The 57671-nt window shown below is 44.6% G+C and carries 48 protein-coding genes, 1 tRNA gene, 1 pseudogene and 1 riboswitch (2 of these 51 running past the window's edge); of the genes and pseudogenes, 10 read left to right on the plus strand and 40 right to left on the minus strand.

From position 1 onward, the window contains the following. The 13 genes from G636_RS0102215 to G636_RS0102275 all read right to left on the minus strand — a co-directional run. Positions 1–26 carry the 5' portion of an FtsK/SpoIIIE domain-containing protein gene (locus G636_RS0102215; protein ID WP_196803012.1) on the minus strand. It extends 4252 nt beyond the left edge of the window, so the window shows 26 of its 4278 coding nt (coding positions 1–26); it begins with the start codon at positions 24–26; its stop codon lies off the left edge, out of view. Between the two features lie 9 nt (positions 27–35). After that, a complete protein-coding gene (locus G636_RS0102220) occupies positions 36–1679 on the minus strand; it encodes a putative manganese-dependent inorganic diphosphatase (RefSeq protein WP_026506691.1) in 1644 nt (547 codons plus the stop codon). 30 nt (positions 1680–1709) lie between these two features. Continuing rightward, positions 1710–3701 carry a PAS domain-containing hybrid sensor histidine kinase/response regulator gene (locus tag G636_RS19260; protein ID WP_051226405.1) on the minus strand — a complete coding sequence of 664 codons (1992 nt, stop codon included), beginning with the start codon at positions 3699–3701 and terminating at the stop codon, positions 1710–1712. Between the two features lie 60 nt (positions 3702–3761). Then, a complete protein-coding gene (locus G636_RS0102230) occupies positions 3762–5483 on the minus strand; it encodes an RsiV family protein (RefSeq protein ID WP_026506692.1) in 1722 nt (573 codons plus the stop codon). Positions 5484–5544: 61 nt separating this feature from the next. Beyond that, entirely contained in the window at positions 5545–7155 is a 1611-nt protein-coding gene (locus G636_RS0102235; RefSeq protein WP_026506693.1) for an RsmB/NOP family class I SAM-dependent RNA methyltransferase, read from the minus strand. 387 nt (positions 7156–7542) lie between these two features. Next, a complete protein-coding gene (gene rny / locus G636_RS0102240; protein ID WP_026506694.1) occupies positions 7543–9114 on the minus strand; it encodes a ribonuclease Y in 1572 nt (523 codons plus the stop codon). Between the two features lie 102 nt (positions 9115–9216). Continuing rightward, complete coding sequence (locus G636_RS0102245) at positions 9217–9858, minus strand: regulatory protein RecX (protein WP_026506695.1); 642 nt, start codon at positions 9856–9858, stop codon at positions 9217–9219. Between the two features lie 138 nt (positions 9859–9996). Continuing rightward, a complete protein-coding gene (gene recA, locus G636_RS16975; RefSeq protein ID WP_035778516.1) occupies positions 9997–11082 on the minus strand; it encodes a recombinase RecA in 1086 nt (361 codons plus the stop codon). Positions 11083–11386: 304 nt separating this feature from the next. Continuing rightward, positions 11387–12883: an NlpC/P60 family protein gene (locus G636_RS0102255; protein WP_196803013.1), complete on the minus strand. Its 1497-nt coding sequence runs from the start codon at positions 12881–12883 to the stop codon at positions 11387–11389. A 19-nt stretch (positions 12884–12902) separates the two neighbouring features. Further along, positions 12903–14270 carry an O-antigen ligase family protein gene (locus G636_RS0102260; protein WP_026506697.1) on the minus strand — a complete coding sequence of 456 codons (1368 nt, stop codon included), beginning with the start codon at positions 14268–14270 and terminating at the stop codon, positions 12903–12905. A 23-nt stretch (positions 14271–14293) separates the two neighbouring features. Next, positions 14294–15490, minus strand: a complete 1197-nt coding sequence (gene coaBC / locus G636_RS0102265) for a bifunctional phosphopantothenoylcysteine decarboxylase/phosphopantothenate--cysteine ligase CoaBC (RefSeq protein WP_026506698.1) — start codon at positions 15488–15490, stop codon at positions 14294–14296. A gap of 1 nt (position 15491) precedes the next feature. Then, positions 15492–16283: a type III pantothenate kinase gene (locus G636_RS0102270; RefSeq protein WP_026506699.1), complete on the minus strand. Its 792-nt coding sequence runs from the start codon at positions 16281–16283 to the stop codon at positions 15492–15494. Further along, positions 16284–16934, minus strand: a complete 651-nt coding sequence (locus G636_RS0102275; RefSeq protein WP_051226406.1) for an ECF transporter S component — start codon at positions 16932–16934, stop codon at positions 16284–16286. It lies immediately after the preceding gene. A 652-nt stretch (positions 16935–17586) separates the two neighbouring features. Between G636_RS0102275 and G636_RS0102280 the strand changes: the two genes are divergently transcribed. Then, a complete protein-coding gene (locus G636_RS0102280) occupies positions 17587–18498 on the plus strand; it encodes a YitT family protein (protein ID WP_242826899.1) in 912 nt (303 codons plus the stop codon). 149 nt (positions 18499–18647) lie between these two features. Here the strand turns inward: G636_RS0102280 and G636_RS0102285 are convergent, their stop codons facing one another. From G636_RS0102285 to argH, 7 genes are all read right to left on the minus strand, one after another. After that, complete coding sequence (locus tag G636_RS0102285) at positions 18648–19667, minus strand: GGGtGRT protein (protein ID WP_026506702.1); 1020 nt, start codon at positions 19665–19667, stop codon at positions 18648–18650. A gap of 21 nt (positions 19668–19688) precedes the next feature. After that, entirely contained in the window at positions 19689–20381 is a 693-nt protein-coding gene (locus tag G636_RS0102290; protein WP_026506703.1) for an iron-sulfur cluster assembly scaffold protein, read from the minus strand. Between the two features lie 206 nt (positions 20382–20587). Beyond that, entirely contained in the window at positions 20588–21262 is a 675-nt protein-coding gene (locus G636_RS0102295; protein WP_026506704.1) for a UDP-N-acetylglucosamine pyrophosphorylase, read from the minus strand. A gap of 67 nt (positions 21263–21329) precedes the next feature. Next, positions 21330–23471 (minus strand): DNA topoisomerase, encoded by a 2142-nt coding sequence (locus tag G636_RS0102300; protein WP_035778518.1) that lies wholly within the window; start codon positions 23469–23471, stop codon positions 21330–21332. Positions 23472–23671: 200 nt separating this feature from the next. Then, positions 23672–24850: a hypothetical protein gene (locus G636_RS0102305; protein WP_026506706.1), complete on the minus strand. Its 1179-nt coding sequence runs from the start codon at positions 24848–24850 to the stop codon at positions 23672–23674. A gap of 123 nt (positions 24851–24973) precedes the next feature. Next, positions 24974–26059, minus strand: coding sequence for an aspartate-semialdehyde dehydrogenase (asd, locus tag G636_RS0102310; protein WP_026506707.1), 1086 nt, complete (start codon positions 26057–26059; stop codon positions 24974–24976). 360 nt (positions 26060–26419) lie between these two features. Then, the gene (gene argH, locus G636_RS0102315) at positions 26420–27802 is read right to left on the minus strand and encodes an argininosuccinate lyase (RefSeq protein WP_026506708.1); all 1383 of its coding nucleotides are present in this window, start codon (positions 27800–27802) and stop codon (positions 26420–26422) included. A 257-nt stretch (positions 27803–28059) separates the two neighbouring features. On the opposite strand from argH, the gene G636_RS20785 reads away from it, so the two are divergent. Further along, positions 28060–29487: a WecB/TagA/CpsF family glycosyltransferase gene (locus G636_RS20785; protein ID WP_242826900.1), complete on the plus strand. Its 1428-nt coding sequence runs from the start codon at positions 28060–28062 to the stop codon at positions 29485–29487. A gap of 97 nt (positions 29488–29584) precedes the next feature. Here the strand turns inward: G636_RS20785 and G636_RS0102325 are convergent. From G636_RS0102325 to G636_RS0102345, 5 genes are all read right to left on the minus strand, one after another. Next, positions 29585–29657 (minus strand) — tRNA-Thr (locus G636_RS0102325). Positions 29658–29775: 118 nt separating this feature from the next. Continuing rightward, on the minus strand, positions 29776–30240 hold the full coding sequence (locus G636_RS0102330; protein ID WP_026506710.1) for a hypothetical protein: 465 nt from the start codon (positions 30238–30240) through the stop codon (positions 29776–29778). Between the two features lie 105 nt (positions 30241–30345). Next, positions 30346–31338, minus strand: a complete 993-nt coding sequence (locus G636_RS0102335) for a mechanosensitive ion channel family protein (RefSeq protein ID WP_051226407.1) — start codon at positions 31336–31338, stop codon at positions 30346–30348. Positions 31339–31358: 20 nt separating this feature from the next. After that, entirely contained in the window at positions 31359–33965 is a 2607-nt protein-coding gene (glgB, locus tag G636_RS16980) for a 1,4-alpha-glucan branching enzyme (protein ID WP_051226408.1), read from the minus strand. Positions 33966–34318: 353 nt separating this feature from the next. Then, a complete protein-coding gene (locus tag G636_RS0102345; RefSeq protein WP_026506712.1) occupies positions 34319–34642 on the minus strand; it encodes a hypothetical protein in 324 nt (107 codons plus the stop codon). A gap of 311 nt (positions 34643–34953) precedes the next feature. Between G636_RS0102345 and G636_RS16985 the strand changes: the two genes are divergently transcribed. Then, positions 34954–35769 carry a helix-turn-helix domain-containing protein gene (locus G636_RS16985; protein ID WP_035778520.1) on the plus strand — a complete coding sequence of 272 codons (816 nt, stop codon included), beginning with the start codon at positions 34954–34956 and terminating at the stop codon, positions 35767–35769. Positions 35770–35780: 11 nt separating this feature from the next. On the opposite strand, the gene G636_RS0102355 is transcribed toward G636_RS16985, so the two are convergent. The 3 genes from G636_RS0102355 to G636_RS19265 all read right to left on the minus strand — a co-directional run bounded on the left by G636_RS0102355 (position 35781) and on the right by G636_RS19265 (position 38052). Further along, positions 35781–36260: a hypothetical protein gene (locus G636_RS0102355; RefSeq protein ID WP_026506713.1), complete on the minus strand. Its 480-nt coding sequence runs from the start codon at positions 36258–36260 to the stop codon at positions 35781–35783. 15 nt (positions 36261–36275) lie between these two features. After that, positions 36276–37022, minus strand: coding sequence for an N-formylglutamate amidohydrolase (locus tag G636_RS16990; protein WP_051226409.1), 747 nt, complete (start codon positions 37020–37022; stop codon positions 36276–36278). Between the two features lie 71 nt (positions 37023–37093). Continuing rightward, a riboswitch (SAM riboswitch) is annotated at positions 37094–37214 on the minus strand. 181 nt (positions 37215–37395) lie between these two features. After that, positions 37396–38052 (minus strand): class I SAM-dependent methyltransferase, encoded by a 657-nt coding sequence (locus G636_RS19265; protein ID WP_026506714.1) that lies wholly within the window; start codon positions 38050–38052, stop codon positions 37396–37398. A gap of 323 nt (positions 38053–38375) precedes the next feature. On the opposite strand from G636_RS19265, the gene G636_RS0102370 reads away from it, so the two are divergent. Together G636_RS0102370 and G636_RS0102375 are read left to right on the plus strand one after the other, a co-directional pair. Beyond that, positions 38376–39689: a glutamine synthetase family protein gene (locus G636_RS0102370; RefSeq protein WP_026506715.1), complete on the plus strand. Its 1314-nt coding sequence runs from the start codon at positions 38376–38378 to the stop codon at positions 39687–39689. Continuing rightward, the gene (locus G636_RS0102375; protein WP_026506716.1) at positions 39676–40245 is read left to right on the plus strand and encodes an ANTAR domain-containing response regulator; all 570 of its coding nucleotides are present in this window, start codon (positions 39676–39678) and stop codon (positions 40243–40245) included. The genes G636_RS0102370 and G636_RS0102375 overlap by 14 nt, the downstream gene beginning before the upstream one ends. 220 nt (positions 40246–40465) lie before the next feature. Here G636_RS0102375 and G636_RS17000 read toward each other — a convergent pair whose 3' ends face one another. From G636_RS17000 to G636_RS20795, 8 genes and pseudogenes are all read right to left on the minus strand, one after another. Further along, a complete protein-coding gene (locus G636_RS17000) occupies positions 40466–41770 on the minus strand; it encodes a carbohydrate-binding domain-containing protein (RefSeq protein WP_051226410.1) in 1305 nt (434 codons plus the stop codon). Between the two features lie 12 nt (positions 41771–41782). Continuing rightward, on the minus strand, positions 41783–42463 hold the full coding sequence (locus tag G636_RS0102385; protein WP_026506717.1) for a DUF4956 domain-containing protein: 681 nt from the start codon (positions 42461–42463) through the stop codon (positions 41783–41785). Then, entirely contained in the window at positions 42456–43241 is a 786-nt protein-coding gene (locus G636_RS0102390) for a polyphosphate polymerase domain-containing protein (protein ID WP_026506718.1), read from the minus strand. Before G636_RS0102390 ends, G636_RS0102385 begins: the two co-directional genes overlap by 8 nt. A 190-nt stretch (positions 43242–43431) precedes the next feature. Then, the gene (locus G636_RS0102395) at positions 43432–44691 is read right to left on the minus strand and encodes an LL-diaminopimelate aminotransferase (protein ID WP_035778522.1); all 1260 of its coding nucleotides are present in this window, start codon (positions 44689–44691) and stop codon (positions 43432–43434) included. A gap of 109 nt (positions 44692–44800) precedes the next feature. Next, the gene (locus G636_RS0102400; protein WP_026506720.1) at positions 44801–46405 is read right to left on the minus strand and encodes a CTP synthase; all 1605 of its coding nucleotides are present in this window, start codon (positions 46403–46405) and stop codon (positions 44801–44803) included. 297 nt (positions 46406–46702) lie between these two features. Beyond that, complete coding sequence (locus tag G636_RS0102410; protein WP_035778524.1) at positions 46703–47614, minus strand: 4Fe-4S binding protein; 912 nt, start codon at positions 47612–47614, stop codon at positions 46703–46705. Positions 47615–47668: 54 nt separating this feature from the next. Further along, positions 47669–47917, minus strand: a complete 249-nt coding sequence (locus G636_RS20790; protein WP_330363880.1) for an ABC transporter permease subunit — start codon at positions 47915–47917, stop codon at positions 47669–47671. Positions 47918–47972: 55 nt separating this feature from the next. Then, a pseudogene (locus G636_RS20795) lies at positions 47973–48311 on the minus strand (glycine betaine ABC transporter substrate-binding protein); the annotation flags it as partial. 332 nt (positions 48312–48643) lie between these two features. Here G636_RS20795 and G636_RS0102425 point away from each other — a divergent pair. From G636_RS0102425 to G636_RS17015, 5 genes are all read left to right on the plus strand, one after another. After that, on the plus strand, positions 48644–49330 hold the full coding sequence (locus G636_RS0102425) for a response regulator transcription factor (RefSeq protein ID WP_026506723.1): 687 nt from the start codon (positions 48644–48646) through the stop codon (positions 49328–49330). After that, the gene (locus G636_RS0102430) at positions 49323–50648 is read left to right on the plus strand and encodes a sensor histidine kinase (RefSeq protein WP_196803014.1); all 1326 of its coding nucleotides are present in this window, start codon (positions 49323–49325) and stop codon (positions 50646–50648) included. The genes G636_RS0102425 and G636_RS0102430 overlap by 8 nt, the downstream gene beginning before the upstream one ends. Before the next feature lie 68 nt (positions 50649–50716). Next, a complete protein-coding gene (locus tag G636_RS17010; protein WP_330363881.1) occupies positions 50717–51427 on the plus strand; it encodes a polyphosphate polymerase domain-containing protein in 711 nt (236 codons plus the stop codon). Between the two features lie 52 nt (positions 51428–51479). Beyond that, the gene (locus tag G636_RS0102440; protein ID WP_026506725.1) at positions 51480–52151 is read left to right on the plus strand and encodes a DUF4956 domain-containing protein; all 672 of its coding nucleotides are present in this window, start codon (positions 51480–51482) and stop codon (positions 52149–52151) included. A gap of 10 nt (positions 52152–52161) precedes the next feature. After that, positions 52162–54075 (plus strand): CotH kinase family protein, encoded by a 1914-nt coding sequence (locus G636_RS17015; protein WP_051226412.1) that lies wholly within the window; start codon positions 52162–52164, stop codon positions 54073–54075. 129 nt (positions 54076–54204) lie between these two features. Here the strand turns inward: G636_RS17015 and G636_RS19275 are convergent, their stop codons facing one another. The 4 genes from G636_RS19275 to G636_RS0102470 form a co-directional block, all read right to left on the minus strand. Further along, a complete protein-coding gene (locus G636_RS19275) occupies positions 54205–54723 on the minus strand; it encodes a GNAT family N-acetyltransferase (protein WP_026506726.1) in 519 nt (172 codons plus the stop codon). Positions 54724–54750: 27 nt separating this feature from the next. Further along, complete coding sequence (locus tag G636_RS0102455) at positions 54751–55500, minus strand: nucleoside phosphorylase (protein WP_026506727.1); 750 nt, start codon at positions 55498–55500, stop codon at positions 54751–54753. 13 nt (positions 55501–55513) lie between these two features. Further along, positions 55514–56065, minus strand: a complete 552-nt coding sequence (locus G636_RS0102460) for a GNAT family N-acetyltransferase (RefSeq protein WP_026506728.1) — start codon at positions 56063–56065, stop codon at positions 55514–55516. 623 nt (positions 56066–56688) lie between these two features. Continuing rightward, on the minus strand, positions 56689–57671 hold the 3' end of the coding sequence (locus tag G636_RS0102470; RefSeq protein WP_026506729.1) for a hypothetical protein. 2191 nt of this gene lie beyond the right edge of the window; 983 of the gene's 3174 nt are visible here — the last part of the coding sequence; its start codon lies off the right edge, out of view; the stop codon is at positions 56689–56691.

Below are 57671 nucleotides of genomic sequence, written 5' to 3' on the forward strand. Positions count from 1 at the left end.
ATGCTCATGCTGATAGCTTTCCTCACTAAAAGGCATCAGGATTCCATATTGTCCACAATGGTCGGCAGGAGCTGTTTCTTTCTGGATACCACGCCCTTAAGGATGACAGAACTGTCTCTTGCTGTCACATTAAAACCGTTCTCCAGAAGCGCTGCAGCCCTATTGCCGCAGCATACTACTTCCGAGCTCTCTCCTATGATATTGGTCAGCATGAAGAACACCATATCCAGGCCATCTCTCTTAAGAGTAGCAGCCAGTTCAGGCATGATCTTCTCCTTGATCTCCGAGAGCTCTTCGCTGCTCATGGAATTGATCTGACCTATACCTATTGTCTTGCTGTCAACAGTAAACTTCTTAAAATCCTGATGAATGATCTCATCGGGCTTCTTGCTGCTGAGATTACTTCCTGCATGGAACATCTCTCTTGCAAGGCTTTCCGGATCTACGCCCGATATTGAAGCCAGGTCCTCACCTGCTTTTCTGTCTGTTTCTGTGCAGGTAGGACTTCTATACATTAGTGTATCGGACAAAATCGCCGCAAGAAGAAGACCTGCGATTTTCTTTGTGATACGTACCTTTTTCTCATGATACATCTGATAGATGATGGTAGAAGTCGAGCCCAGGGGCTGATTTCTGAAGAAAACAGGCGTGGATGTGGATATGGTGCCCAGCCTGTGGTGATCTATGATCTCAAGGAGCTCTGCAGAGTCCACACCATTAACAGCCTGGCTACCTTCGTTGTGATCGACCAGTATCAGCTGCTTTCTGGCTGCTCCCAGGAAGTTACGACGTGAGATCATACCCACATATCTGTCATTCTCATCAAGGACAGGGAAATATCTGTGCCTTACCTTGGCCATGACATCCTGGATATCCTCAATATAATCATCCAGATGGAAGCTGATCAGCTTGTCCGCATTCATGAAATGTCCTATGGGCATACTGGTATTGACAAGTCTTGACGCTGTAAATGTATCATGAGGAGTAGTGATGATCCTGCAGCCATGGACTCCCGCCTGGGTACGGATAGTCCTTGCTACTTCAGAGCCGTCGCAGACTATGATGCAGGCTGCCTTCATCTCAATGGCACAAAGCTGGGTCTCATATCTGTTACCCAGTATTACCACATCACCGGGTCCTATGATATTCTCCATGACTTCAGGACTGGCTGCAGCCACTACAACCTTGCCAGCTTCAACGCAGCCCTTGTCATCTCCCACTATGATCTCGCCGTCCAGAGTCTTGACTATGTTCTTATAAGGAGTCCTGGCATCAGCCAGAAGATCGGAATCATATACATCCAAAAGGGATGTAACAATGTCATTGGTAGTGATCAGGCCTTCCAAACGGCCATGATCTGTGATACATACTGTTACTACTCCTGCTGAGCGCATCTTGTCCCAGGCTTCCTTAAGGGATGCATCCCTTCCGCATCCGTCCAGTTCTCTGATCTCCAGATCTCTGACCTGAGTACGCACATCAGTGAGCATAGGCGGAGATGCCACCTTGAATTTGTCCAGGATATACTTGGTCTCTTCATTGAGATGACCGGCTCTTCTGGCTTCATACTTTCTGTCTGAAGTCTTATTAAGGAGCTCAGCATATGCGATCGCAGCGCATATACTGTCAGTATCGGGATTTTTGTGTCCTACTACATAAATGGGTCTGTTGTTTTTCATGTCAACCTTTCATATTTGCATTTATATCTTTTATAGTAATCTTTCTAATATCTGAAACAGCTGCCTGGAATTGATGGGCTTACTGATATAAGAATCCATGCCCATATTAATGGCCTTTCTCATACTCTCCTCAAACACATCTGCAGACATGGCTATGATAGGTATATCCTGTGCATCCTTCCTATCCATCTGTCTGATAGTGCGGGTTGCTTCATAACCGTCGCATCCCGGCATCTGCAGATCCATAAGTATACCGTCATAATAGCCTTCCTCTACCCGGGCAAATTTATCGCAGCCCTCAAAGCCATCAGAAGCACTATCCACTATGATACCGGCTTCGCCAAGAATACCGGCTGCCACCTCCACATTGAGGCTGTTATCTTCAAAGAGGAGTATCCTCTTGCCGCAGAGCTTGCTCCTTACGCCTTCCTTACTCTGACTGGCAGCTGCAGTATCCTCTTCATCCTGTTTACAGTGCCCCACTCTGACTACTACTGTAAATACAGAGCCAACACCCTCAGTACTCTCCACACTTATATCACCGTGCATGAGATTAGCAAAACGCCTGGATATTGCAAGCCCAAGGCCGCTTCCTTCACCAAAGCGCTTCTTGTCCCTGTTCTCCTGAGTAAAGGGTCTGAACAACTTCTGCATAAAGGAGGGGCTGATACCGCATCCTGTATCTCTGACGGTAAAGGTCATGACCAGATCCTTGCCCCTTGAAGCCTGTGATATACCAAGACTCACACTTCCATTAGCATCAGTAAATTTAACTGCATTGCCCAAAAGATTGACCAGTATCTGACTGATCCTCTTTCTGTCAGCAATAAACTGCCTCTCTTCAATATCTGCTTCCTCAATGCTGACTGATACGCCCTTTTTCTCAGCAACAGGAAGTATTATATTCCTGACATCATCCAGTATATCATCAATCCCTGTCTTCTCTACTATGAGCGTGAGATTGCCATCCTCTATCCTTCTGATATCCAGGACATCATTGACTATGCCCAGAAGATATTCGCAGGATGAAGCTATCTTATGCAGGGAATCAAGCATCTCAGGGTCCCTGGTCTTGTGCGAAGCCAGCTCTGCGATTCCCATGATAGCATTCATAGGAGTGCGGATCTCATGGCTCATTCGCGACAGGAAGTCGTTGATATATTGATTGCTCCTGCGCTCGGCTTCCAGCGCCTTGTTAAGCTTTTCATTAAGAGCTGTGATCAGCCTCTCCTGGCGGTAGGTCTCTGTAACATCCATAAAGCTGCCTACCAAGCCTACAATCTTACCATTCTCATATACAGGATTCTTGGTAGCCATTATATCTCTCAGCTCCGTCCCCTGCATACATTTACCGCGGACCATGTATGTACTGGCCCCCTTTAGGACCTCCTCTTCATCATTTTTAAAAAGAGCAGGTTCAGGATGCCAATTCATCTCTTCATCATTCTTGCCTATGAAGTCGCTATCCTTGGTAAAACCATAATATTTCCTGAAAGCCTCATTGGCTCCCAAGAATTTCCTATTGGAATCCTTCCAGAATATGGGTACCTGGGTGGTATTGAGTATGGTATTTAAGAGAACCTCATTCTTGTCATTGCTTGCCTTGACCTTGTCATTGTTATAATGCAGGTCATTGACATTACTGAGATTAACATAGATCAGGGAAGCATTATCACTGGCAGCTACAGAGTTGATAGTCACTCTGTACCACTGATATCTGTGACCACCAACTGCCTTGAGCCTGGCGTCCATACAGATATCCTCTCCGGGAGCCATATTGGCAGTCAGCAGCATATTCCTGAGACTGGTCACATCATTGGGATGTACGATCCTCTTGTAGATCTCTGAATCATCATCCTTATTGTCCGAGGATGCACAGCCAAACTTCTCATATACTCTGTCTGAAGCAAGCTCCAGACGAAATATATTGCCGTCATAACTAAAAACAACAAGTAGTGCAGGAAGCTTTGACATAGCCTTTCTGTAATCGCCGGAAATGAAGTGACGCTGCCCTTTTGACATAACCCCTCCAGATTATTTAGGATAATGCGACCGATATTTTCTACTCATTTAAGTATAACTTTAACCAAAGCTAATTTCAAACTCATATTCACTATTATAGGTGCCTACGCTCATTATGCCGTTTTCATAATAAAAGACTTCGGGAGCGGAACGAACTGGAATTGTCTGCACCTTACTGCCATCTCCCAGATCAAGGACATAGATATAATCTGGCTCAGCAGTAAAGCCGTAGCCGCATATGATAGCATCGCCTATCACCAGGAAATTCCTGGCATTGGATACCAGAGGCTCTGATTTCCATAAGAGTTCGCCGGTCTCCAGACTTATGGCAGCTATATAGTTGGACCTGGGCTCAACCGATGCATATCCATTATGACCAAAGCTCACATATAGAACGCTCTCATATATCTTGGCACATCTTATGAACTGTACATCAGCTGAAGCGGTACCTGTTATGGCATCCGCACTGTTCATCAGCGAGTTCAGATCAAAGGAATAAAGCGGCCTCCCCGTCACTGCATCTGAGATATTAAGAGTCTGGAACATGTAATCATACGAGAGGGATTCATCATAGCTATATCTGTAGATACCATCACTATAGCCGTTAAATACATCCTCTACACCCAGCCTCTCTATATATTCGTCTGTATCCAGATAGTCTATGTCCTTTTGGCTCTTCTTATCTACATTGATGAGAGTCCCTGTTGGCGATGCCGCATCTGATACATAATACTCCCAGCTGGGATTGTTATAGGACAGATGATCTGCTTCCTCGTAATAGTCATCCCCCTCGTAGCCCTCGCCTTCATAGTCTTCAAACTTCCTGGGCTCCACATTTATGATGTTCTTATCTTCTCTGCGTTCTATCTTATCTGTAATGGAAGTCTCTCCTTCCAGAAAACGTTCCTTGATAAGGCCGGGATAGTCATCTGCTGAAATAGTCACATCAAAGTCTCCGGCAGCATAGGAAGCCAGCGCATAGGTATTGAAATGGATCTTTATATCCCTTCCGGATATATAGTAATGGATATTGTCATATTCGTTGTAGCACTGACTTATAGCCTCTTTGGTAGCTTCTTCCCCGTCAAAGAAATACTCCGCATATTCATCTATAAGCTCATCATATACGATATTTACAAAATCCCTGTCGTCATCCAATACGCTTTTGACAGAGATGACATTGCCGCTAACAGGATCCAGATTGATCATGCTGATATAAGAATAGGGATGGGCTCCGCCTGCATATGAGTACGCACTAAGCTTAATAGTAAAAAATGTATCATCAGCCCTTAGTATGTCAGCGAGCATCTCATCTTCGCCCTTCATACCCTCGCCTATTTCCATAACATCAGAAGCAAAGATGCCGGTAGAATATTCCACATCTCCCTTCCAGCTGTCATTGTAATCTGCCACCACCTTAGAGAGTTTCTCGTGATCCGAGGCATAGTCCTTCGCAAGGTCTATCCTGGAATACTTGCCACTTGCATATTCCTTATCATCTATACTGCAGCTCACATTATAATCAGTGATATCAGCTATCTTAGAATATTCAGAACCGCCATTCTCTTCTTTGGCAGTGTTATCATTATCAGCTCCTGTCTCATCACCACTGTTTTCATTCTTTTCACCCGCAGAGCTGTCATTTAGCTTTTCATCCTGTCCGTCTCCGGCTTCGACTCCCGCTTCTTCCTTAACAGTCTGTCCATCTTTTGAAATAGCTGACTGACTGCTGCAGGCTGATAAAAGTGCCAATGATATTACTATACTGACAAAACTTTTCATTTTAGTCCTCCCATAATTCAGTATAATTATTATTGAGCTGCTAATAAGTGATCATTAGCCCTTATCCTCCATAATGGATACGAAGGCCCTTGGGATAATGATTCTTGATCCTTTTACCGTCAGACTTGCCCCAGCCTATACTGCAGGATGAAGCCAGCATAAGGGTCCATCCACTCTCCCCATGCTCATCTACTGTCATGCCCTCTGTATAAGCTCTGATCTCCGGAGAGTCCACAGAGTGATCACTTGTCCTTAATACGTCCTCACCTGTGAGATACAGGGCAAGTGAATGGGAAGGTTCAAACCTGCCCTTTATCATAGTCCCTAGATGTAGACCGGGCCGTTTTACTCTTAGCATATCTGTCGAAGGCATGATATCAGGAGCAAGAAACAGTCTGTCTCCAAAGAGAAAGATTTTTCCCTTTAATCTGCCAATCCCGTGCTCAGAAAGATTTTCAGCAGCAAATCCGTAAAAAGCATCTATAGCCTGGGTCAAGGAACTGCTATTGCCGCCTTTTTTGCCTTTCTTATCTACGCCTTTGCCGCCCTGCTTCCTTCCACTATTATATTCCTCATAATAGTAAGCTGAGTCTGACCCTCTATCTTCTCCGCGGCTTTTTTTATTAGTCTTTGACTGCTTTGAAGACTTTCCTTCCTGCATTTTCTTTTTGACTTCATCAGGATCATAGCTGATACCGCTTTGGAAGCCTCCGGGGCAAAAGGAATGATCCAAAGAAGCACTCATCTCTTCATCCCGTCTCCTAAAGGCAGCTACGAAATGCCCTTCACCCTTAATATGATGAGGCCAGAGCCTGATACAGCGGCGTATATTATCCTCTAGTTCCTCCTTCTTCATAACACTCTGATTCATTATCTCAGGGTCTATATCCATACCGGTCCTTAGGCCGGCCCAGGCAGGTACAGCCCTGTCCATACCGGGGTAGCTCTTTAGCTCTATGGTCTCAAACTCTGGATGCCTGATCAGGAATCTGGCCACTTCGCCCTCGTCCTCATCAGGAGCAAAGGTACAGGTAGAATATACGATCATTCCGCCGGGAGACAGCATCCGGGAAGCCATATCCATGATCATATCCTGCCTGTCAGCGCACAGATGCACATTATCAGGACTCCACATGTTGGCAGCTTCTTCGTTTTTGCGAAACATCCCTTCACCTGAACAGGGAGCATCTACCAATATCTTGTCAAACCAGCCTTCAAATCTCTCGGCCAGTTTGTCAGGCTCCATACTCACCACCATGGCATTGGCCACAGCCATTCTCTCAATATTCTCAGACAGGATATCAGCCCTTTGATCTACTATCTCATTGGTGACCAGTATACCTTCACCCTTCATCCTGCCTGCAATCTGTGTAGATTTACCTCCGGGAGCTGCGCATAGATCCAGTACCTTCTCACCTGGCCTGGGATCCAGATATGATACAGGTGCCATTGCGGACGGCTCCTGTATATAATATGCTCCTGCCATATGATAGGGTGATTTTCCCGGCTCATCTGCCTCTTCATAGATAAAGCCCTGTTCCTCCCAGGGAATAGGACTAAGAGCTATAGAGGGCCTGACCTCCTTAAGAGGATTGAGACGAAGTGCCCTTACCCTTTTCTCATCAAGAGAAGCCATAAATGCTTCATAGTCTTCTCCAAGCATCTTTTTCATTCTATCAATATATATTTCCCAATCTGACATATCTCTACCTTATTTTTATTCTTCTATACACTTGCCCTTTTATCATATCATAGATTTATATACTCACGAAACACGCAGTATATGCGTGTTTCTGGTTAAACTCGCAAACGCTTCGCTTTTTGCTCGTTATAAAATCACTGCTGACGCAGTTCTACGGGTACGGGGCTTATAACCCCGCACCCGTAATCAAGATATTCCCACCACCTAAAGGTGGTGGGTTATCTTGATTATTTTATATATCATCCGGGAATTCATAGTTAATCTCAGCACATGAAAAAGGACCCCGCACTAAAGATATTTAGCACGAAGTCCTTCATAAGAATCGTAATCATCTTATGCAGCAGACCTATATGCAAATTATTTCGCAAAGTCTGTTGCTCTGCTCTCTCTGATGACATTGACCTTGATCTGTCCGGGATATTCCATCTCTTCTTCGATCTTGCGTGAAATATCATGAGCCAGGATGACCATATCTGAATCAGAAACCTGATCCGGAACAACCATAACACGTACTTCACGACCGGCCTGGATAGCATATGAGTGATCAACACCCTTAAAGCTTCCGGTAATGTCTTCAAGCTGCTTCAACCTGGTGGTATATGTTTCCAAAGTCTCTCTTCTCGCACCCGGTCTTGCAGCAGAAATGGTATCTGCAGCCTGAACCAGCACAGCGATCAGTGACTGAGGCTCTACATCTCCATGATGAGCTTCAACAGCATTGATGATGAGGCCCGACTCCTTATACTTTCGACAGATATCAGCACCCAGCTGAACATGTGAACCTTCCATTTCATGATCGACAGCCTTGCCTATGTCATGAAGCAGACCCGCCCTCTTGGCAACTCTGGTATCAAGACCCAGCTCGGAAGCCATCAGTCCACACAGCTGTGATACTTCTATAGAATGCTTAAGTACATTCTGGCCATAACTGGTACGGAATTTAAGTCGACCCAGGAGCTTGATGATCTCAGGATGAAGACCGTGAACACCTGCATCCATAGCAGCGGATTCACCTTCCTCTTTGATCTCGGCAGCCACTTCTTTCTTGGCTTTCTCGACCATCTCTTCAATCCTGGCGGGATGGATACGACCATCCACGATCAGCTTCTCAAGGGCTACTCTTGCAACTTCACGACGGATAGGATCAAATCCTGAGATAACTACGGCTTCCGGTGTATCATCAATGATCAGATCCACACCTGTCATAGTCTCCAGCGTACGTATATTACGTCCTTCACGGCCGATGATACGTCCCTTCATCTCGTCGCTGGGCAGCTGAACAACAGAAATGGTAGTCTCGGATACATGATCAGCAGCACATCTCTGGATGGCACCGATAACGATCTCCTTGGCTCTCTTGTCAGCTTCTTCCTTGGCCTCTGCTTCCACATTCTTGATCATTACAGCCGATTCATGTCTTACATCATCTTCCACTATCTTCAGCAGATATTCCTTCGCCTGCTCTACAGTCAGACCGGATATCTTCTCCAGCTCAGCCAGACGCTGCTCATTGAGCTTGTCTATCTCAGCTGCTTTCTTATCCAGATCCTGTACCTTTCTGCTCAGATTCTCTTCTCTGGCACTCAGGCTCTGCTCGCGCCTCTCAATAGTTTCAGATCTCTTCTCGACATTCTCCTCTTTCTGCTGAACTCGACGTTCTGAGCGCTGTACTTCTGCTCTTCTCTCTCGAACTTCTTTTTCAAGTTCGTTCTTGGTCTTCAGGGATTCTTCCTTAGCTTCCAGGAGCTTCTCTCTTTTCGTCTCTTCTGCAGATTTGAGGGCATCGTCAATGATCTTTCTTGCTCTCTCGTTGGCATCTCCGATCTTCTGTGAATCCTTAGTCATCTGACTGACTCTGTTCCAAAGGATAAGACATACAACGAGGAGGGCAACTGCTACTATTATCACAACAATAGTAATAGCATCCATTACAGGAGCACCTCCTTATTCAGTTTTCATTGTACAATATTTTGTATATCATGCCCCTAAAGGGCAACTGTTTATACAATTTTACAACAATTCAAGTTTACGCTAATTAGCCCGCTCTGTCAAGGAAGCATCATTTAGAAATTCAGTGATCCCGCGATTGATAAGGTCAGTAGCATAGCCCTTTCTAAAGAGGAAAGCCATGATCTTCTGCCTTTCTTTGTAGTCCATAGAGGGATCAAAGTGCTTTTTCTTTAATATTTTGGCAATTTGCTGAATCTGAGGGTCATTTTCGCCTGATTCATATAACTCATCCATAAGTTCCTTGATCAGTTCTCTGTCTATTCCCTTGCTGACCAGATCCATATATACCCTGGCTGAAGACCTGCTCTCTTTATAACAATTGATATAATCTGTAGCATATCTTCTGTCATCCAGATAGTTATAGGATCGTACATATTCTATGGCTGAATCTATGCAAAGCTCAGGATATCCGCCGCTTACCAGCTTCTCTCTAAGCTTATATTCGCTGTAATCCTTCTTTTGAAGAAGGTTCATAGCACGAAGGGTGGCCCTCTTGGTCAGTACCACTCCGACTATCTCATCATATACTTCAGGAGATATATCCTCCTCTTCTGCCAGCTTGTATTTCCTAACCTCTGTATTGTAGAGGCAAAAAGCATATTCACCATCTATGTATATATCCTGCCTTCTCTTATCATGTTCTGCGATCCTGCTGATTGTCATAATCCCCCCCAATCCATGCAAAGCCCGAGCAACAGGATGATTCCCTGCTGTTCGGGCTAAAATTACAGATATAATCCTCTTGAAATAATATAATGAGTCAAAAGCTTCTTTGGAAATCCCAAAGAACAGGATATCACATCAATCTTCTGCGTCAGCAGCTTTCTTCCTGCCTGCCTTCTTGGGAGCTTCGTCAGCAGCTCCTTCAACTGCAGCTGCCATGGTGCTGTCTACAGGCATATCGAAATGAGCACGAACCTTGGCTTCTACATCCGCCATCACTTCAGGATGCTCTTCAAGGTAAAGCTTGGCATTCTCACGGCCCTGGCCGATCTTGTCGCCTTCATACTGATACCATGCACCGGACTTGCCAATCACGTCTATGCTGGCAGCCAGATCCAGGATATCTCCGGAACGGGATATTCCCTTACCAAACATTATATCAAACTCAGCTACCTTAAAGGGAGGTGCGATCTTATTCTTCACAACCTTGACCTTGGTATGGTTACCCACTACATCTCCGCCTACCTTGATAGAATCGGTACGACGTACATCAAGTCTCACTGATGAATAGAACTTAAGAGCTCTACCACCTGTAGTAGTCTCGGGATTGCCAAACATGATACCAACCTTCTCACGGAGCTGGTTGATGAATATTACTGTACAATTGGACTTGCTGATGACTGCAGTCAGCTTACGCAGAGCCTGAGACATGAGTCTGGCCTGAAGGCCCACATGTGAATCTCCCATCTCACCGTCAATCTCGGCCTTGGGTACAAGTGCAGCAACAGAGTCTACTACTACTATATCGATAGCTCCGGATCTCACCATGGTCTCTGTGATCTCAAGAGCCTGCTCGCCGGAATCAGGCTGGGAAATATAGAGGTTATCAATATCTACACCGATATTCTTGGCATATACGGGATCCAGGGCATGCTCAGCATCGATGAAACCAGCGATACCGCCTCTCTTCTGAACTTCAGCTATCATATGGAGTGTAACGGTTGTCTTACCTGAAGACTCAGGTCCGTAGATCTCTATGATCCTCCCCTTGGGAATACCGCCCTGTCCAAGAGCAATATCCAGACTAAGTGAACCTGTAGGGATGGTCTCTACCTTCATCTGACTGGCAGGATCCCCCAGTTTCATGACTGCTCCCTTACCAAACTGCTTCTCAATCTGGCCCAGAGCGGCCTCAAGTGCTTTCTGCTTGTCTTCTCTTTCCATACTATCCTTTCTGCGCCGCGTGGCGCAATGACCCATCAAAGCTCCCGGGTCATCTCCTCTCCCGCAGTTGATCCATATTGTTAATATAGTTTAATTTCAAACTGTAACCATTAACAATTTTAGGATATGAACTGCCGCTTGTCAATTATTTTTAGCACATTTCATGCTAAAAATAATTGCAAATAATTTGTTAACAGTTTCTCTAATACACAATAACTCACAGGGAATAAGGGCTACGTAGCCAAAGATTACCCGTCATCAGCCCGGGTACGTATGATAATTTAGCATAGCATGTTATCTAATGTCAATACTCCCTGCACATGATATACGAAAGGTCCTCAAGCCAGCTCTTGCCGTTTTTGCGCAAAAGGTCAAGGCCTGATACAAAGACGCAGTAGGCATCCTCTACGCTGCCATCCTGAGAGGAAGGCGCTATATATGTAGCGCAGGAGCTTATGACATAGGGCCTGCCCTCTTCCATACCAAGATAGATCATAAGGTGACCATCCATATACAGAGGGAGTCCCGGCTTTGTCTGAGACAGGAGTCTGAGCTTAGCCTTTGTGGTCATCATGGATGTATTTATGCTGCCAAGATCCGCCATCTCAGCTATAGCCTTGGCATTACGGGGAAGCTTAAGTCCAAAGCATGCATAAACCTGCCTTGCAAAGCCGGAGCAGTCGTTGCTGGAGAGCTCACCTCCATAACCGTACACTCTTCCCAGAAACTTAAATGCCTGCCCGATCACATTAGCAGATGTCATAGGCAGATATCCTATGCTGACATCTTTGGATACCGGGATAAGAACCCTGATGGACTCAAGCCTCCCTTCTTCATCTCTAACAGGAAGCTCAGCTGTATAGCAGCCATATGTGCTCCTGCCGCCCACAGGGCTATCATGATCATCCGATAAAGGAACTCTGCAGCCCATAGGCAGTATCATGCCTGAATAGGGACTATCAAGCGCCGTCTCATCCAGCACTATTTCGCTTCCTGTCACCACAACAAAGCGCTCAGGATCGCTATAGCGCTTCCACTCATCATAGCCTGAGCAAAGTGCCAGATTATCAGTCTTCACCCAGCCAAGATATGTTCCGTTTAGTATATAAGAGTAGGATCCGTCCCTGCTCTCATGCAGTATCACTACTCCGCTAAAGGGCATGACTTCAGCGGATACAAAGCTGTCAAACCATATATCATCTGCACTGTCAAAAGCCTTATCCCCCGTGGGAAAAATCTTTGCTGTAGTCCTGTTAAGATTAATAGCATAGCGCGGGATAACAGTAGCCGGTATCATATCAAGAGCCATATCTTCATACAAGCCTTCAAGATAGGCATCACTTACAGGCTCACCATCCTGATACAGATCAGGGTATTCCTGCTGGGGATCATCTGCGCTCTCACCGGCTATAAGCGCTCTTACAATATCTCCATCCATGCTCTCCCTCAGGTCATCCATATAGAGCTTGCGCCTTGAGCCCTGATCAGGCAGCTGATAATACACAAATGCAGGATTATTTTTGTTAAAATCCTCTATTTCTTCTTGGTTAAATAGGACTTCATTCTCCGCAGCAGATGTCCAATGATCAGCACTGAGCATATCAGGAGTGGTACCTTCTACGCAGCTGACAAGATCATAAACAGGATCGCCGGACTCATTTTCGTCTATACTATCTTCAGAAACCGAGCTTGCCCTGGTCATATTTATGGACCGGCTGCTCCCTTCTATTATGAGTCCCGCCCCCAATATAGTCATTAGCACAAGCATCAGATACAACAGCACTATTGTCTTCTTTTTCATATCCCCTACGCTCCCCATCTTATGATCTTCCTGCCTTGATGCAATATCCGCTGGCCAGGAAAAAGGGTACAGTGATCAAAGTTTCTGATGTATTAGCAAAAGGCATGGGCTCGCAAATACCCATGATCAAAACTGTGATCATGCTACCAGCCAGAAACTTGTCACCATGATCTGCAGCTTTATTAAAGATTTGCCTCAGCCCATTTATGATCCAGGCAAAGATAAGCGACATCATTGTAATAAATCCAACTATACCATGCTTTCTGAGGATCTCTATATAAGCATTATGCGCATGACTGATAATGACCTCATGATGACCCGCATATACTCCGCTGATTCCCTCTTTGCCAAGAGGAGATATACCCCAGATAAAGCGTCTCATATTCTTAAAGCATGCCTTCAGCCCTGCAGCCCATATCAGCGTCCTGTCTGTCAAAGTACCATCATCTTCTGATATCCTGTGAGCTGATATGCTCATGATCTTGTCACTGCCGCTGCCATCTATCATTTCTCCCAGTACAAATACCAGTCCTTTACAGATCGATATAGGCAGTTCAAAGGACTCCAGTAGCAAGAGGAATATCACTGTAGCAGCAATAAGAGATACAGGCAGTGAAATGTTGGCATTATGCAGCTTATCCTTTATATAAATGCAGGACCAAAGCCCCAGTGCAAAAGATACTCCCACCATAGCTGTCCTGCATCCGCTAAGCCCAAGGCAAAACCAGCCTATGATCATAGTAACAATATAGTATATTTTTAGGGCTCTTGACTTATGGTAATCCGTCAAGAGCCCAAAGGCAGACATGAGCATCAGGGCAGCACAGGAAAAGCCAAGATAATTAGCATTTCCAATAGCACACATTCGCCCATTCAAAAAGCAGCCTTTGATAAAATCCTGTCCAAATCCGGGAAATAAAAGAGAAATGACAGCATGGGCAGTCACACAGATCAATAATAGTCCAAGTATCAGAGAAGCAAAGAAATAAAAGATCGAGATATATCTCTTACTGTCAGAAAAAGTCTGTATCACAAAATAAAGCGCAAGTATGGTGATCCAGATAGACATATATTGTGAAAAGAGAAAAGATGATAATGATATACCATTTGTCACCGCCGACAGACAGGATAAAGATGTGAAAAGACACAAAAGAAAGCTGTCATAATAAAGCCAGAGCCTGCTCCTCATTATGCTGGAAGATATGAGGAGCACAGCAAGGACTCCATCAATAGCAAAAACAAGCCCCTTAAAGCGCTTGTATACTTCAACCGCCCCCATGCTCATAATGATCCCCGCCATGGCAGCAACTACCATCAGGATCAGAATATGTCTTGCACGGCTAAAATCTTCCCCAGAGTGCCCCCTAACAAGCTGCAGTATTTTCATGTCTCATCCCCCATAGACATTGATCATCTCATTTTCACAAGCTCGTCCAGGATGCAGTTAGCGGCATCGTATTTGGACATCAGCTCCAGTTCCCTTTCCTTATCCCCGGTGATCAAAGTGATCACATTTGTATCCACGCCAAAGCCGGCTCCGGACACCTTAAGATTATTAGCACAGATCATATCTAGATTCTTGTTTTTAAGCTTCTTTCTGGAATTCTCCAGCATATTCTCGGTTTCCATGGAGAAACCGCACAGAAGCTGACCTTCCCTCTTAGACTCTCCCAGGCTCTTTAGTATATCCCTTGTCCTCTTAAGAGTCACTGACAGATCACTGTCATCATTAGTCTTCTTGATCTTATGATCTGAAAACAAGGCAGGAGTATAATCAGCTACAGCAGCAGCCTTGATGATGATATCCATATCAGCTGCCCTATTCATTACAGCTTCGTACATATCTGCAGCGGATTCTATCCTGACTGTATCTATATAAGATGGCACCTCCTGGTCCGAAGGTCCCAGTACCAAAGTCACATCTGCGCCTCTGTCAGCAGCAGCTCTTGCTATGGCGATTCCCATCTTGCCTGTGGAATGATTGCTGATATATCTCACAGGATCCATCGCTTCTCTTGTAGGACCGGCCGTCACCAGAAGCCTTATCCCTGTCATATCCTTATCATGAGCAAGCTCATGTATCATAGCATCCAGGATCTTTTTAGGCTCTTCCATCCTGCCCTTGCCCACTGTTCCGCAGGCAAGATAGCCTTCATCCGGCTCCACAATGATATATCCCAGTTCCTTAAGAGTCTGAAGATTCCTCTGAGTAACAGGATTCTCATACATCTTGGTATTCATGGCAGGAGCCAGGATCCTGGGACAGGTACAGGCAAGAGCTGTTGTGGTGAGCATATCATCTGCTATACCACAAGCAAGCTTAGCAATACAATTAGCTGTAGCAGGCGCTATCACCAGTATATCAGCCTTGTCCGCAAGCGCAATATGTTCCACCTCCCAGGGATGATTCCTGTCAAAGGTATCTGTCACGCACCTGTTATGAGTCAGAGCTTCAAAGGTAAGCGGTGTAATAAACTCTGTAGCATTTGCAGTCATTATCACATCTACGTTTGCATGCTGCTTGATCAGCTTGGAAGACAGATCGGCGGCCTTGTAAGCTGCTATACCGCCTGTTACTCCCAGTAATATATTCTTTCCTTTTAGCATATTATGCTCCTAAATATGAGACCATATCAGTCTTCATCTCGTAGATAGCCCTAAGCCCCTCCATAAGGAGCCCGGGTCTGTATACACATTCTCTCTCGATCCAAGGCAGGATAAGTTCTCCATGCCCTCCTGTTATCACAAGAGCAGCATTGTCAAGGTCATATTCTCTTTCTATCCTGTCTGCTGCGGCAGATATCATAAGGCCTGCGCCAGCAACAGCTCCGCTCATCATATTGGACTGAGTATCCCTTCCAAGGAGCTCTGTAACTGAGCCTGCCAGAAGGTCCGGAAGCTGGGATGTATGCTGAGCCTCTGCATTAAGAGACATCTGTATGCCCGGGGAGATCATTCCTCCAAGGAGCACTCCATTATCATCACATACGGTTATGGTGGTGCAGCTTCCAAGATCACATACTATGACAGGTCTGTTAGTGTATATTGACCTGGCTGCTGTCATATCCACTAACCTGTCTGTACCTATGCTGCCTCCTGCATATGCAGAGACATCTATCCCAAAGTCCATATCACGATCCACGAGAACGGGCCTTTTCCCTGTGATAGCTTCCATCGCAGCAAGGACAGCATCATTGATCTCCGGAACTACTGATGACAAAATAGAGCCCTTGGGGCAGCCTCCATCCTGCAGAGATATCCTGCACAGGAATGCCCTGAGCTCTTCTTTTGGGTAATTTCTTCTGGTGGCGATACGGTCCTTATTAATAACTGTATCCCCATCAAAAACACAGGCAGCTATACTTGTATTACCTATATCAACTGTTAGTATCCTGCTCATTTATGCTCTGTGAAGTACCTTAGCCAGTACCATTGCAACTGTTCCACCAAGGATACAGCCGATAATCGCTTCAACTGTTGCTTGGAAGCCGACCATTGCTATCACAAAACTAAATGCATTGCCTGCATTGTAAGTCTGCACAAGGCCCTGAACATAGTCTGTATTGTAAAAGAAAAGGCAAAGGGATGTCATAAAGAATACTGTATTGAAGAGAGGCATAAGTGCACCTGTGATATAGTATGATGCAGTCTTAAGCCTGCCCCTGTGAATAAGTCTATATATAACACTTACCAGAGCAGCATCCAGAAATCTTGCTACTACTGCAGTTACAAATACTCCAACAGGACTGATGGTGAAAAGTGTGGAAAGCATTCCGCTGGCACCTGTAAGCGCACCTGAAAAGCTGTTAAGGCCAAAGACAATTCCACAAATGATACCTGCAGCAGGTCCTATAAGCATAGAAGCCAGTGCAACGGGTACAGTGACGATAGAAACCTTGAGAAAGGGGGTAGGAATAGTACCCAGGATTGTGTTACCCATAATAAGAGTAACTGCGATCATAAGGGCAGTCTCTACCATGTAACGGTTCTTGCTGCTAAGTCCGACCGACTCCTCGTTAGTCTTGCGGCCAAGCATTGATGTGTTTTCCATATTTAATTCTCCTTTGTTATATAAGCTACCGTTTCGGGATATCCCAAATACAGTGCATCATAAATATATCAAGACATTGCAACTACTGCAACAAGCGACTTCACCAAAAAAGTCATTGTTTATCTGCTATAAGCTCGTAAACATTAACAGAAAAAATACTATTTTTATATTCTTTTTACTAACATACTACCAGTACTTTTCTTTACTTATCCTTTTAATGATATATATGTTATTATTTATATGATATGACGTAAGTGATAAATGCCAATATGATCCAGAGATCATGTATTATTAGAAGAACCTTCAGAAACACGCATTTACTGCGTGTTTCGTGAGAACATGAATCTGGCAAATAGGTCCAGCGGCCCTAGCCGCTCTCAAATGGCCTATTTGCATACATTCTTGGATATTTTATTCAAGAATGTATGTATTATTAGATGACCATTCAGAAACACGCATTTACTGCGTGTTTCGTGAGAACATGAATCTGGCAAATAGGCCCAGTAGCTTTAGCTGCTTATAAATGGCCTATTTGCATACATTCTTGGATGTTTTATCCAAGAATGTATAAATATATAAATGCTTTTCTGATGATCACAAAGACATAAAAGTTGCTATATCCAGTAAACAATAGCAGAAAAGGACGCCAATTATGTCAACAGCAGATCAAAGTCCAAGAAAATCTATTTTTTCAGAAACAATGCCTTTTGAATACCGCAGCAGCGATATACCAAGGATACTACTTTGTATAGCATCAGGCATACTGATCTCTATCAATCTAAGGACCTTTGTCTATGCCGGAGACCTGATGCCGGGCGGTTTTGCAGGTCTCACACTCCTTATCCAGCAGATCGCATCATCCTTCTTTGGAATCATCATCCCCTACAGCGTTCTCTATATAGGCTTTAATGCGATCCCTGTAGTCATCTCTTTTCTAAAGATAGGCAAAAAATATACTATTTATTCATGCATCACCATTATACTGATCTCTTTTCTCACAGATGTTATCCCTGAGCATCCTATCACCTACGATATACTCCTTATCAGCATATTCGGTGGTCTGGTCAATGGCTTTGCAGTAGCCCTTAGCCTCCGCGCAGATGCCACCACGGGAGGCACAGACTTCATAGCCATCTGGATATCCGAGAAATACAGAGTGGATGCCTTTAACTATATCCTTATATTCAATGCCAGCCTGCTCTGCATAGATGGTTTGGTTTTTGGCTGGGATAAAGCGCTCTACTCCATCATATTCCAATACACTTCCACTCAGATCATACACCTGCTCTATAAGAGATATCAGAAAAAGACTCTTCTCATCATCACCGAGAAACCGGGGGAGATCACCAATACCATCTATAAAATGACCGGTCACGGAGCAACTGATATAAATGCCTATGGCTCCTATGAAAATGCCAAAAGGACAATTGTATATTCCGTAGTATCCAGCGGCGATCTAAAACCACTTATGACAGAGATATCATCCATAGATCCATCCGCCTTTGTAAATGTCATGAGGACCGAACAGCTCACAGGCAAATTTCACATGCCGCCTACAGACTAAAGCTTTCAAGTGCATAAAAAGAGCCCCGTAAGGAATCACAATTACTGCAATTCCTTAGGGGCTTTTTTTGCCGAGTATTTTATCAATCATTGCAGGCGCTCCCATCATCAAAGGATGGTGCCTGCATATATAATAGGATCAGTCAGTGATCAGAACTTGCCAGCCTTTGCAGCCTCTTCGATTGATACTGCTGTAGAAACAGTCATACCAACCATGGGGTTGTTACCAGCGCCGATCAGACCCATCATCTCAACGTGAGCAGGAACTGAAGAAGAACCAGCGAACTGAGCATCAGAGTGCATACGTCCCATAGTATCTGTCATACCGTAGGAAGCAGGACCTGCTGCCATGTTATCGGGATGAAGTGTACGGCCTGTACCACCACCAGAAGCAACTGAGAAGTACTTCTTGCCAGCTTCTGTACGCTCCTTCTTGTAAGTACCTGCAACAGGGTGCTGGAATCTTGTAGGATTGGTGGAGTTACCTGTGATGGAAACGTCAACGTTTTCCTTCCACATAATAGCAACGCCTTCCTGAACATCGTTAGCGCCGTAGCAGTTAACCTTTGCACGAGGTGAATCAGCGTCCTTGGAGTAGCACTTTCTGAATACTTCCTCAACCTCACCTGTGAAGTAGTTGTACTTTGTCTCAACATATGTGAAGCCGTTGATACGGGAGATGATCTGAGCAGCGTCCTTACCAAGACCATTCAGGATAACCCTGAGGGGCTTTGTACGAACCTTGTTAGCCTTCTCTGCGATACCGATAGCACCCTCAGCTGCTGCGAATGACTCGTGGCCAGCCAGGAATGCGAAGCACTCTGTATCCTCTTCCAGGAGCATCTTGCCCAGGTTACCATGTCCAAGACCTACCTTACGGCGGTCAGCAACGGAACCGGGAATACAGAAAGCCTGAAGACCGATACCGATAGCTGCAGCAGCATCAGCTGCCTTTCTGCAGTTCTTCTTGATAGCGATAGCAGCACCTACTGTATAAGCCCACTTAGCATTCTCAAAGCAGATAGGCTGAATGCCTTCGATCAGGCTGTAAACATCAATGCCGGCAGCCATTGTGATATCTTTACACTCTTCGATGGAAGAGATGCCATACTCCTTAAGGCAAGCCAGGATCTGGGGCTCTCTTCTTTCATATGATTCAAATAAAGCCATTATTTTTTCCTCCTTACCTTATTACTGTTTTCTGGGATCGATGAATCTTGCAGCGTCAGCTACACGTCCGTACTGACCCTTAGCCTTCTCAAGAGCTGTGTTAGCGTCGTCACCAGCCTTGATGAAGTCCATCATCTTACCGAAGTTAACGTACTTATATCCGATGATCTCATCATTTTCATCCAGAGCAAGATCTGTGATATAACCATCTGTCAGCTCAAGGTAACGAGGTCCCTTGTCAAGAGTACCGTAAGTAGTACCAACCATTGAACGTGATCCCTTACCAAGATCCTCAAGACCAGCACCGATCTGAAGACCGTCTTCTGAGAATGCAGACTGTGTTCTGCCGTATACAATCTGAAGGAAGAGCTCTCTCATAGCTGTATTGATAGCATCACATACAAGGTCTGTGTTAAGAGCTTCAAGAACTGTAAGACCGGGAAGAATCTCAGCTGCCATAGCAGCGGAATGAGTCATACCGGAACAACCGATTGTCTCTACCAGAGCCTCCTGGATAACACCTTCCTTAACATTCAGTGACAGCTTACAGCCACCCTGCTGAGGAGCACACCAGCCAATGCCGTGTGTGTAACCGGAAATATCCTTTACTTCTTTGGACTGTACCCATTTAGCTTCTTCAGGTATGGGAGCAGCGCCATGATGTACCCCTTGAGTAACGGGACACATATTTTTTACCTCTGTTGAGTAAATCATGTAAAAATCTCCTTTCGTATTTTCCAAGAGCATCACCATAAAACGAATCAAGAAGTTGATGCAGAGCATCCCCTTCAAATAATCCGCAATGGTCATCACTCAAGTGCCTCTTATTTGAATAGCCGCTTTAATTTTGCCACATCACAACAAAAAAATCCATAGATAGAAGCAAAAAGAGTTAAAAAAATGTCAAAGATGACCGGTGCTCAATCCTCTACCTTCTCTACGATGTGATCCTTGTCCTTGTAGATATGATTTGCAGGAATGCAGCCTCGCACGCAGGAAGTGGGATAGATATTACTCCATCTGCCCACTACTGTACCGGGATTGAGTACGCTGTTGCAGCCTACTTCCACGTGATCACCCAGCATAGCGCCAAACTTCTTAAGACCGGTTTCTACATTAACATCCTTGTCCTTGACTACTACCAGCTTCTTGTCACTCTTTACATTAGAGGTAATGGAGCCTGCTCCCATGTGAGCAAAGTGACCAAGCACCGAGTCACCTACATAATTGTAATGAGGTACCTGCACCTTGTTAAAGAGGATCACATTCTTGAGCTCTGTTGAATTACCTACGACTGCGCCTTTGCCTACAATGGCATTACCTCTGATAAAGGCACACTGCCTGATCTCAGCATCCTCGTCAATGATGCAGTAGTCTCCAATATAAGCTGTGTCAAATACCGTGGCACTCTTTGCGATCCATACATGCTCACCCTTTTTCTCAAACTTGTCAGCAGGAAGCTTTGGTCCAAGCTCTGCTATAAAGTCCTTAATCTTCGGGAGCACATCCCAAGGATACTTGCAGCCTTCAAATATGTCTGCTGCAATGGTTTCATTCAGGTCATACATGTTTTTGACAGTATAGGATTCGATCATTTTTATTACCTCCGTAATATTTTTTAGATATCTATGCTTTGAATCAATCTATTCTATTTCCACCACTTCAGGATTTGCCTGCCTTCTTTTTATCAGGATAATAACTGTCAAGAGCTCTGAATCTATCCATTAGCTGGTTCTTGTAATTATTCTCCTTGACCAGGCTTATACGCCTGGATACAAAATCATCCAGCTTCTGCATATACTCATCCTCAGATATATTACCCTCAGCCACACCGGTAAGGCCCTTCTCCCAGGATGCAGTCAGTGCGGGATTGAGCATAGGCCTCATGGATAGTGACACTGTCTCATAGACCATTTCGCCCAGCTGAGTAGGTGTTATGATCTGGGTCTTCTTATTCAGATTCAGGTATTTTATGGCAAAGAGCTTGGAGAGTATTCCTGCCCTGGTGGCAGAAGTACCTATACCACTGCCCTTTATCTGGCTTCTGAGTTCCTCATCTTCTATAAACTGACCTGCATTTTCCATTGTCAGTATCATGGAACCGGAATTGTATCTCTTGGGCGGGCTGGTCTCACCCTCTTTTACGTTCATATCCTTTACAGGAAGCTGTGTTCCCTTCCTGATCTTTGAGAGTTCTTCCACAAAGGCTTCATCTGTTACTTCTTCATCTTCGCCGCTTTTGTTTTCGCTGCCGGCGCTCTCCTGATCCTCGTCAGCTTTGGCAGATACGCCTGTGCTTTCCTTGGCCTTTTCATCCTTTTTCTTAAAGAAAGAATAATCCATTACATGCAGATAGCCCTTGGATATCTGCACCTTAAAGCTGGCATAGAAGTGTTCCTCATAAGGCTGTCCATCATCGCCGGTGCCTGCGAGAGACGGATCAAGACCGGCAAAAAGATCCAGGCTCACCTTCTGGTACTGAGCAGCAGGGAAAAATATAGCAAGAAACCTCCTTACTATTATCTCATACACCTTGCGGGCTGTGGGGCTGAGAGATGATAATGCTGACAAGCCCTGTCCTGTAGGTATGATCGCATAGTGATCGGTTATGGCTTTGTCATTGCAATATCTGCTCTTTTCTATTGTCTTGTAGGATCCATGTGAAAGTATGCTCTTTGCATAGATAGCAGCCTCTTCATATGATGTCAGACCCTTGATGTTCTGATCTATGACCTTGCATATAGCTGATGACAATACCCTGGCATCGGTTCTGGGATAGGTTGTCAGTTTCTTTTCATATAATTCCTGAGCTATATTAAGGGTCTCATCAGGACCTATTTTGAAGAATCTGGAGCAATCATTCTGAAGCTCCGCCAGATTATAGAGAAGAGGAGCATTTTTGGATTCCTTCTTCTTTTCCACCTTGGCAGCTTTCAAGGTCAGGGGATCCTTTGAAGCACGGCAGAGCTCTATGAGCCTGTCTGCATCCTCCCTTTTCTTGAAGCCCTTTTCAGAATACAGAACCGGTGAATTATTGTATTTGCTCTTATCGTTTACTCTCCATTCTGCATCAATAGCCCTGCCTCCTGCATCCACAGAAGCAATCACACGGTAAAAGGGCGTCTTCACAAAATTTCTGATCTCCCTCTCCCTGTCTACAACGATACCCAGTACACAGGTCATGACACGTCCAACAGAGACTACGCCCTTTGGAGCATTAAGATAAGTCTTGATATTATAGCCATACTTGAGAGTCAATGCCCTGGAGAAATTGATACCCATCAGGTAATCTTCCTTGGCCCTTAGATATGCAGCAGCTCCCAGATTGTCATAGGCAGAATCATCCTTGGCTTCCCTGATACCACGCAGTATCTCTTCTTCAGTCTGGGAATCTATCCATACACGCTTGCGTACCTTATCTTTGACTCCGGCCTGGCGATCAACCAGTCTGTAAATATATTCTCCCTCTCGTCCCGAGTCGGTGCAGATATATATGGTATCCACATCCTCCCTGTTAAGTATTCCCGATACGATATTAAACTGCTTCCTGACATCAGGAATAACTTCGTATTTGAATTCCTTTGGGATAAAGGGCAGGGTATCCATAGACCATTTGGCAAACTTTTCATCATATATTTCCGGATAACTCATTGTCACCAGATGGCCCACGCACCATGTAATTATTGAGTCTTCAGATTCCCAGTAGCCATCTGCTTTCCTGTATTTGGGACCGCCGCCGTTTTCTATGGCAGCTCCAAATGCCTGGGCCACACTGGGTTTCTCTGCGATATATACTTTCTTCAAACCATACCTCTTGCCTAGTTTTATTGATCTTATGATGATCCTTTGATGATCTCAAAAGCTGTCACAAGCTTTTGTCCATAAATATAGAATATGGGAGCTCAATATCAATACAATAAGAGAGCCCCCATTATCGCTATTTTCTGCTTCTGCATTCTCATGAAGAGAATGTGTTCTTTTGCAATTCCCTATAGGCAATCAGATCAGGCCTGCTGCTTTTTCTTATCTTCTCTGATCCTTCTTGAAACAGCCTTTGCCTCAGCCTTTGCTGCCTTTTCCTTTTCCTTGGCAGCCTTAAGCTCTTCCTTGCTGGGAGCCACATACCTCTCCACTCTTGTATTGCTTGTAATATAGTTCTTGAGCTTGTCCACATTATCAAACATGCCGTCAAGGCGAACATCTCTTGATCCGTCATAATAAAGAGTATATTCCTTGCCTTCCCTGGTCAGCTCATAGTTATCAATATCATTTTCAGACAACACTTCTCTGTCCTGGAAGAGACGGTGCACAGCAATACGTCCCTTGTTGATGACCAGCCTCAGAGTGATCCTGTCTTCAATATAATATGCTGCGATCACAGCAAATACAGTAACCAAAAGAGCTATACCCACTGTAGAAGCAAAGATTCTGCTGCCAGCGTTGTGGATACGGTCATAGTAAAGGCCATCAACTACAAAAGCACCATATAATACAGCAATCTTCAGAGCTGTCATCAGTAAATGACTGCTCTTATTCATCTTTACTTCAAAACGTGTATCTGTAGGATTCTCAACCGGATCTGAGAATACATCCTTCCTGTTCTCAAATACAGCACCGGGATGAGCTTTCCTTGAGGAAGCAACCAGGAAGAACAGAGCCGCTACCCATACCAGATTGGCAAGGGCAAGAAGCACGATAGCCTTCACGCTGAAATGCCCCGCAAATCCATACCATACATATGCCACAAGATAGGTCATAGGAGCCAGCTGCAGCAGACCCTCGATCACCAGCATGATGGGGTTATTGTCATGATAAGGAATAAATGAGAGCTTCATCATAGTGCCGGGTATCTTGTTGTAATAAACAGGATTAAAGATCCTCCAGAAAAGGAGCCAGATTATACCGCAAAGGATCAGCATCATCACAATAGATGCAGTACTATATGAAAAGCCTTCTCTAAGATGCCAATAAATATAATAGATCATGGGAATGCCGCCTGTCATAAGTGACAGATGGAAAGAAATGCTATTAGCCATACCCTTGACTGTAAGCAGCTTTCCTACAACGAGTCTGAGTATGATAGCGATAAGGCCGATAGCTGCCACATCCCACACACCAAACTCTTTGCCCACAAAAGGCATCCAGAGAATCAAAGAATCGACGAGTAACTGTAAGGTAATCATTTTTGAAATCCTCCCCTTATTTTTTTCCATAAAAAAACCGGTCGCCTCCCTATACAGACGACCAGTTAATTATAAAACATTAGCCGGGGAATTTCCACAAGCTATCTTAACTCATTAATGTGATCATTTAGCCTCAATGAAGCCAAGAGCCTTGAGAAGCTCTGCACATTCAACAGCACCACCTGCTGCTCCGCGAAGTGTGTTGTGGGACAGGCCTACAAACTTCCAGTCATATACGCTGTCTGTACGAAGCCTGCCGATGGATACGCCCATTCCGCCTTCATAATTTACATCCAGAGCTACCTGAGGACGGTTATCCTCTTCCATATACTGGATGAACTGTGAGGGAGCTGAAGGAAGCTTCAGTTCCTGAGGAAGACCCTTGAAGTTAACAAGCTTCTCGATGAGCTCTTCCTTAGTAGCTTCTTTACGGAACTTAACAAAAGCAGCTGCTGTATGGCCATAAAGTACAGGTACTCTGATGCACTGTGTTGTGATAACAGGGCTCTTTGCAGGTACGATCACGCCGTTCTCGATAGAACCGAAGATACGAAGGGGCTCCTGCTCAGACTTCTCTTCTTCACCTGAGATGAAGGGAATAATGTTGCCTACCATCTCGGGCCATTCCTTGAAGTTCTTGCCTGCACCTGAGATAGCCTGATATGTAGTAGCTACTACTTCGTAGGGATCATACTCTTTCCATGCTGCCAGAGCAGGTGTATATGACTGAATGGAGCAGTTGGGTTTAACAGCGATGAAGCCCTTAGTGGTTCCCAATCTCTTCTTCTGGAATTCAATGACATCTGTATGTCCGGGATTGATCTCCGGGATGATCATGGGAACATCAGGAGTCCAACGATGAGCACTGTTATTGGATACAACAGGAGTCTCAGTCTTTGCATACTCTTCTTCAATAGCCTTGATCTCGTCCTTGGACATATTAACAGCTGAAAGGATGAAGTCTACATCAGATGCTACTGTCTTAACATCTGTTACATCCTTGATCACCAGGTTCTTAACAGCTTCAGGCATAGGATCATCCATCTTCCAACGATCGCCTACGCTCTCTTCATAGGTCTTGCCAGCACTACGGGGGCTTGCTGCAACAGTTGCTACCTCGAACCAGGGATGATTTGCAAGAATGGAGATAAATCTCTGTCCAACCATACCTGTTGCGCCAAGAACTGCTACTTTTAACTTATTACTCATAATTCCTGCTCCTTGATTGACTTTTATTTCTCTTATAATATACCTTACTGCTTTTGAGAATCTTTTTAGCAATTATAGACTCTTCTTAATGATTGTGGAAGAGTTAAAATAACATATTTTCATTCATATTCTGCAGTATTATATAAAAAATGCATAAATATTCATTCTCAAGCTAAATCCAGCGAATACATTCTTGGATAAAATATCCAAGAACGTATGCAAATAGGCCATTTGAGAGCGGCTAGGGCCGCTGGGCCTATTTGCCTGATTCATACTCTCACGAAACACGCAGTAAATGCGTGTTTCTGAAGGTTAATCTAATAATACATACATATTTCTGAAAGACCCCTCATTTTCGGTTTACCTATATTGCGTAATATAATCTTCGTTGATCTTTATAACCTTTTTCATGGCATCAGGGCCGGGAGCGCCGATGGTAAGCCTCTTTTGCACGCAAGTCGCAAGACTGATGGCATCAAAGACATCACTGTCAAAATGCTCGTCAAAGCCCTTAAGCTCCTCTATGGTCAGCTCATCTATAGCACAATTCTTGTCTATACAATAAAGGACTATCCTGCCGATCACACTGTGAGCATCCCTGAAGGGTACTCCCTTAACAACCAGATAGTCAGCCGCATCGGTGGCATTGGTAAAGCCTCTCATAGCGCTCTTCTCCATGACATCCTTATTGAATACCATGGTACGCAGCATATCTGCAAAGAGTGTCAGGCATCCTATGGCATTGTCCATGGCATCAAAAGCTGCTTCCTTGTCCTCCTGCATATCCTTGTCATATGCAAGGGGGATACCCTTCATTGTAGTAAGAAGGCTCATGAGATCACCGTAGATCCTGCCTGTCTTGCCCCTTACAAGCTCAGCGATATCAGGATTCTTCTTCTGAGGCATGATTGATGAGCCTGTAGAGTAGGCATCATCTATGGTCACAAACTGATACTCGTTGGAATTCCAGATGATCACCTCTTCAGCAAAACGTGACAGATGCATCTGCATAATGGAAAGTGCTGACAGATACTCAATAAGATAATCCCTGTCAGATACTGTATCCATGGAATTAAGAGTAGGTCCCTTGAAATCCATGAGGGACGCAGTCATATCCCTGTCCAGAGGATAAGTGGTACCCGCAAGAGCGCCGGAGCCTATGGGGCAATAGTTCATACGCTCCAGTATATCCAGCATCCTTCCGTGATCTCTCTTAAACATTTCCACATAAGCTCCAAGGTGGTGAGCCAAAGTCACAGGCTGTGCCTTCTGAAGATGAGTAAAACCGGGCATATAGGTCTCTATGTGCTCCTTTTGCAGCTCCAATAGCACAGAAAGCATATGAATGAGAATATCTGCAGTCTCCTTTACTTTATCCCTGGTATAAAGTCTCATATCCAGAGCTACCTGATCATTTCTGCTCCTGCCGGTATGCATCTTCTTGCCTGCATCTCCAATCCTCTTTATAAGATTAGCTTCCACGAAGCTGTGAACATCCTCATACTCGCTTGTGATAACAAGAGCGCCGTTATCTACATCCTTCATTATGGAGTCCAGTCCCTCAAGGATGGCATCCCTTTCCTCTTCATTTATGATCCCGCATGTAGCCAGCATGGTCACATGAGCTTTGGATCCTCTTATATCCACCTCCAAGAGTCTCTTATCAAAGCTGATGGATGCATTAAAATCCCATGCAAGCTGATCGATATTACCTGTAAATCTTCCGCCCCAGAGCTGAGCCATTAACTTTCCCTCCTGACACTTTTTGAATAAACGTTCCAAATGATTTTTCATAAATAATAGTGTATTTTTATAAAAAAGGCAATTACTGATATCAACTTTTCTCAAATGGCTTAGTGCTTCTGCTTAATAATTGATAGTAAATCCGCACTGACTTTTTTGTCATCTTCAGCTTCACCGGATGCCTCAGCGACTGGCAAACCCTTGTCCTATATGATATAATTTTCGATTAGATATCATTAATAATAAGCAGGTATAAAATGAACAGGAAAAATTATCCCGTAAGGCGAGTTTTCGTTATAGATGAGTTTTCGATCATTATAGCCATGTGTCTGGCTATTACCATCAGATATGACGGCGACCTAATCCAATTTCACATTCTGCACAGCGGACTATATATGTACATTTTGCTGACGCTGTGCATATTTCATGTAATAGTTTTCTACATATATGATCTGAGGAAGCCTTCAATATTCGAGCAGGACCCTTTCGAAAATCTGATCACCGTAGCCAAGAGCAGATTCATACTCCTGGCCATGTGTATGCTATATCTCTATGTAGCTCAGAGAGGCGTGCAGACTTCGAGAGTGGTGGTGGGACTCCTCTTTGTATTTAGTGTCATCATAGATTACGCACTGAGGATCATATACAGACATCATCATATAAGACGCTTTGGCCTTGGAGTCAAAAGACATGTACTCAAGGTCTCTTATCCCTATCCCGATGAAGAGAGTCTTAGAAAGACTATAATCGAAGGCTCCTATGATGACCTTCTGATCCTGCAGGACGGAGCTTCCCAGGACGAACTGACTGCCGTCATGAAGGCTGCAGACAGGATAGGCATCAGAGCCTACTGTTCACTAATGGCCGGTTATTATACCGCAAGGAGCGGTATCGTCACAGACATAAAGAGCTATGCTTCCATACCTATCTCTGTCAGAAAAGATAAATTCCATCTCTTTGGCATAGAATATTCCATAGGACGTACAGAAGAAGCAGTACTTCACGTGATCAGACATGCAAAAGAGCTGTCCGGCAAATACGTATGCTTTTCAAATGTACACACCTCTGTCATGGCAAGGGAAAATCCTGAATATGCCCATGTGCTCAACGGCTCTGCCTTCACCTTTCCTGATGGCAATCCCATAGCAGTACTCCAGAGAAAAAGAGGTCTGTCAGGTGCCGATCGTATAGCCGGGCCCGACTTTATGGAGCATATGTTCAGAAACACTCAGGATGGTAAACTCAGTCATTATTTCTACGGTTCCAAGCAGGAAACCCTGGACAGATTAAAAGAAAACCTGGAAAAGAGATATCCCGGAATAGTGATCAAGGGAATGTACTCTCCTCCCTTCAGAAAACTCTCCGAAGAAGAAGACAAAGAGCATGTGGAAATGATCAATGCTGCCGGAGCTGATATAGTATGGATAGGTCTTGGTGCTCCCAAGCAGGAGAAATGGATGAAAGACCATGAAGACAAGATAGACGGCATCATGATGGGCGTTGGTGCAGGCTTTGACTTCCATGCAGGCACCATAAAGCGTGCTCCCGACTGGATCCAGAAGATAGGCTTTGAATGGCTCTACAGACTCTTCCAGGATCCCTCAAGACTTATCAAGAGATACTTTATAACCAATATTAAATTCTTTTGGTATATAGCTATGGAATCCCTCAAAAAGGGCTGTTAAGAACCAGAGACAAGCAAAGCAAGAAACTTACATATACGGCAAAAGGCTATCAGTTCCCGGAACTGATAGCCTTTTTCATATCAAGCGATCATCATAAAGCTGGAAAAGGGACTCGAACCCTCGACCTACTGATTACGAATCAGTTGCGCTACCAACTGCGCCATTCCAGCACTTGGCGAACTTTGCCAACAAAGAAGATTATACTAGGCCCGCAACTCTTTTGCAAGGCATAGAAGCTATATTTATCAATGCTGCCTGGGCTTAACCAGTCACGAATAATGGTCAAAATCAAAAGCCTTTCATCAGCTTTGCAAAAGGCCCTATAGCATCCTGGAGGTCCTGTATAGCGGTATTAAGCCCCTCAAAGTCAATCTCAGACATGGACTTGACCGCAGATGTGAGACTCTCTGTATTATCCTCTACCATAGTATTAAGATTATCACCGGCTGTGGTGATAGTCTCCGTCATGCTATCAATATTATCCAGGGAGCTGCTGGCCTTATCCACCATATCCTGGGCTGATGTCACTGCTTCAGATACCTTATCAACAGCATCGCTGGCCTTATGAAGAGTGGACATAACCTTTGGCACCACTATAATGGCGCATACAGCTATTACAACCGCAATAGCCAGAGTAAAGATCGCAGTCAGTCTTGCCAGATAGGTCTGCTTCTTCTCTACTTCCATCAGCTCTTTAAGACTTTTTTCAAGGCTGGTCTGGTCTTCAGATACTTTGCTTTCATGTCCTATCATAGTATTCTTTTAACTCCCCCAAGATTAATAATAAGTGCATGGATGCACTTCTATGTCATATACAAGGATGTATTTTGACATGTCCAGAAGTGCACGGATGCACTTCTATGTCATATGTACATCAAGCTGAGGAAATGCGATCTCAATACCCTTCTCCTTAAGGGCATTGTAGATATTTTCCGTCAATGTCCATTTCGCCCTGAGATAATCACAAGCATTCACCCAGCATCTGACTGACAGATCCACGCTGCTATCTGCAAGATCAGCTACTACAACTTCCATCTCTCTGTCTTTGAGGATATACTTTGATGCCCCTGTGGTGGACAGGAGTACCTTCCTGGCTTTATTAATATCCGTACCATAGCTTACTCCCACCTTGACAGATAAGAGCCTGACCCTGTTGCCTGTGGAATTGGTCAGAGATGTATTAGCCAGATCTCCATTGGGGAGCACTATAAGCCTGTTATCTGCAGTGATGAGCTTAGTGGTAAACAGAGATATCTCCTTAACAGTGCCTTCGTGTCCATGGGTATCTTCGATAATATAGTCCCCAAGTGTAAAAGGCTTGGTGAGAAGGATGAGTATTCCGCCTGCAAGATTCGACAAGGTTCCCTGTATCGCAAGACCTATGGCTACACCTGCAGAACCCAGCAGTGCCAGGACACCTGCAGTATTAACGCCCAGCTGGGCTGCAACTGCAAAGATCAGGAGCACCTTTAAGGTGACATTCATGAGCATAGAGAGAAAATGTACCTTGCTCTCATCTATCTGAGCCCTCTCCATGGACCTTCTGAAAGCCTTGACCAGTGAGTCAATGATCTTCCAGGCTATAACGGTGATGACTATTGCAAGTGCGATGTGGATAAGGAGACCTGTAGCCTTCCTTGGCAATGTTTCCAGATATTCATCCAGTAATGATGGAGTCACTTTCTCATCGGAGAGATTGGAAATCACCTCAGCAGCCTGCTCCTTGACTGCCGTGATAGCGAGGTCAGCATCAGAAGCCGCGCCTTGCACAGCCTCTGATACTCCCTCTGCTGCGTTCCCTTCTCCGGAAGCTGCCGCAATTATTCTGTGAGCAATATTAAATAAATACATTTTATATCTTGGACCTTACCTTATTTTTTACTGTTATTTTTCTTTGCCGTGCTTTTCTTTGCAGGGGCTTTGGATGAAGAACTGCCTGAAGCCTTTGCTGGCTTTGTTGAAGCAGCCTTCTTCGCAGTCTTCTTTGATCCGGTCTTAGAAGCTGTTTTGCTTCCTGTTTTTGACGCTGCGCTCTTAGGAGCTTTTGCCTTATCTGCTGCGTCCGGCGCTTTATCCCCACTTTCGCCCAGCTTCTCAAGAGCTGCATCTGACACGATAGCAAAGATCCTCTCTTCCTCTATCTTGTCATATTTTTCTTCTATAGCCTTTTGCTGCTCAGCAAGCTCTTTTTCATACTTGGCTTTCAGCTCAGCCAGAACCCTGGCTTCTTCCTGTTCATGCCTGGTCAGCAGCTCCTCGCGGTTCTTCTCCTGCTCCTCTAATTTCTTAAGATGAGCCTGCTCTCTTATACTGCGAATCTGCTTCTCCTTCTCTGTATAAGGTATATAAGAGAATACAGCCAGTGACAAAGGAGCCATGTGCACAGGTATGGAATAATTCCTGCCATCACATTCCTTGAGTGCAGCCTCTATCTTTCTGTCATTGACAATACCGCTGCCTCCAAAGGAGGTGTCATCGGTATTGAGTATCTCTTCATAGCGGCCGTCCCTATTGACACCGATCTGAAGCTCTCTCTCAACGCCAGCCATATTCATGACGATCAGCAGATCATCCTCAGGTCTCTTGCCCATTCTGGCAAAGGCTACCATACACAGATCAGCAGCCATGGAATTGATCCATTCAAAGCCATCTGCTGTATCATCCTGTTCATAAAGGGCAGGATGGTTAAAATACATCATATTGAGATGATAGAGGAAGTTCTCAAGCTCAAGGCCTGTCTCCATGCTCACAGCATGCTTGCCATGAAAGAGCATCTTCCTGCCGGGATGGACCATCATATATGCCAGAGCCATACGTACTCCCGCATCCTTCATGGCATCATCACCGGGCATCATCTCACGAAGCTGAGGATATCCGCCTATATCTTCATGAGAAAAGGCCAGGATGAATCTCTCAGTATATGAATACATCATGGAGAAGGTCAGTTCATTATGATGCTGGCCTCTGAGTATGGGATCATACCTGAGGTAATTGAGGAAATCATGAGACCAGCCATTGTTCCATTTAAAGTCAAAGCCCAGGCCGCCCTCTTCCACAGAATCTGTAAGATGAGGCCAGCATGCAGTCTCCTTGGTGATAAGGAGTACTCCGGGATCAAACTCTCTGACCTTGCTGGTGATATCCCTCAAAAAATCCACCGCTTCCAGATTCTCATAGCCGCCGTAGATATTGGGCATCCACTCACCGGGCTTCCTGTCATAATCAAGATACAGGATCTTGGAGACATCAGTAAGCCTGAGGCCGTCCGCATGGAACTTATTCAGCAGGAACAGAGCATTGGCTGAGAGGAAATTCACCACCTGCTTCCTTCCGTAATCAAATATCAGCCTATTGGTCCCCGGCTGAGTTCCCTTCACCGGATCATCATATTCATAGAGGCTGTGTCCGTCATAATAGGACATACCGTAGTCTCTCTTGGGAAAATATGTTGCTGTCCAGTCCAGGATGACCCTGATACCCTCTGCATGCATCCTGTCTACAAAAGCCATAAAATCTGCTTCTGTACCAAACTCAGACTTAATAGCATAGAAACAGTTAACATCAAATTTGTGTTCATTATCATGCTCGCAAACAGGAAGGAGTTCTATGGCATTAAAGCCGTTGGACTTCACAAATCTGATGACCTTATCAGCAAGATGAGTGTAATTGGTACTCTCCCCGTCCTCTTCACAGGTCTGAGCAAAGCTGTCCAGAGTCAGCTCGCATATTGAAAGAGCACTGACAGTCTTCTCGTAATCCTTCCTCTGCTTCATCCATGAAGAGTCGGTCCATTTATAGTCATATTCAGGAGCAACTACGCTCACCTCGCCGGTATAATCCGTCGCCTTTCTGGCATAGGGATCGGGACGCAGGAATATATCACCACCCCTTGTCTTGCACTCATACTGATATGACGTTCCTTCGCCTATATCAGGAATAAATATCTCGAATATGCCATTCTCATCAACCTTGCGCATCTGGTTGATCCTGCCATCATGACCGTTGAAATCACCAACAACAGACACTCTGCCTGCATTAGGAGCCCAAAGGGCAAAGTTAACACCTTTTACTCCGTCTCTCTCACATATATGAGAACCCAGCTTCTCGTATATAGTGTCATGCAGTCCTGAATTAAATCTGATGCAGTCTTCCCTGGTGATAGTGGATGCAAACACATAAGGGTCATGGAAGCTGATCTTGTTGCCTTCCTTATCCACTGCTTCATAGTGATATGTCAGGTCCTGTTTATAAGGCAGAAGCGCTGCAAAAAAGCCTGACTCATCCTCAAGCTCCATCTTGTAACTCTTCTTATCAGAAGCCTTGACCGTGATCTCCTCAAGGTCGGGCCTGAATGTCTGGATCAGAATGGAATTGCCTACTTTGTGTGCTCCCAGAATACGATGGGGATCATTGCCGTCAGAATAGATTATCTCTTCGATCTCCGGCCAGTTCATCAGCTTGTACAATCTGTCGTTCACGCGTGAATCCTCCGTTATCAGTATTTAGATGCCATTACTATAGGTGCAGAAAGGGGCAAAGAAAAAAGCCCTTTGCATTACAAATATTAAAAAGAGAAATAAAGAGAAAATAAAAAGCCTCCCTCTGCATAACATTCTATCACTAATATGCGCGTTTGTAACCATTCACTCACAATTGACAGGTACTTATCGGGACATTATCGGTAAAGAAAGGGACATTTCGGGACATCATCTCCGCTCCCTCCCAAAAACCGACATTTTTACATCGGTGTCTGGAAAAAAGGAAAAGGTGCCTACAAAGCCCGGAAATACGCCATTCTTGTTTTGGGATTATTACATCATCCTATGTAAAATCAGTCGAGCATGCCTGAATAGAACATGTCATATGCTCCCAGTTCATAAAGTCTATCTATCAAACTGTCAGCAAGTATTTCAAATACTTCTTCAGTACAATCCATTCTCCATGGACCAGTATTGTAGCATTTCCCTTTGTATGTATAGTAGACTGCGGCACGCTTAACCGGCCAACAAGGTTGCGCAATACCTTTTGCATCTCTCTTAAACTCATCAAATAGCGCTGTGAACTCCTGAGGTTCTTCAGAACAGCCATTTCTTGATATCTCCAAATACTGCTCAGCTAGATATCCAATGTTCTTCTTGTGAGTTTCTTCTTTCATATTCTTTATTCTCCTTCCCTTGACCGAATACAATTCCGGTATCTGCCTACATCATAATCAAATCTTTTCTCCCGCTAAAGCGAGATAGAATTGAAAGTTATCCCACATTCTCAAGTTTAACTTGAATCCCTTATTGAAATCTCAATCTATGCTCGCTACTATTAAAGTGTAGCTTGAGTTAAGATCATCTCGTAAGGAGGTGATCCAAGCGAGCCACCCAGATCCCCATACGGGTTTGGTAACGGATCTGTTATGGCAGAAATGGATGAAATCTCTTATGATGAAGTCCTGAAACTGATCAGAGGTAATGTATGAGTATAGGAACAAATATCAAAGAACTAAGAGAAGAACGAAAACTCACCCAGGAACAGGTCGCTGAATCCCTCGGGATCACTTTCCAGGCAGTCTCATCCTGGGAGCGTGATGAATATAAGCCTGATACGGATAAACTTATAAGACTGGCAGAAATCTTCGACGTTTCCGTATCAGCCATAGCTGAAGAAAAGCGTAAAACCTTTAAGACCAGAGAAGCCATCTATAATTGGGAACACATGAAAACATATGTGAAGACTACTGCCAGGAATTTCAAGTTAAAAGATACCCTTAAGGCAGTAGATTACGCCGTAGAAGCTCATGAAGGTCAGAAACGTAAGAAATCCAAAGTTCCTTACATCTATCATCCTTTAAATCTGGCCTGCCATGCTCTGTCGATGGGCATTGTTGAGGATGAGATCATTGCCGCCTGCCTGTTACATGATGTTATCGAGGATTGCGGCAAGACGATCGATGAGCTCCCGGTAAACGAAGAAACCAAAGAACTAGTGCGACTACTTACTTGCGAAAAGACAAATGATGATAACCGAGACCAGATCGTAAGTGCATATTATAAAGAGATCGTCGCCAATACCAAGGCTGCTCTCATCAAATGCATGGACCGATGTAACAACCTGACAACTATGTCATGGGGACTTAGCAGGGATCGCATTTACCGCATGATCAAAGAAACCGAGGAATACTATCCTGCCCTGATCAAAACGATGAAAGCGACCCCTGAATACAACAATGCTGCCTGGCTGCTCCAATATCAGATTGAAAGCATGTTGGATATATATAAACGATTAATGTGAATCAAACAACTTTACTTTTTCTCCGTAGATAACCAGTACTGTACATAAAAGTCAAAGGCTGCCTGATTCTCTTCGGCTTCTGACACAAATATCTTCCCATGATTCTTATAGTGACTGTCGTCCACCCATGTCATGAAGCACCTGTCTCCGTCCTCATCTATCTTCACGGAATATAATCTTATCCTTTGGAGCCTGTTATCATGACCTATATATATCCGAACAAACTCTCCCGGATTCTCGGCCGGCGGCATCGTGATACGGATCATTCCAAGTATATCCGTTCCAAGCAACATAGCATCTATATCAAAGTCCTTAACCGTATACGGACAAACATACCCCGTAACATCAGCATTCATGTTGTTATATACATTAATGAAGAACTGCTGGTGTGTGACCAGGATGCCCTGGACAATTTCGGATGCCTGCTCACTGAACATGCTCTCCGGCAACAATACGTATTCCAGATACCATCTTTGTTCCTGTTTCGTCATATTAGCGCATCTCCTTCAAATACACTTCTCAAGCAATCTGACCGCTATGGCCACATCCTGCTTTATCCTCATATAACCGCATGTCTTGGCAAGGCTATGATCCATATAGATTTTTCTGTTGATCTCGATCATTACGGATTTTACGCGTCTGTCACTGTGGTAATACTTGATTGGCACAATACATCCGGCAAACGGCCTGTTGAGTTCAACAGAGTATCCCCGTTCCCTAAAGTAGTTGCAGAGCATTTCCTCTGCCCTTTCCGGTGTGTGATACTCATCTGTTCCGATACAGATATCCGGGCGGTTCTGGTTCTGATCGAACTCATATGGAAGCGGTTCGTCATAAAAGGAATGTCCGTCAACGATAAGGCATTTCCCGTATTTTCGCAGTTTCTTCTCCACTTCCCGCTCGAAACGGTTATGATACCGGTCATAATACCGGGAGAGCAGTCTCTCCTTGTGTTTAAGGGATATTGCCTTCAACTCGCTTCCATCCGAACAAGACGTATAGATCGCTCCCATTCCTATGGAAGCCATGATCTCCTCAGAATCATCCCTAAAACGCTCAGGATCACAAACCAGTCTTGATATCGGGAAACGGATCATCTTATCCCCGGTATCATACAGATCATCACAGTAATGATCCGTCATCACATTAAGCTCATGCTTAAAGTTTGATGTTGTATAATACTTTTTTTCATGTGGAGGAATGTACGTAGCTGAATGCGGTACATTGATAATGATTGGCGATTTTCTTTTCATCGTGTCTCCTTTCTGCTATGAGAGGCACGATGATTTTTTTATGTAGAAGGCGTGGGCCTTGCAACAAAAAAGACCCATCGTCTCGATGAGCCATCGTGTCGGACCCATCGATCAAGCATTGGCACCTTGCCGGATATCCGGTAGGTTGTCGTGCGGTCAACGGGCTTGTCCCTCGCGCACTCTACATAGGTATGACAATATTCATTTGTTACACTAACATCTTACATCATATCCTTAATATGTCAATCGCTATTTGAAGATGTACCTAAACAACTAGCGCTGATGCAGAAGTTTTTTCCTCGTTCGCAGCACTCCAAATGGTGTTTTTACCTGATCCTTCTGCAGTAGCGCTATTAATAAATTTGATGATGAATCAACAGTTAATCAATGAGATTGCAAGGAAAGCAAAAGGAATGTCTCTGTTTGTTCCGTCCGGCATATGGTAAGAATACAGGTACGGGAGCTTTCGGAAGGTATATCCGTTCTTCTTCAGATACTCCTGCGCATATCTCACAGAATTGCAGCCTCGGTATATGGGTTCCTTCTCAGATCCTTCTATTGCTATATCCATAGTAAAATAAACAACGCAGCGTTTGGCTATTAAAAGCATTTTATTAAGCGCACAGGGATTGTAAGTTGCAGGATTAAGGCAAGACATTACACAGTCGTATTTATGATCAATTTGAAGCTCATCAAAATCGGCATAAAGGTAGGATACATTGTCTATCCCCAGGTCTTCACACCTCTTCCTGCAAGCATCCAGCATAAGAGCAGAATAATCCATTGCTGTAACATGACCGCATTCAGGTGCAAAAGCTGTTACATAATCTCCGCCTCCGCATCCTATATCAAGCACATGACTATCAGCACCAAGGAACTTATTATGGATCAGATAATCTCTGATAAGTTCAATATGCCCCGTACCGGCCAGGCCTCCTCCATCTATTTGCGCCAGCTTATCCCAATAGTCCGCCTTATTTGTATCAGACTGATAAAAGCCTGCTTTCTCATAAGCTTCCTGCCATTCCATAACTACCTCCCGTATATCATTTGAAAGAAGTACCGAAGCTATCATATAATTACAGAAGTAGCTTAGCAACTATGATGATCTCGAAATCAAAACGCCACAAGATTAATAACATGACGTAAGGGTCAAAAGTCATTTCGATTCGAGCTTGCTCGAAATCGAATATGAATTTATGACCCGCAAAACATGAGCAAAGTAGCACGTAGTGCGGATTTGCGAATGTTTTAGGATTGTGAGAGTTTCGAAGAAACGGAACAATCCGTTAGTCATAAGGTGTCAAAAGGAACTTTTGATACCTACCTCATAACATACATTAAGGAGATGCCATGTCAGGATACAGCAAAAAAGATATCATCAAAATGGTCGAAGAAGAAGATATAGCATTTATCAGGCTTCAGTTCTGTGATGCATTCGGAACAGCAAAGAACATCGCCATCACCCCGGGGCAGTTAGAAGCAGCCCTCTCTGGCAAGATCAGTTTCATTACCTCAGGAGTGGAAGGCTTTAGTCATAATGCAGACGACGAACTCTATCTACGCCCCGACACCTCAACCTTTGAGATATATCCATGGAGGCCCCAGACAGGTAGGGTGGCCAGGATGTTCTGCATGGTAGAAGATGCAGATAAAAAGTCATGCGCCACCGATCCCAGGCATATACTTAAAAGCGTATGCGACAAGGCTGCCAAAATGGGGATAAGGTTTGAGATCACTCCTGAGCTGGAATTCTTCCTGCTGACCTGCGATGATAACGGCCTTCCCGTTGCAGCCACAGCTGAAAGTGCCGGTTACCTGGACGTAGCCCCCTCAGACTGGGGCGAAAATGTAAGACGTGATATCATCCTCAATCTGGAGAAGATGAATTTCAATGTTATATCATCCCATCACGAATCTGCACCTGCCCAGCATGAGATCGATTTTGAAGGTTCAGATCCCTGTACCACTTCCGATATGATCCAGACCTTCAAGATGGCTGTAAAAACTATTGCCAGAAAGCACGGCTGTTATGCCACATTCATGCCAAAGCCCCGTGAAGGCTATGACGGCTCAGGACTCCACCTTCACATCAGAGCATTTGATGAAAAGGGCAACAATATTTTTGCCGGCCAAAATGACGACCTGTCTCCCGCTGCACTCTCCTTTATCACAGGATTGTGCCATCACATGAACGCCATCAGTCTGGTATCCAATCCACTGGTCAATTCCTACAAGAGACTGATATCAGGCTATGAAGCTCCTACAGGACTGTCCTGGACTCAGACAGGGAGCAATCATACTTCCATGATCCGCATCCCTAAGAGGAAGGGTATAGAGACCAGTATCGAGCTTCGCAATCCTGATGCCACCTGCAATCCTTACCTGGCCATAGCCCTTTGCCTTGCAGCTGGTCTGGAAGGTATAGAGAAGAGCTATTCTCCCTGCCCCAGCGCAGAAGTAGCACGCAGCATGAATCTTCCCATAGAGGATCTCCCCCAGACACTGGGGCAGTCCATTGAAGCCTTTAAGGCTGATCCTTTTGCAAGAGATATCATGGGCAAAGAACTGGCTGACATATTTATCACAGCCAAAGAAAATGAATGGAAGAAATTCCGCAGCTGCGTTACTCAGTGGGAGATGAAGGAATACCTTGGAAAATACTAATTTCATCTTAGCATTTGCCAAAGAAGGCGATAGCGATACATTCAAAAGAATACTGGCAAGACGCGGTGTCATGGTGCAGGAATGCTGCAGCTCAGGAGCCCGCGCCTTATCCGCTATGGAAGATCTGGAAAGAGGTATCATAATCTGCGGTTACAGACTAAATGATATGGTCTGGAGCGAGCTGGCAGACTATCTCTCTCCGGATTTTCAGATGCTGGTGATCGCCTCTCCTGCAAGGATGGGCGAATGTGGCCTCCCGGAAGGAGTCCTCTTTTTACCCACACCGGTCACGGCTTCCACGTTCTTGTCCACGCTGGATATGATGGTATCATCCCTTATCCAAAAGGAAAAAGAAAAGAAAAAGAAGAAAAAGGAACAAACAGCTAAAAGCCCCAAAGAGCAAAAGCTCATAGATGAAGCAAAAGCGCTCCTCATGGAGCGCCACCAGTTCTCCGAAAAAGAGGCTCATAAGTATCTTCAGAAATACTCTATGGATACGGGAAGGACCATATCAGAAACCGCATCCATGATCATCTCGCTTTATGCAGGGATCTGATCAACATAAATTCCTTATGCAGTCCTGCATCTGTGCCCTGAAGCCGCCTCAAAACTCTTCGAACTATCGCAAAAGCACTGTTAACATATTACTGCAATTTCTATTATATATAAAAAGACCTTATCAAACTATTCTGTGCTTGACAAGGTCCCCTTATGTAAATATCCCGCATCACTCTCATGTGATGCAGGATAAACTGTTAATTCCTTATATTAGCTAATTAAAGATCACTGGAATCTTCCCCATTCTGAGCTGCTCCGCCGGGACCGTCAGGTGCATTGCCTTTGAAATCATCGGGATTCATTTTTCCATCTGATCCGGGAGGAAGCATTCCACCTCTTCCACCTTCAAATCCATTTTCAGAGTCACCTTTATTTTCAAATCCATTGTCGGAGCCGCCCTTAAAACCACCGCCCATGCCGCCGGGCATTCCGCCCTGACCGCCGAAGAACTGGTTAGATATGGTGTTAGTCTCTTCACCATTTTCTATTATTGTGCCTCCGTTGTACTCTGCTTCTCCGTCATAATCAAAGGTGGACTGACCTGTTATATCTATAGTTCCGCCGTTGATATATATGTTACCGTTAGAATCCACGCCGTCAGTATCTCCCTGGCCCATACTGATCACCATATTACCAGCGTTCAAGGTAAACTCAGGTGTCATGGATGAGGATTTGCGAGCAGCATTGATGCCGTCATCAGATGCAGTAATATTGATTTCGCCGCCGTTAATAGCAATCTGCGTAGCCTCTATACCCTCTGCAGCTGTCAGGATAATAGTTCCATCATCTATCTGGATGGTTGTTGTGGCATGGATTGCATCATCTTCTGCAGTGATATCTATATTGCCAGCACTTATCAGAATGCTGCCTTTAGTATCATCATCGTCATTCTCAGCATGTATACCATCGTTACAGCTCTTAACAGTGATCGTTCCACCATCTATTTCTATATCTTCATTGGCCCTGAATGCATTCTTTTCGCAGTCTATGACGTATGTACCGCTCTGCACCAGAATGTCATCATTTGATCTGATGGCGTTATCTAAGGAGCTTATGATCAGCGTACCCTCTCCTGCCAGTACCAGATCGTCTCTGGAATAGACAACAGCATCACCGTTATTATCATCTTCTGCAAATTCATCTGTTACGGTCAGTGTGTTTTCTGTTCCTGCTGCCGTAACCACCAGGACTTCTTTCGCATTATTTACATATATACAGGATCTGTCATCATTGCTAATGCTTGCATCTGATAGGATTATCGTCACTTCATCTTCATCATCAGAATCCACATAGATCGTCACATTCTCAGCCTGCCCGGATATCAGATATGTGCCTGCTGCCTCAATTGTAATATCCTCTCCGTCAGTCAGACTATATTCATGGTCTGCATTTTCAGCCTCTTCCACTGCCGTAGTATTCTGACCGGGCAGTTCTTTAATACTGTTTTCCAAACTGCAGGCCGATATTGTTCCCGCAACCAGTGCAGCTATTATTATTCCTAATACTTTTTTATTTATTTTCATAGCAAACTCCTTTTATAATGCATCGGCTGATTCTGCAGGTCTCTGTAAGCTGATATCCAGATTTCCGTTCCTGGTCCTAAGCTCATCCAGGAATTCCTTGGTAGAGATACCTTCCTTAAGTATCACATCAATAGATATCTTGTAGAGACTTCCCATGTTGGTGGTCTTAACACTCTTATATTCAAAGCTCTTCAGGTACTTTGTAAACAGATCTTCAAATCTGCCTTCATAATCCAGATTTTCCGGTACAGTAATGTGGAGAGCTCTTACCGAATCATTATCCTGTCCAAAATGAAGCATATTCAGTATATAAGCGATGACAGAGATGAGGATTGTAAATCCCAATGCGACGCCCACATAGCCCATTCCTGTTGCCAGACCCACAGCCATTGCCAGGAAGATACTGGTAATCTCCTGACCTTTACCTGCAACTGATCTGAACCTTACCAGACTGAAAGCTCCTGCAACCGCTACTCCGGCTCCAATATTACCATTCACCAGGATTATCACCAGTTCCACTATAGCAGGCAGTAATACCAGTGTCAGCGCGTAGCTCTGAGAGCATTTATTCTTCATAATATAACTTGCTGCAATGATGAGTCCGCATATGAGCGCCACAGCCGTTGCTATTAGCAGGGTCGCTCCCGTGAATTCTCCGTTAGATATTATTGATGTAAAAAAACTGTTAAACATAATTGACCACTCCTTTTCTATTTACACTATCCTTATATCCTGCATAATCTATCAGTTCGCCATATCCTGCCATTTTCTTAGGATTTCGGCTTATCATCTCTGTATATCCCCGTCCGTATTTGGAGAAGGATACAGGAAAGATCCCCAGTTCGCTTAGTTTTCTTGCAAGGCCCAGAGGCAACGCATTTGCGGCTTTTATCTCCATCAGGGATTGTCCCGGGGAGAGTATCTCTTTTCCGCTGTTAGGGACTCTGAGGTCCATCTTCGCTATGCTCCAACGAATGTTGCTGTCAAATGTCACCCGAAAGTCCGGGTCCTCTATCCCCGCCATGGCTATCCTATCATAGCTTATAACCATCGCCGGTCTTAATCCTTTGTACATGTCTATGAAGGATATGATCTCACGTCCAACCTGCGAATCATCTATGGAAGCTGCTTGTCCCATCAGATAATCGTAGGCCTGCTTATACCTTCCTGATATTCTCCTCTTATAGACTATTCCGTCATACTTTTTCTTAATCTCAATAAAAGCGTTGCTGTCATCGCTTGTGTCTCCATATGTCCTAAGTCTTAGCTTCTCTTTGTACAGAGGTTTGTCTAAAGATCTTCTGATCAGTCTGTAATCCGGCGTGTCATAATATATGTTGTTGATCTTTGATAATCCGTATACATCAACCCTTGCTATAGTCTCAAGATAAGGCATCAGCTCATCATACCGGCTTATATTTAAGAGATATTTGATCTCTGTTCTTTCAAACACTTCCTTATACTCGCTCATATCCTGCCTCCGATTCGTGGCCTGCATCAATTTGATAGTCACATGTTATAAAAGGAAGATTAAAAAAAGATTGAAAAAACACCATTTTCAAAATCAATTGAAAATGGTGTTTGGAATTAGAGGATGTAATTCCTCATGTTTAGAAGAGCATGAATGCACTTCATTGAAACGCCCCTTTAATTCTGCTTGCTTATAGCAATTCCGCTTTCAGTTCTTTAATACGATCAATAGCCCTTACTGTATTCTCGTAGCTGCCAAAAGCTGTCAGTCTGAAATAGTGCTCTCCGGAAGGTCCAAAGCCTGCGCCGGGAGTACCAACAATCTGTGCTTTCTCCAGCAGTGTGTCAAAGAATTCCCAGCTGGTCATATTTCCCGGAGTCCTCAGCCATATATAAGGTGAATGCACGCCGCCATACACTTCAAATCCTGCATCTATGAGGCCCTGCCTGATATAAGCAGCATTTTTCATATAATAGGCTATCTGCTCCTTGATCTCTGCCTTGCCTTCCGCGCTGTAGCAGGCCTCTCCTGCTCTCTGAACAATATAAGGTGCTCCGTTATATCTGGTACCATGCCTCCTGGCCCAGAGAGAATGAAGACTGGTGCCATTACCTATGCCATCCTTTTTGCATACCAGATCCTTTGGAAGTACCAGGGCGCCCAGGCGAAGACCTGTAAAGCCGGCATTCTTAGAGAAAGACCTAAGCTCTATAGCGCAGCTTCTGGCTCCATCACATTCATAGATGGAGTGAGGTATACCGGGGATGCTGTCATCTATATAGGCTTCATAAGCCGCATCATATATGATCACAGCTCCTATCTCCACTGCATAGTCTACCCACTTCTGAAGTTCATCCTTTGTGATCACTTCACCTGTGGGATTATTGGGGAAGCAAAGATAGATCATATCGGGCTTCTCGCCGTATGGAATCTGAGGAGCAAAATTATGCTCAGCAGTGCAGGGCATGTATATAACACGGGACCAGGCACTCTTATCAGGCAGATAGTCTCCTGCCCTGCCGGACATGGCATTGGAATCCACATATACAGGATATACAGGATCACATACTGCTATTACAGCATCCTTTGCAAATATCTCTTCTATAGCTGCAGAGTCGCTCTTAGCACCATCTGAGATGAATATCTCATCGTCAGCTATATCAAGGCCCCTTGATCTGTAATCATTCTCGGCCATTGCATGACGGAGGAATTCATATCCACCATCGGGAGCATATCCGTGAAAAGTCTCTGCCTTTCCCATTTCATCCACTGCCTTATGCAGGGCGTCTATTACGCTGGGGCAAAGAGGCTGGGTAACATCACCTATTCCAAGGCGGATGATATCAGCATCAGGGTGCTCACTTTTGTATTTTTCTACTTTCTTTGCAATTGTGGAAAAAAGGTAGCTTCCGGGAAGCTTAAGATAATTCTCATTAATACCAAATGACATATGCGCTCCTTTAATACTATCTATATATTTGATCTTCTTGAAATATACAATAAAAGGCCTTCTGCCGGTAGGCTACGGCAGAGCATCCTTTGATCGCAAATAATACCGCTTACTGCTTCTTCTTGACCGCAGCTCCAACAAAGCCTGCAAAGAGCGGATGAGGCCTATTGGGCCTGGACTTAAGTTCAGGATGAGCCTGGGTAGCAACAAAGAAGTCGCAGGCAGGATTCTCAATCATCTCTACGATATTTCCATCAGGTGACGTGCCGCAGAGCACAAGGCCCTTGTCCTCGAAGGTCTGTCTGTAGTCGTTATTTACTTCATATCTGTGACGATGTCTCTCACTGATCTCTGTGCTCTTGTATAGCTGATATGCCAGACTGTCTTCCTTAAGTACACAGGGATATGCACCAAGCCTAAGTGTGCCGCCCAGATCATCCGCCTTGCTGTGGCCTTCAAGGAAAGCTATAACAGGATCCGGAGTATCGGGATTAAATTCAATTGAATCAGCCTGATTCAATCCTGCAACATTTCTTGCAAATTCAATAATGGACAGCTGCATACCCAGGCATATGCCAAGATAAGGCACATTATTTTCCCTGGCATATCTTATGGCACAGATCATGCCGCTGATACCCCTGTTGCCAAAGCCACCGGGCACCAGGATACCATCCATATCCTTCAGTCGCTCTTTGACATTATCAGAGGTCAGCTCCTCAGAATCCACCCAGTTGATCTTCACCTCTGTCTGATTACTGATGCCGCCGTGCTTAAGAGCCTCTACTACGCTGATATAAGAGTCATGGAGCTGAGTATACTTACCCACAAGCGCTATATTAACAGTCTGCTTTAAGTTATAAAGGGTATATACCATCTCATTCCAGTCTCTGAGATCAGGCTCGGGACAGGGCAGGTTCAAGCACTTACAGGTAACTTCTGCCAGGTGCTCCTTTTCCATAGCAAGAGGAGCTTCATAGAGATATTTAAGGTCCAGATTACGCAGCACATGATCTGAGGGGATATTGCAAAAGAGCGCTATCTTCTCCTTGATATCATCATCAAAGTATTCCTCAGATCTGCATACTATAACGTCAGGCCTAAGTCCCATACCCTGCATGGTCTTGACTGCATTCTGTGTAGGCTTGGTCTTGAGCTCCTGAGAAGCTCTGAGATAGGGCAAAAGAGATACCAGGATCATCATGGAATTGCCGGGGCCTATTTCCTGCTGGAACTGTCTGATAGCCTCCAGAAAGGGCTGAGATTCAATATCACCTACAGTACCACCCACTTCTATGATAGCTATATGTGTATCATTATCTGTTTCATTTCTATAGAAGCGTTCCTTGATCTCTGTGGTCACATGAGGTATTACCTGTACTGTATGGCCTCCAAAGTCGCCTCTCCTCTCCTTCTGCAGGATGGACCAGTAAACTTTACCGCTTGTAACATTGGAATTGCGGTCCAGGGATTCATCTATAAATCTCTCATAATGTCCCAGGTCCAGATCGGTCTCTGTACCATCATCTGTGACGAATACCTCTCCATGCTGAGTAGGATTCATAGTTCCCGGATCGATGTTCAGATAGGGATCAAATTTCTGCATGGTCACCTTATAGCCTCTGGCCTTTAAGAGTCTTCCAAGAGAAGCTGCAGTGATTCCCTTACCCAGTCCTGATACAACACCACCTGTTACAAATACGTATTTTACGCCCATAATTACCTCCTGTACGAGCACGAATAAAGCTATAAAAAGAGAAAAAGCGCCCGGAGAAATCTCCGGACGCCTTTGTCCAACGTAAGAATTTTATACCTATGATTAATATCAGTCAAGGTTTTTCTTTAGAATTACAACAGCTCAGCTAAGAGCCTGGTCCAGATCGGCGATCAGATCTTCAGGATCTTCTATACCTATGGAAAGTCGAAGGGTAGTTTAGATCTGTAATGTTCCGCAGGATTATAACCTGCATGAAGCTGCCTGGTGGTAAAACCAAGACCTTTTTTATCATATGCCTTATAACTCATAAAAATCCTCTTTTCTACTTAACAGACTAAGCGCTCCTTTTGGACAGGTGTTTACACACAAGCCGCATCCCACACAAGATGCAGGATCTAGTTTGATACGCTTATTGTCCATATGAAATACGCTGAAATGACACCTTCGTGTACATAAGCCGCAGGATACACATTTATCCTTATCAAAGAAGACCACATAATCCGACAAAGGCCAGTGCCCTGTGGTGCCAAGCCTCTTCTGAGAACGAAAGAGATAGCAGCAGTCTCCGCAGCAGTTACATATACCACCCATGGCGGCTGTATGCATCAGGCCCGCCTTGTCTGCTTCTATAACTATATTCTTGGCCCTCTCCTTATCTATTTTCTCAGACAGTCCTCTGTCTACAAAACTGTTAATGCCATTTTTGTAGGTAATACAGGTCCTGGTGGGCAGACCACATTCCCCTGTAAGAGTTCTGCAATCACAATAGTTCAGATATATATCCCTGTCATCAGAATCTATACGTTCAAGCATTTCATCAAGTGGAAGCACTTTATCAGCTGTGGGCTGAGGAGTTTTTGGGTCCAGAGTATCAACGTAAGCATTAAAATACCATTCATCCAGTTTCATTCTCTTGTCCCTGGAGAGTTTGCTGTATTTATCGCTCCTGCTCACTGCAAAAACGTCAAGAAAATAATAGAAAGTATTAAGTCTGTAAAGCTTACCTGATTCATCAACTTTGGATATCAGTCCTCTGTGATACTCTTTGGCAGCTCTATCCGGTCCCATGTCTTTGGCAGTAAAGGTTTTTCCCCCATAATTCAGGATCAGTTCCTGTTCCTTATGTGTAAAAAAGAAATCCAAAAGATCCTCTGCCACTTCCGGTATCTCAAAGATCCTGCAAATCTCGTTAACGTCACTGTATGTCATATAATTCCTTTCCTTCTGTCATTGTAGGCAAAAAGTGTCTGTCTGCCCCAAGTTTTAATGAAGCCTGAGTCTTAATCTTTTCTCCAGTATCCTAAGCCCCAGGTCAGCTATAAGAGCTATGAGAACACTAAGCAGTGTCCCCCAGGTGATCTTATACAGATTCATAGTGCGCATCCCTGACATCAACACTCTTCCCAGACCTCCCGCATTGATCGTTGCAGCTATGACAGCAATACCTGTTGTTGAGATAATAGAGAGCCTGATACCTGCTATCACAGAAGGAATCGCCAAAGGGAGCCTCACTTTCAGGATCAGTTATCAGATCCTTGCCAAGTACCGATAAGAGGCCTGTTCCTGTGTATTCAGGATAAATATCAATCTCATCACTTATTAGAGATGTGTGTATAACAGCCGATTCCACATCAAATACCCTCTCTACTTCAAGGCCTGCATCCTCAAGAGCCAGAGCATAAACCTCCGCAACAATTTCGTTTTCAGTAAAGTCCTTGGATGCAACTTTGATCTTTGATCCTGATGCAGTAGCCGATGCTCCGCATCCGGTCAAAAGGTTGATACCAAATATAGTTGTCATGATAACTGCCAGTATCACAGCCAGCAAGCTGATCCCTATATGGCCCAGGAGTAAAGAGCTGTATTCATTCCAATCAGTTCTAAAGTATTCCGCAATTTCTCTCATGATCACCTGCACATTCTACTTTTCCCGCTTCTCATCAGCCTATTTCAGTGCCCTTGTAGCTTGTCAGCGCAGGATTTGATCACAGCTCATCATTCCTGTTAAGACATCTGTTTTAGGGCTGATTTCATTATATTATTTGAAAATTTTTTGTATATTCGTTCGTTTTTATCATTGGTGATAAGAGATGTTTATCATATTCTTGGATTTTTAATACAAGATTGTATAATGACAATAACAGCTTCAATCTTTATTCAATCTTTCAGATTTACGTTATAGTCAGCGGACACTATCATCTCCTATTTGGATATCACAATATATGCATGGAGGTTATGATGCAGATCTTACTTGCAGAAGACGAAAAGAGAATGGCAGATGCCCTAAGCGCTCTGCTTTCCCAGGAAAAATATGATGTTGATACAGTATATGACGGGATATCGGCTATGGACGCCCTTCTAAGCGGAATATATGATATGGCGATCCTCGATGTGATGATGCCGGGAATGAATGGCTACGATGTAGCCAGGAAAACCAGAGAAGGCGGCATCACTATTCCAATCCTGATGCTCACAGCCAAGAGCCAGTTAGAAGACAAGGTAACAGGCCTTGACTGCGGAGCAGATGATTATCTGACCAAGCCCTTTGAGACAGATGAGCTTCTGGCAAGGCTCAGAGCTCTTTCAAGGCGCACCGGTGGCAGCTACAAGGATGATGCCCTTCGCTACGGCGATCTGTCTCTTGATAGTGCTACTGCCACCCTTTCCTGCAGCAAAAGCGGTCAAAGCGTGAGACTGGGAGAAAAAGAGCTAAAGATCCTGGATTACATGATGACCAACCAGGGCAGGATCATGACCAGGGAGCAACTGGCTGTTAAGATATGGGGCTATGAAGACGAATCCGAATACAACAATGTAGAGGTCTATATGTCTTTTACCAGAAAAAAGCTCGCCTTTGTAGGATCGGAAGTAGAGATCAAGGCTGTACGCGGACTGGGATACGAATTGAGGATGAGAGATGTTTAATAAATCCAGGCGTAAGATCATCATATCCATAATGGCTTCTGTACTTATACTCTTTGCTGCTACTCTGACTGTCATACTGCTGGCAAGCTATGGCGAAGTCAGGAGGACCAATGCTCAGATGCTGGATCGTTATGTGGATCTGTACCCCATAAATAATGAGTTTGATCCAGATATAAACAGCAATGATGATAAGGAAGATCCAGGCAATCTAAAAGAACTATCAGGCGGCATTGATAAAGGGACCTATCAGGCTCCTCCCCTTCCTGCACCTTTTGGCATGAGAGAAGGTCCCATGGAGCTAAGGCCCGACTACCGCCTTTCCACTTTTTACGCAGTTGTCTTTGATAATGATGGCAATGTGATAGATGTAAATGACGGGGACAAGGAAGTCTACAGCGAGGATGAACTTACAGACATGGCCCAAAAGCTCCTGGCATCCGGCAAAGCTTCCGGAAGGACAGGAAGCCTGATCTACAAAGTAAGTCAAAAGGAATCTCATACTCTCATAGCATTCATGGACAGCACGGTTTCTGAAAGCGGACTTACTATGCTCCTTCGCAACGTCATCATTGTAGGATCTATATCTATAGTCCTACTCTTCTTCATATCACTATACCTGTCAGGAAAGATCATCAGGCCTCTTGAAGAAAATGACAAAAAGCAAAAGCAGTTCATCTCCGATGCCAGTCACGAGCTTAAGACTCCCGTCGCTGTCATATCCGCCAATTCAGAGCTTTTGTCCAGAGAGATCGGTGATAATGAATGGCTGGATAATATCAAATATGAAAATAAGCGTATGGGCGATCTGGTTGGAGAGCTCCTTATGCTCTCCCGCGCAGAATCGGCAGAGGTCAAAGCAGAAGAAACCGACCTTTCACGCATAGTCACAGGTGAGATCCTGGCCTTTGACAGCCTGGCTTTTGAACACAACAAGACTATTGACAGCGATATAGCAGAGAATATCAGGATAAAAGGAAATCCTGCCCAGCTATCTCAGCTATCTTCCATATTGCTGGATAATGCCATAAAGCATTCCACAGGTTCCGAAATAAAGGTATCCCTTGCCGGTCACTCTCATGGCGCTATCCTGACTGTATCAAATGAATCTGATATGATCCCTGAGGATAAGCTTGAAAAGCTCTTTGACAGATTCTACAGACTTGATGAAGCCCGCAGCGATGAAGACAGTCATTTTGGCCTTGGCCTGTCCATAGCAAGAGCCATTACTCTGCGCCATAAAGGGAATATAAGTGCTTCCTGGCATGATGGCAGGATCAGCTTTGTTGTTACGCTCCCGCTAACTACAGCTCAAACCTGATTCATTCAATCTTTCTTCAATAAACCTCCTTTACAATGTGCCTAGAAATTGTAAAGGAGGTTTTACTTGTGTATGAAATAAACGTGCAATACAGGCACGAAGTCAAACATGAAATAACTATGGCTGACATGATCACTATCCGCCAGAGACTACGTGCTGTAGCCAGAGCAGATGATCATGCCAAAAACGGAAGCTACCTGATCAGAAGCCTGTACTTTGATACTCCTGAGGACAAGGCACTCATAGAGAAGCAGTCAGGTGTAAGCCGCCGTCACAAGTTCCGTATCAGATATTACAACGGCGACAGCTCAGTGATCCATCTGGAAAAGAAATGCAAGATGGCAGGTCTTGGGACCAAGATATCAGCAGATCTCACAGCAGATGAAGCAGGTAAAATAGTAAGCGGCGACATTGAATGGATGAAAAGCTGTGACAGAGAGCTGGTAAGGGAGCTCTACAGCAGGATGGTATCAGAGCGCCTCAGTCCAAGGACTATCGTGGATTATACCAGAGACCCATTTATATATGCTCCCGGTAACGTCAGGGTAACACTTGATTACAACATAAGGACCGGCATGGACAGCACAGATTTTCTAAATCCCGCTTGCCTCACCATACCTGCTGCCGCAGGGGTATGCATCATGGAAGTCAAATGGGACGAGTTCCTGCCTGAGATCATCAGGGATGCTGTAGCCCTCCCCCATGCAAGAGCAGGCTCTTTTTCCAAATACGAGGCCTGCAGGCAGCCCAGGATAGAACAGGGCTATGGAGAATACTGATCGATAAGGATCAGAGCACAAAAAGCATGTAACAAATAAGGAGAATGATACAATGACCTTTAATGATATCTTCAAATCAAGCTTTCTGGAAAACGTAACAAGTATCAGCATGGTAGACATGCTCATCGCACTTATACTCGCCTTTGTAGTAGGACTCTTCATATTCCTGATATACAAAAAGACATATCAGGGTGTTATGTACTCATCAAGCTTTGGTGTAACGCTTGTAGCCCTCACCATGATCACCACTCTCGTTATCCTGGCTGTGACCAGTAACGTAGTACTCTCTCTTGGTATGGTCGGCGCCCTGTCTATCGTAAGATTCAGGACTGCCATCAAGGAGCCCCTGGATATCGCATTCCTCTTCTGGGCTATTGCAGCAGGTATCGTTCTGGCAGCAGGCTTTATACCCCTGGCAGTATTTGGCAGCGTGATCATAGGCCTGATCCTTCTCGTATTTGCCAACAAAAAGTCACACCTTCTGCCCTATATCATCGTCCTGAGTTGCACCGGTCACGACGCTGAGCTTAGAGCCCTGGATATGATAAAAGGCAATGTAAACCGCATGGTGATCAAGAGTAAGAGCGCCACCAAAGGAAGCCTTGAGCTGAATCTGGAAGTGAGACTCAAAGAAGATAATACCGATTTTGTAAACGCTCTTGCAGACCTCTCCGGCGTCAACAGCGCAGTACTTGTTAGCTATAACGGCGAGTACATGGGATAAGGAGCAGCCTATGTCTACACACAAACTATTCGACAGGATCTGTATCTTTATCACCATCCTGGGAATACTGCTGACCGTCCTCTTTACAAGCGGCAGTATCCCGGGCATCGCCGCTGACGATTCGGTGACCCTTGGATATGAGGATACCCTTTTTGACGACAGCTATGTTCATACCATAGATATAGAAATGGACGACTGGGACAGCTTTATAGAGAATGCCACCTCTGAAGAGTACTCGGCTGCCAACGTGACCATCGACGGTGAGACTGTCAAAAATGTTGGTATCAGAGGCAAAGGCAATACGTCTCTCTCCACTGTAGCCCAGCTTGATAGCGAGAGATATAGTCTGAAAATAGAATTTGACGCATATCAGTCTTCCGGCAATTATCACGGTCTGGATAAGCTCTGCCTCAACAATCTGATCCAGGATTATAGCATGATGAAGGATTATCTGACCTATAAACTCATGAATGAGTTCGGAGCAGATGCCCCACTTGTAAGCTATGCTTATATCACTGTCAACGGCGAAGACTGGGGACTATATCTGGCAGTAGAGGCTGTTGAAGACTCCTTCCTCGAAAGGACAAACGGCAAATCCTATGGCAATCTCTATAAGCCCGACTCCATGGATATGGGCGGCGGCCGTGGAAATGGCGGCGGTTTTGACATGAAGAATGTGGACTTTGACAAAATGGGTATGAGTAATCCCTTTAACAGGGGTAATTCAGATCCTGATGACGACAGCAGTGACAGTGATAATGATAACAACAATATTGAAAGCCCGGGCAACGGCAATGCCGGATTCCCCGGAGGATTTGATGGTGATATGCCATCTCCTCCTGAGGGCTTTGATGGTGAAATGCCCGGTGGTATGGGAATGGGCAGTAGTGACGCCAAGCTCATGTATATAGATGATGACGAAGATAGCTACTCCACTATCTTTAGCAGCGCTAAAACAAATATCCAGACCTCTGACAAAAAGAGACTTATAAATTCACTTAAGACCCTGAGCGAAGGCATAGAAAACGGTGATGCAGAGCAGATTGCAGAAGCCGTTGATGTAGATGCAGTGATGAGATATATGGTAGTGCATAATTTTGTAGTCAACGGCGATAGCTATACCGGCTCTATGATCCATAATTACTATCTCTATGAAGAAGATGGCTTGCTGTCCATGATACCCTGGGACTACAACCTGGCATTTGGTACCTTCCAGGCCAATGATGCTACAAGTGCTGTTAACGATCCCATAGATACGCCTCTATCTGTCACTGAGGATAGCAGCGACAGGCCTATGTTCTCATGGATCACATCAAATGAGGAATACTTGGAACTCTATCACGAATACTATGAAGAATTCATAGAGCAGTTCTACGAAAGCTCTTACCTTGCAGATCTGATAGATAATACTTATGAGATGATCGCAGAATACGTGGACAAGGATCCTACCAAGTTCTGTACTACAAAAGAATTTGACACAGCTGTAGATACCATGAAGAGCTTTGTAGAGCTAAGGTGTCAATCAATAAGGGGCCAGCTGGATGGCTCTATTGGATCCACAGACTCCGCCCAGGACGCAGATCCTGATTCTCTCATAGATGCATCCTCCCTAAACCTGTCAGCTATGGGTTCTATGGGCGGCGGAATGGGCGGATTTCCGGGGAAAAGTAATAAAGACATCACAGGCACCAGTGACGGAGCCGATAGCTCCGTCAACGCCCCAAAAGACAGTGATACTAATACCCCCGGCGGTTTCCCGGGTGGTGACAGCAATTTTCCCGGCGGCTTTGGTAATATGCAAGACTTTACCGGTACAAATAGCTTTAGTTCCATAAACACAACCAGTCTCATATATCTTGGCGCATGTGCAGGCACCCTCCTGCTGGCGATTTTCATAGCACGTCGCTACCGTGTCAGGGTCTGAGCTTTTTATCAACTCAGGAAAACAAAAATATCCCGGCAGAAACAGGTATTGAATTGATATGTAACCTGCATTCTGCCGGGATTTATCATTTTCTTTTCCGATTCACCATACTTGCAATGCTATTCATAATTATCTGAATTCTCTGATATATGTTTTTGCCGCATATTTTCTGCTTCCATCAAACTTTTCATACTCACTATCATGGGAATAATGCATACCAAGCTTTTCCATTACACGCTGGCTATTATGATTCTCTGCTGCGAACTGTCCTTCAATAGCTCTTATCTTTCTGGTCTTACTGATATGATCGATTATTCCCTGCATTGCCTCATGAACATAGCCGTGTCCCCACTTGTCTTTTCTAATGTTGTATCCTACTATCCAAACGTCTCTCTTAGCATTGTATACCAGGCCGCCGCTTCCTATGAGCTCGCCGGTCTCTTTAAGCTCTATCCCTAGATCGTAATTATCCTCCTCATCCAGATCACGGCTTTCAAGCCATGTCCTTACATCTTCCGCATTTTTATAAAGAGGATAGGGCATATATTCATTTACCTCCGGATCTCCACACCATTTAAAAGCAGCTTCATAATCCTCCGGAACAAAAGGTCTTAGTATCAATCTTTCTGTTTCAATCCTGACTCTCATCGTAATATCCTCCCTATCCAAATAAAATCATATCCTTACAGCAATATCCAAAGCAATGTAGAACTTACCCAGATCATGGTTAGCAGCAGGTAACGCTTCCACTTCATATCCACTATCTGCAAGTACATCACCGGCTTCCAAAAAATCATAAAGTTCAAGCCCATAAAAATCGCATAAAGCCTGAACTCCAGCAAGTTCCATCTCTACAGCTATGCAGCCTTCCTTTTTTCTTTTGGCAACAAGTCCTTTTGTCTCTCTTAGCATGGAATCCGTTGTCCAAACACGGCCTTTAACATATGGAACCTTAAGCTCCGTAAAAATGTCCTCCAATTTATTGCAACCCTTAATATCAATATAGTCACTTGCCGGAGCGTAGTAATAAGAAGCACCATCTCCTCTATAACTCTCTGTTGGAATAATAAATCTTCCTGTTGTCTGCTCCGGATCAAGGCTACCACAGGAGCCAAACATTACAAACTTTGTTGCTCCTGTTATCCAGTGCACCTCATAACATGCACCCGATGCAACAGCAGATCCTATTGATGTTAAATAAAACGCTATCTTTTCACCTTTGTATTCCATGCAATATATCGGTATACTTCCCGTGCATGACCCCATCAATGCAATTTCTTTGCACTCATATTTTTCCAGGATGTGATCATGTATTTCTTTTGAAAAAATGATCAGGCACTTATCTACCAAGTGCTTTGGTTCGCCATAAAAGTGCTCTAATTTTACTATTGGCTTAGTCTTATCATCATAAAAATCTTCGCGCATGGTTCACACCTCCTCACTCAAATATATTTGCCATTATGATCTCATCCCTGTATGTTCCGTCTTTTAGCTTGAATGCTCTGGGATTCATTCCATATTCCTTAAATCCCATCTTCTTGTACATGTGCCTTGCTCTGTCGTTATCACTGTATACTCCAAGCTCAACCTGTTCAAAGCCATTAGCTTTAGCCTGATCAAGAGCAAGCTTCATCATGAAACTTCCAAGCCCCATTCCGGTGTAACTCTGCCTGATAGACATTCCAAGATAGGCACGATGTAGATATTTAATATGTGGCCTTACGAGCGTTACCCCAAGATCTCCTATGAGCTCATCCCCAATATAGGCGCTTACCATGAAATCTCTCTCGCTTTCTGCAACACTTATAAGACCCTCTGCGATCTTCCCCGGATTTAGCTCACCGTCTTCAGGTTCTCTTGCCATAAAGTGCGTCTCAGCAGCAGTAGCTTCCCTATGTAGCTTTACCTTCAATGCATCCTCCGGCCCTGCGCTCTTAATGGTGATCTCTCGTCCATCAGGTAAAATGTATTTCTGCTCTTTTATTCTCATAGCAACCTCCGAATTAGTATTTATCTTAATATTTATGAAGAAAAAAGCCTCATCAAACTCTCGCTTGATGAGGCCTTGTATATCGTATCAATTTTAAAGCAGTTACTATGCTTTACTGATAACCTTATCCTCATCATACATATCAAAAACAAACCCCTGACCATAATTCACGGGCTTATTAGAGACTATATAATTTGTGACGAGGATAAATCTTTCCATAGCATCTCTCTTTCTGAAAATTATTAGTTGTAAGTATAGTTGACTGACAACTCACTGTCAACTCTTTTTTTGCCAAAAACCTCAAGCCACCCCTGCTTGCAACTCGCATTACTTGAGTTACAGCGGGGGCTGGCTTATGTCAAAAAAAAAGCGAAGCGGCGGTTAGTACCGCTGCGCTGGCGTGCAGAGCGAGAGCGTCCACGAATTGGACACATAAGCCGCCCCTGCTTGCTTGCAACTCGCATTACTTGAGTATACAGCGGGGCTGGCTTATGCTGTCCGAATGAGGGGCTGTCACGCCACGCCGGCACTTAGCGGCGCGAAGCGGCGGTTAGTACCGCTGCGCTGGCGTGCAGAGCGAGAGCGTCCACGAATTGGACACATAAGCCAGCCCCCGCGTCACCTCACGAAAGCCAGAGTCGCGGCCGCTTCAGGATGCCTGTGGGCTGCAGCTGATATTCGTAGGCCCACCTGCTGCCCTCGCTTCTCCAGGCATTGGGCCCTTGCCATATATCTTTTTTGTCACATAGGTGAAGAGGCCCAAAGGTATTCATCCTGTTGCCATAAGCGGTAAGTCTTATTGTATGACTCCCCTTTGACACCTTGCCAAGGGATATCTCATAAGGCGAATAGGCTATATTGCCCACCTTCCTGCCATCTATCTCCACCCCTATAAGAGGGCAGCTATAATATGTGGTGCTGAGCATCAGCTCGCCATCTGCCGGTATATCCACCTTGCTCTCATAGCATATGTTGCCGCCATAGAAGGCAAAGCCCTGCCTGCTGATATCTCCGAAATGAATGCTGCCGGGAGCTGGCACTATCTCTGCTTCAGAGCCGTATACATTTACTCCGAAATTTCCAAGGAGATACATAGCTTCCACATTTTGCACCTTTATAAAGGGCATAGATACTTCTATCACATTAATGCCTTCTATGAGCTCTCCAATGCCTATCCTGTGGATATCCATGTCCACGTAGTTACCCCGGTCCTTGCCCGTCACTACGCTTCCGTTAAAGATTATCTTGGTATCCTCCGGATGCTCCATTGCCAGATCTACGGGGATTCCGGATACATGGGATCTAAAGCTGTATCTTAAGTATAGAGTATGCTCAGGTATTTCCTCTTTATCATTGACCCAGGGCTGTGCCCAGGCTTCCATCCTAAGAGGATAGCCCAGCTGCCTCCTGTAATGATTATCTATGCGAAGTATCTCGTCCTTTGGTCTGTAGTCTTCATCATCCAGCCTGCTCTCAGCCATATCAAGGAGCAGCACGTTCAGCTCATCGGTTTGCACCTGTGCAGACTCCGGATATGCTATGTCTATGCTCTTTTGGGAATTGTTATCCTTCGATTCCGGGAAAAGAATCCCATTATCTGCCGCTG

Source organism: Butyrivibrio sp. MC2013 (assembly GCF_000424585.1).
Lineage (GTDB): Bacteria > Bacillota > Clostridia > Lachnospirales > Lachnospiraceae > Butyrivibrio.

Bases quoted from the DNA above. Each gene is read 5' to 3' on its own strand.
- G636_RS0102460 (WP_026506728.1), bottom strand. From the start codon at position 56,065: ATGAGAATAAAAGAGCAGAAATACATTTTACCTGATGGACGAGAGATC.
- G636_RS0102270 (WP_026506699.1), bottom strand. From the start codon at position 16,283: ATGAGCAGGATACTAACAGTTGATATAGGTAATACAAGTATAGCTGCC.
- G636_RS0102455 (WP_026506727.1), bottom strand. From the start codon at position 55,500: ATGCGCGAAGATTTTTATGATGATAAGACTAAGCCAATAGTAAAATTA.
- G636_RS19275 (WP_026506726.1), bottom strand. From the start codon at position 54,723: ATGAGAGTCAGGATTGAAACAGAAAGATTGATACTAAGACCTTTTGTT.
- rny (WP_026506694.1), bottom strand. From the start codon at position 9,114: ATGGATGCTATTACTATTGTTGTGATAATAGTAGCAGTTGCCCTCCTC.
- G636_RS17000 (WP_051226410.1), bottom strand. From the start codon at position 41,770: ATGAAAATAAATAAAAAAGTATTAGGAATAATAATAGCTGCACTGGTT.
- asd (WP_026506707.1), bottom strand. From the start codon at position 26,059: ATGAGTAATAAGTTAAAAGTAGCAGTTCTTGGCGCAACAGGTATGGTT.
- G636_RS0102335 (WP_051226407.1), bottom strand. From the start codon at position 31,338: ATGTATTTATTTAATATTGCTCACAGAATAATTGCGGCAGCTTCCGGA.
- G636_RS19260 (WP_051226405.1), bottom strand. From the start codon at position 3,701: ATGTCAAAAGGGCAGCGTCACTTCATTTCCGGCGATTACAGAAAGGCT.
- argH (WP_026506708.1), bottom strand. From the start codon at position 27,802: ATGGCTCAGCTCTGGGGCGGAAGATTTACAGGTAATATCGATCAGCTT.
- G636_RS0102245 (WP_026506695.1), bottom strand. From the start codon at position 9,858: ATGACAATCAGCAGGATCGCAGAACATGATAAGAGAAGGCAGGATATA.
- G636_RS16985 (WP_035778520.1), top strand. From the start codon at position 34,954: ATGAGTATAGGAACAAATATCAAAGAACTAAGAGAAGAACGAAAACTC.
- G636_RS20785 (WP_242826900.1), top strand. From the start codon at position 28,060: ATGAACAGGAAAAATTATCCCGTAAGGCGAGTTTTCGTTATAGATGAG.
- G636_RS0102290 (WP_026506703.1), bottom strand. From the start codon at position 20,381: ATGATTTACTCAACAGAGGTAAAAAATATGTGTCCCGTTACTCAAGGG.
- G636_RS0102235 (WP_026506693.1), bottom strand. From the start codon at position 7,155: ATGAAAAAGATGCTTGGAGAAGACTATGAAGCATTTATGGCTTCTCTT.
- G636_RS16990 (WP_051226409.1), bottom strand. From the start codon at position 37,022: ATGAAAAGAAAATCGCCAATCATTATCAATGTACCGCATTCAGCTACG.
- G636_RS0102275 (WP_051226406.1), bottom strand. From the start codon at position 16,934: ATGGAAAACACATCAATGCTTGGCCGCAAGACTAACGAGGAGTCGGTC.
- G636_RS0102410 (WP_035778524.1), bottom strand. From the start codon at position 47,614: ATGACATACAGTGACGTTAACGAGATTTGCAGGATCTTTGAGATACCG.
- G636_RS0102370 (WP_026506715.1), top strand. From the start codon at position 38,376: ATGTCAGGATACAGCAAAAAAGATATCATCAAAATGGTCGAAGAAGAA.
- coaBC (WP_026506698.1), bottom strand. From the start codon at position 15,490: ATGCTAAAAGGAAAGAATATATTACTGGGAGTAACAGGCGGTATAGCA.
- G636_RS0102255 (WP_196803013.1), bottom strand. From the start codon at position 12,883: ATGAAAAAGAAGACAATAGTGCTGTTGTATCTGATGCTTGTGCTAATG.
- G636_RS0102260 (WP_026506697.1), bottom strand. From the start codon at position 14,270: ATGAAAATACTGCAGCTTGTTAGGGGGCACTCTGGGGAAGATTTTAGC.
- G636_RS0102395 (WP_035778522.1), bottom strand. From the start codon at position 44,691: ATGTCATTTGGTATTAATGAGAATTATCTTAAGCTTCCCGGAAGCTAC.
- G636_RS0102230 (WP_026506692.1), bottom strand. From the start codon at position 5,483: ATGAAAAGTTTTGTCAGTATAGTAATATCATTGGCACTTTTATCAGCC.
- G636_RS0102345 (WP_026506712.1), bottom strand. From the start codon at position 34,642: ATGAAAGAAGAAACTCACAAGAAGAACATTGGATATCTAGCTGAGCAG.
- G636_RS0102385 (WP_026506717.1), bottom strand. From the start codon at position 42,463: ATGTTTAACAGTTTTTTTACATCAATAATATCTAACGGAGAATTCACG.
- G636_RS0102330 (WP_026506710.1), bottom strand. From the start codon at position 30,240: ATGATAGGACATGAAAGCAAAGTATCTGAAGACCAGACCAGCCTTGAA.
- G636_RS0102280 (WP_242826899.1), top strand. From the start codon at position 17,587: ATGTCAACAGCAGATCAAAGTCCAAGAAAATCTATTTTTTCAGAAACA.
- G636_RS19265 (WP_026506714.1), bottom strand. From the start codon at position 38,052: ATGGAATGGCAGGAAGCTTATGAGAAAGCAGGCTTTTATCAGTCTGAT.
- G636_RS0102355 (WP_026506713.1), bottom strand. From the start codon at position 36,260: ATGACGAAACAGGAACAAAGATGGTATCTGGAATACGTATTGTTGCCG.
- G636_RS0102440 (WP_026506725.1), top strand. From the start codon at position 51,480: ATGACCTTTAATGATATCTTCAAATCAAGCTTTCTGGAAAACGTAACA.
- G636_RS0102305 (WP_026506706.1), bottom strand. From the start codon at position 24,850: ATGATTACCTTACAGTTACTCGTCGATTCTTTGATTCTCTGGATGCCT.
- recA (WP_035778516.1), bottom strand. From the start codon at position 11,082: ATGGAAAGAGAAGACAAGCAGAAAGCACTTGAGGCCGCTCTGGGCCAG.
- G636_RS0102425 (WP_026506723.1), top strand. From the start codon at position 48,644: ATGCAGATCTTACTTGCAGAAGACGAAAAGAGAATGGCAGATGCCCTA.
- G636_RS17015 (WP_051226412.1), top strand. From the start codon at position 52,162: ATGTCTACACACAAACTATTCGACAGGATCTGTATCTTTATCACCATC.
- G636_RS0102400 (WP_026506720.1), bottom strand. From the start codon at position 46,405: ATGGGCGTAAAATACGTATTTGTAACAGGTGGTGTTGTATCAGGACTG.
- G636_RS0102390 (WP_026506718.1), bottom strand. From the start codon at position 43,241: ATGAGCGAGTATAAGGAAGTGTTTGAAAGAACAGAGATCAAATATCTC.
- G636_RS0102295 (WP_026506704.1), bottom strand. From the start codon at position 21,262: ATGATCGAATCCTATACTGTCAAAAACATGTATGACCTGAATGAAACC.
- G636_RS0102430 (WP_196803014.1), top strand. From the start codon at position 49,323: ATGTTTAATAAATCCAGGCGTAAGATCATCATATCCATAATGGCTTCT.
- G636_RS0102220 (WP_026506691.1), bottom strand. From the start codon at position 1,679: ATGAAAAACAACAGACCCATTTATGTAGTAGGACACAAAAATCCCGAT.
- G636_RS0102285 (WP_026506702.1), bottom strand. From the start codon at position 19,667: ATGGCTTTATTTGAATCATATGAAAGAAGAGAGCCCCAGATCCTGGCT.